This is a genomic window from Klebsiella sp. ZJOU C1 (assembly GCF_035620215.1).
In the GTDB taxonomy this organism is placed as follows: domain Bacteria; phylum Pseudomonadota; class Gammaproteobacteria; order Enterobacterales; family Enterobacteriaceae; genus Klebsiella; species Klebsiella variicola.
Genome location: NZ_CP141644.1, coordinates 5,134,668 through 5,192,338 on the forward strand (window position 1 = coordinate 5,134,668; position 57,671 = coordinate 5,192,338).

At 60.2% G+C, this 57,671-nt stretch carries 40 protein-coding genes and 2 pseudogenes (2 of these 42 cut by a window edge); 15 read left to right on the plus strand and 27 right to left on the minus strand.

The features are described 5' to 3' along the window. A protein-coding gene (gene pitA / locus SPE70_RS24725) for an inorganic phosphate transporter PitA (protein ID WP_008806938.1) crosses the window boundary here: on the plus strand, positions 1–1,335 show its 3' portion. It extends 162 nt beyond the left edge of the window; only the last 1,335 of its 1,497 coding nucleotides appear in the window; the start codon falls outside the window, past its left edge; the stop codon is at positions 1,333–1,335. Between the two features lie 59 nt (positions 1,336–1,394). Here pitA and uspB read toward each other — a convergent pair whose 3' ends face one another. Beyond that, entirely contained in the window at positions 1,395–1,730 is a 336-nt protein-coding gene (gene uspB / locus SPE70_RS24730; protein WP_002921203.1) for a universal stress protein UspB, read from the minus strand. Positions 1,731–2,112: 382 nt separating this feature from the next. Between uspB and uspA the strand changes: the two genes are divergently transcribed. Beyond that, positions 2,113–2,550, plus strand: coding sequence for a universal stress protein UspA (uspA, locus tag SPE70_RS24735; protein ID WP_004145166.1), 438 nt, complete (start codon positions 2,113–2,115; stop codon positions 2,548–2,550). A gap of 280 nt (positions 2,551–2,830) precedes the next feature. Next, entirely contained in the window at positions 2,831–4,279 is a 1,449-nt protein-coding gene (dtpB, locus tag SPE70_RS24740) for a dipeptide/tripeptide permease DtpB (RefSeq protein WP_194388802.1), read from the plus strand. 145 nt (positions 4,280–4,424) lie between these two features. On the opposite strand, the gene rsmJ is transcribed toward dtpB, so the two are convergent. The 3 genes from rsmJ to SPE70_RS24755 form a co-directional block, all read right to left on the minus strand. Then, positions 4,425–5,177, minus strand: a complete 753-nt coding sequence (gene rsmJ / locus SPE70_RS24745) for a 16S rRNA (guanine(1516)-N(2))-methyltransferase RsmJ (protein WP_022066426.1) — start codon at positions 5,175–5,177, stop codon at positions 4,425–4,427. Positions 5,178–5,184: 7 nt separating this feature from the next. Further along, a complete protein-coding gene (gene prlC, locus SPE70_RS24750) occupies positions 5,185–7,227 on the minus strand; it encodes an oligopeptidase A (RefSeq protein ID WP_008806935.1) in 2,043 nt (680 codons plus the stop codon). A 182-nt stretch (positions 7,228–7,409) separates the two neighbouring features. Continuing rightward, positions 7,410–8,681, minus strand: a complete 1,272-nt coding sequence (locus tag SPE70_RS24755; RefSeq protein ID WP_032755961.1) for an acid phosphatase — start codon at positions 8,679–8,681, stop codon at positions 7,410–7,412. Positions 8,682–8,874: 193 nt separating this feature from the next. Here SPE70_RS24755 and SPE70_RS24760 point away from each other — a divergent pair, with 193 nt between their 5' ends. Both SPE70_RS24760 and gorA read left to right on the plus strand, forming a co-directional pair. After that, the gene (locus tag SPE70_RS24760; RefSeq protein WP_008806933.1) at positions 8,875–9,717 is read left to right on the plus strand and encodes a 23S rRNA (adenine(2030)-N(6))-methyltransferase RlmJ; all 843 of its coding nucleotides are present in this window, start codon (positions 8,875–8,877) and stop codon (positions 9,715–9,717) included. 72 nt (positions 9,718–9,789) lie between these two features. After that, on the plus strand, positions 9,790–11,142 hold the full coding sequence (gene gorA / locus SPE70_RS24765) for a glutathione-disulfide reductase (protein WP_023323365.1): 1,353 nt from the start codon (positions 9,790–9,792) through the stop codon (positions 11,140–11,142). 52 nt (positions 11,143–11,194) lie between these two features. Here gorA and SPE70_RS24770 read toward each other — a convergent pair whose 3' ends face one another. Next, a complete protein-coding gene (locus tag SPE70_RS24770) occupies positions 11,195–11,818 on the minus strand; it encodes a glutathione S-transferase family protein (RefSeq protein WP_012540364.1) in 624 nt (207 codons plus the stop codon). A gap of 135 nt (positions 11,819–11,953) precedes the next feature. Between SPE70_RS24770 and SPE70_RS24775 the strand changes: the two genes are divergently transcribed. The 3 genes from SPE70_RS24775 to SPE70_RS24785 all read left to right on the plus strand — a co-directional run bounded on the left by SPE70_RS24775 (position 11,954) and on the right by SPE70_RS24785 (position 15,594). Next, positions 11,954–13,102, plus strand: coding sequence for an iron-containing alcohol dehydrogenase (locus tag SPE70_RS24775; protein ID WP_064170593.1), 1,149 nt, complete (start codon positions 11,954–11,956; stop codon positions 13,100–13,102). Between the two features lie 239 nt (positions 13,103–13,341). After that, a complete protein-coding gene (locus SPE70_RS24780; protein ID WP_008806929.1) occupies positions 13,342–14,994 on the plus strand; it encodes an alpha,alpha-trehalase in 1,653 nt (550 codons plus the stop codon). A gap of 66 nt (positions 14,995–15,060) precedes the next feature. Continuing rightward, positions 15,061–15,594, plus strand: coding sequence for a GNAT family N-acetyltransferase (locus SPE70_RS24785; protein ID WP_008806928.1), 534 nt, complete (start codon positions 15,061–15,063; stop codon positions 15,592–15,594). Between the two features lie 24 nt (positions 15,595–15,618). Here SPE70_RS24785 and SPE70_RS24790 read toward each other — a convergent pair whose 3' ends face one another. Further along, on the minus strand, positions 15,619–16,377 hold the full coding sequence (locus tag SPE70_RS24790) for an SDR family NAD(P)-dependent oxidoreductase (protein ID WP_012967099.1): 759 nt from the start codon (positions 16,375–16,377) through the stop codon (positions 15,619–15,621). Between the two features lie 119 nt (positions 16,378–16,496). Here SPE70_RS24790 and SPE70_RS24795 point away from each other — a divergent pair, with 119 nt between their 5' ends. The 3 genes from SPE70_RS24795 (at position 16,497) to SPE70_RS24805 (ending at position 20,128) form a co-directional block, all read left to right on the plus strand. Then, on the plus strand, positions 16,497–17,396 hold the full coding sequence (locus SPE70_RS24795; protein ID WP_022065187.1) for a LysR family transcriptional regulator: 900 nt from the start codon (positions 16,497–16,499) through the stop codon (positions 17,394–17,396). A gap of 106 nt (positions 17,397–17,502) precedes the next feature. Next, positions 17,503–18,534, plus strand: coding sequence for an inner membrane protein YhjD (yhjD, locus tag SPE70_RS24800; RefSeq protein ID WP_008806925.1), 1,032 nt, complete (start codon positions 17,503–17,505; stop codon positions 18,532–18,534). A 271-nt stretch (positions 18,535–18,805) separates the two neighbouring features. Further along, the gene (locus SPE70_RS24805) at positions 18,806–20,128 is read left to right on the plus strand and encodes an MFS transporter (RefSeq protein ID WP_012967096.1); all 1,323 of its coding nucleotides are present in this window, start codon (positions 18,806–18,808) and stop codon (positions 20,126–20,128) included. 37 nt (positions 20,129–20,165) lie between these two features. Here the strand turns inward: SPE70_RS24805 and SPE70_RS24810 are convergent, their stop codons facing one another. Further along, positions 20,166–22,217, minus strand: coding sequence for an AsmA family protein (locus tag SPE70_RS24810; RefSeq protein ID WP_032731418.1), 2,052 nt, complete (start codon positions 22,215–22,217; stop codon positions 20,166–20,168). A 194-nt stretch (positions 22,218–22,411) separates the two neighbouring features. Between SPE70_RS24810 and SPE70_RS24815 the strand changes: the two genes are divergently transcribed. Continuing rightward, a complete protein-coding gene (locus tag SPE70_RS24815) occupies positions 22,412–23,341 on the plus strand; it encodes a 2-dehydro-3-deoxygluconokinase (RefSeq protein ID WP_012967094.1) in 930 nt (309 codons plus the stop codon). Positions 23,342–23,394: 53 nt separating this feature from the next. Here the strand turns inward: SPE70_RS24815 and SPE70_RS24820 are convergent, their stop codons facing one another. The 9 genes from SPE70_RS24820 to bcsR all read right to left on the minus strand — a co-directional run bounded on the left by SPE70_RS24820 (position 23,395) and on the right by bcsR (position 39,287). Continuing rightward, the gene (locus tag SPE70_RS24820) at positions 23,395–24,897 is read right to left on the minus strand and encodes a M16 family metallopeptidase (RefSeq protein ID WP_008806921.1); all 1,503 of its coding nucleotides are present in this window, start codon (positions 24,895–24,897) and stop codon (positions 23,395–23,397) included. A 220-nt stretch (positions 24,898–25,117) separates the two neighbouring features. Next, positions 25,118–26,404, minus strand: a complete 1,287-nt coding sequence (locus SPE70_RS24825) for a dicarboxylate/amino acid:cation symporter (RefSeq protein ID WP_008806920.1) — start codon at positions 26,402–26,404, stop codon at positions 25,118–25,120. Positions 26,405–26,560: 156 nt separating this feature from the next. Next, positions 26,561–28,567, minus strand: a complete 2,007-nt coding sequence (gene hmsP, locus SPE70_RS24830) for a biofilm formation regulator HmsP (protein ID WP_032736514.1) — start codon at positions 28,565–28,567, stop codon at positions 26,561–26,563. A gap of 243 nt (positions 28,568–28,810) precedes the next feature. Further along, positions 28,811–32,290 carry a cellulose synthase complex outer membrane protein BcsC gene (bcsC, locus tag SPE70_RS24835; protein ID WP_324726418.1) on the minus strand — a complete coding sequence of 1,160 codons (3,480 nt, stop codon included), beginning with the start codon at positions 32,288–32,290 and terminating at the stop codon, positions 28,811–28,813. Continuing rightward, positions 32,272–33,381, minus strand: coding sequence for a cellulose synthase complex periplasmic endoglucanase BcsZ (gene bcsZ, locus SPE70_RS24840; RefSeq protein ID WP_044650133.1), 1,110 nt, complete (start codon positions 33,379–33,381; stop codon positions 32,272–32,274). The genes bcsC and bcsZ overlap by 19 nt, the downstream gene beginning before the upstream one ends. A gap of 3 nt (positions 33,382–33,384) precedes the next feature. Continuing rightward, a complete protein-coding gene (bcsB, locus tag SPE70_RS24845) occupies positions 33,385–35,730 on the minus strand; it encodes a cellulose biosynthesis cyclic di-GMP-binding regulatory protein BcsB (RefSeq protein WP_074188511.1) in 2,346 nt (781 codons plus the stop codon). Positions 35,731–35,740: 10 nt separating this feature from the next. Then, positions 35,741–38,359: a UDP-forming cellulose synthase catalytic subunit gene (gene bcsA, locus SPE70_RS24850; protein ID WP_012540356.1), complete on the minus strand. Its 2,619-nt coding sequence runs from the start codon at positions 38,357–38,359 to the stop codon at positions 35,741–35,743. After that, positions 38,356–39,087 carry a cellulose biosynthesis protein BcsQ gene (bcsQ, locus tag SPE70_RS24855; protein ID WP_022064695.1) on the minus strand — a complete coding sequence of 244 codons (732 nt, stop codon included), beginning with the start codon at positions 39,085–39,087 and terminating at the stop codon, positions 38,356–38,358. The genes bcsA (SPE70_RS24850) and bcsQ overlap by 4 nt, the downstream gene beginning before the upstream one ends. Positions 39,088–39,098: 11 nt before the next feature. Further along, positions 39,099–39,287, minus strand: a complete 189-nt coding sequence (gene bcsR / locus SPE70_RS24860) for a cellulose biosynthesis protein BcsR (protein WP_002921513.1) — start codon at positions 39,285–39,287, stop codon at positions 39,099–39,101. A 168-nt stretch (positions 39,288–39,455) separates the two neighbouring features. Here bcsR and bcsE point away from each other — a divergent pair, with 168 nt between their 5' ends. From bcsE to bcsG, 3 genes are read left to right on the plus strand one after another with little or no spacing between them, the layout of a single operon-like run. Beyond that, positions 39,456–41,009, plus strand: a complete 1,554-nt coding sequence (bcsE, locus tag SPE70_RS24865) for a cellulose biosynthesis protein BcsE (RefSeq protein WP_023298320.1) — start codon at positions 39,456–39,458, stop codon at positions 41,007–41,009. Continuing rightward, entirely contained in the window at positions 41,009–41,206 is a 198-nt protein-coding gene (gene bcsF, locus SPE70_RS24870; RefSeq protein ID WP_008806912.1) for a cellulose biosynthesis protein BcsF, read from the plus strand. The genes bcsE and bcsF overlap by 1 nt, the downstream gene beginning before the upstream one ends. Beyond that, positions 41,203–42,882 carry a cellulose biosynthesis protein BcsG gene (bcsG, locus tag SPE70_RS24875; RefSeq protein ID WP_023298321.1) on the plus strand — a complete coding sequence of 560 codons (1,680 nt, stop codon included), beginning with the start codon at positions 41,203–41,205 and terminating at the stop codon, positions 42,880–42,882. The genes bcsF and bcsG overlap by 4 nt, the downstream gene beginning before the upstream one ends. Positions 42,883–42,989: 107 nt before the next feature. Here bcsG and SPE70_RS24880 read toward each other — a convergent pair whose 3' ends face one another. The 11 genes and pseudogenes from SPE70_RS24880 to dppC form a co-directional block, all read right to left on the minus strand. Further along, entirely contained in the window at positions 42,990–43,991 is a 1,002-nt protein-coding gene (locus SPE70_RS24880) for a glycosyl hydrolase family 8 (protein WP_044650130.1), read from the minus strand. Positions 43,992–44,002: 11 nt separating this feature from the next. Beyond that, a complete protein-coding gene (gene bcsD, locus SPE70_RS24885) occupies positions 44,003–44,479 on the minus strand; it encodes a cellulose biosynthesis protein BcsD (RefSeq protein ID WP_008806909.1) in 477 nt (158 codons plus the stop codon). Next, positions 44,479–48,531 carry a cellulose biosynthesis protein BcsC gene (locus SPE70_RS24890; RefSeq protein WP_064170595.1) on the minus strand — a complete coding sequence of 1,351 codons (4,053 nt, stop codon included), beginning with the start codon at positions 48,529–48,531 and terminating at the stop codon, positions 44,479–44,481. The genes bcsD and SPE70_RS24890 overlap by 1 nt, the downstream gene beginning before the upstream one ends. Continuing rightward, positions 48,531–50,963 (minus strand): cellulose biosynthesis cyclic di-GMP-binding regulatory protein BcsB, encoded by a 2,433-nt coding sequence (bcsB, locus tag SPE70_RS24895; RefSeq protein ID WP_064170596.1) that lies wholly within the window; start codon positions 50,961–50,963, stop codon positions 48,531–48,533. Before bcsB (SPE70_RS24895) ends, SPE70_RS24890 begins: the two co-directional genes overlap by 1 nt. Further along, entirely contained in the window at positions 50,960–53,071 is a 2,112-nt protein-coding gene (gene bcsA / locus SPE70_RS24900) for a UDP-forming cellulose synthase catalytic subunit (protein WP_008806906.1), read from the minus strand. Before bcsA (SPE70_RS24900) ends, bcsB (SPE70_RS24895) begins: the two co-directional genes overlap by 4 nt. A gap of 19 nt (positions 53,072–53,090) precedes the next feature. Beyond that, positions 53,091–53,883 (minus strand): annotated as a pseudogene (locus SPE70_RS24905) (cellulose synthase operon protein YhjQ/BcsQ). 1 nt (position 53,884) lies between these two features. After that, positions 53,885–54,421 (minus strand): cellulose biosynthesis protein BcsO, encoded by a 537-nt coding sequence (bcsO, locus tag SPE70_RS24910; protein WP_016161937.1) that lies wholly within the window; start codon positions 54,419–54,421, stop codon positions 53,885–53,887. A 316-nt stretch (positions 54,422–54,737) separates the two neighbouring features. Continuing rightward, positions 54,738–54,911: pseudogene (locus SPE70_RS24915) on the minus strand (hypothetical protein); the annotation flags it as partial. 24 nt (positions 54,912–54,935) lie between these two features. After that, on the minus strand, positions 54,936–55,949 hold the full coding sequence (dppF, locus tag SPE70_RS24920; protein ID WP_008806903.1) for a dipeptide ABC transporter ATP-binding subunit DppF: 1,014 nt from the start codon (positions 55,947–55,949) through the stop codon (positions 54,936–54,938). Beyond that, a complete protein-coding gene (gene dppD / locus SPE70_RS24925) occupies positions 55,946–56,929 on the minus strand; it encodes a dipeptide ABC transporter ATP-binding protein (protein ID WP_012540347.1) in 984 nt (327 codons plus the stop codon). Before dppD ends, dppF begins: the two co-directional genes overlap by 4 nt. Positions 56,930–56,939: 10 nt before the next feature. Then, positions 56,940–57,671 carry the 3' portion of a dipeptide ABC transporter permease DppC gene (gene dppC, locus SPE70_RS24930; RefSeq protein WP_012967081.1) on the minus strand. 171 nt of this gene lie beyond the right edge of the window, so only the last 732 of its 903 coding nucleotides appear in the window; its start codon lies beyond the right edge, outside the window — the gene reads right to left on this strand; its stop codon occupies positions 56,940–56,942.

A 57,671-nucleotide genomic window follows, 5' to 3' on the forward strand; every position in this document is an offset into this window, starting at 1 on the left:
GCGATGGCGGCGCTCTTCAACTTCTTCGGCGTTCTGCTGGGCGGTCTCAGCGTAGCCTATGCCATTGTGCATATGCTGCCCACCGATCTGCTGCTTAACATGGGTTCCGCACATGGCCTCGCCATGGTGTTCTCTATGCTGCTGGCGGCGATCATCTGGAACCTCGGCACCTGGTATTTCGGCCTCCCGGCCTCCAGTTCTCACACCCTGATTGGCGCCATCATCGGTATTGGTTTAACCAATGCGCTAATGACCGGTACTTCAGTGGTTGATGCGCTGAATATCCCGAAAGTCATCGGCATTTTTGCTTCGCTTATCATCTCGCCGATCGTCGGTCTGGTGATTGCGGGCGGCCTGATTTTCATTCTCCGTCGCTACTGGAGCGGTACCAAAAAACGCGCGCGTATCCACCTGACCCCCGCAGAGCGTGAAAAGAAAGACGGTAAGAAAAAACCGCCGTTCTGGACCCGTATCGCCCTGATCCTGTCCGCTATCGGCGTGTCGTTCTCCCACGGCGCCAACGATGGACAGAAAGGCATTGGTCTGGTGATGCTGGTGCTGATTGGCGTCGCCCCGGCGGGCTTCGTGGTGAATATGAACGCCTCCGGTTACGAAATCACTCGTACCCGCGATGCGGTCAACAACGTGGAAACCTTCTTCCAGCAGCGCCCTGACCTGCTGAAGAAAGCCACCGGTGTTGACCAACTGGTTCCGTCTCCGGATACCAATACCGCGGCCAACGGTGAGTTTCATTGCCATCCAGCAAATACTATCAACGCGCTTGACCGCGTGAAGACTATGCTGACCGGCGTTGAAACCTACGATTCACTGTCACCGGATCAGCGCGGTCAGCTGCGTCGCATTATGCTCTGCATCTCCGACACCACTGATAAAGTGGCGAAGCTGCCGGACGTCAGCGCTGACGACCAGCGTCTGCTGAAGAAACTGAAAACCGATATGCTGAGCACCATCGAGTACGCGCCAATCTGGATTATTATGGCGGTCGCGCTGGCGTTAGGTATCGGCACCATGATCGGCTGGCGCCGCGTGGCGACCACCATCGGCGAGAAGATTGGTAAGAAGGGCATGACCTACGCTCAGGGGATGTCGGCACAGATGACCGCAGCGGTTTCTATCGGTCTGGCGAGCTACACCGGAATGCCGGTTTCCACCACCCACGTGCTCTCCTCCTCGGTGGCGGGGACAATGCTGGTGGATGGCGGTGGTCTGCAGAAAAAGACCGTGACCAGCATCCTGATGGCCTGGGTGTTGACCCTTCCGGCAGCGATTATCCTTTCAGGCGTCCTTTACTGGCTCTCCCTGAAACTGATTTAAACGTCATTCGATCAAAACGGGTCAGCTTGCTGGCCCGTTTTTTTATCCCGAAGATGTCGTTAGTGCCAGATCATCAGCGCAATCAGGCTCACCACCACCAGACCGCACAGCGCGCTGGTCAGGATAAACTGACGACGGACACGTTCGCAGCGACGAATAAATTCATCATCGTGATGGTCACGGTAACGCTGGGCGTAGATATACCACACCAGCCGCATCTGTTTGCTGGGCTGCCCATGCGAGGTAAAAAAGCCGCCGCCATCAACATACTGATAGAGCAAGGGATCGCAACCACGTAGCACCACCAATAATGCACGCAACGATGAGAAGTAGCGTGCCATATTCACCACACAAACGACACACAGGGCCCAAAACAGCGCAATAGTGCTGATCATACCTCCTCCCCGGCGACCCGCCCACGGAGAAATCCTCCGCGGCTACCGCTCCCCAAATAACCCACGACGATACCGTAAAGAGTGCGATTCCGATCACATTTATTTTTCCGACCGGCTCATTAAATAGTGTAGGAGATCCATTAATTTTTTTACCACAAGGTTATTCGTTATCAATACGTAAGACGGATAAATTTGTTTAACTTTTAGGTGAACCCAGTGCATTGACGGAGTGCGGGGGGCGCTATAAGGTAGGAAATATCTTCTACAATGAAGTCCTTAAAGGCTACCCTCCCGCGAATGTAGCACGCAGGACGCGGGCGAAACGGCAGCGCCAGCTGTCAGGTCCAATGGTCATCGACAAACTTATGGAAGGAGTAACACTATGGCTTACAAACATATTCTTATTGCAGTAGACCTGTCCCCGGAGAGTAAAGTACTGGTTGAAAAAGCCGTTTCTATGGCCCGCCCGTATAACGCAAAAGTGTCCCTGATCCACGTGGATGTGAATTACTCCGACCTCTACACCGGGCTGATTGACGTTAACCTCGGCGACATGCAAAAACGCATCTCCGAAGAGACCCATCACGCGCTGACCGAGCTCTCCACCAACGCGGGCTACCCGATCACCGAGACCCTGAGCGGCAGCGGCGACCTCGGCCAGGTGCTGGTCGATGCGATTAAAAAATATGATATGGATCTGGTGGTCTGCGGCCACCATCAGGACTTCTGGAGCAAGCTGATGTCTTCTGCCCGCCAGCTGATCAACACCGTCCATGTCGACATGCTGATCGTCCCGCTGCGCGACGAAGAAGACGAATAACCTTCCCGTTTTATCCGCGTAAGACGCCCGCCGATGCGGGCGTCTTTATTTTCGCTTTCCCCTCACCGCATGGCAGAGATTAAAGCCATAAAATCGCCATTCAATTAGTGTGATCAACCAGTTATTAGCCAAAACATCTATATAATAATCTATTCATTAAGCCAATAACCGCAGCATGGCGAGTTATCAGACATTTTCGGCGCGTTCTGGCATACGCGTTCATACTTTTTGGGAAAGTAAAACAAGGCGAAGGAATATGAATACAACTGCACCTACGGGCTTGCTGCAGCAACCTCGTCCGTTCTTCATGATCTTCTTTGTGGAGCTCTGGGAACGTTTTGGCTATTACGGCGTTCAGGGGATCCTGGCGGTCTTCTTTGTCAAACAGCTGGGCTTCTCTCAGGAACAGGCCTTTATCACCTTCGGCGCCTTCGCGGCGCTGGTTTACGGGCTGATCTCCATCGGCGGCTACGTGGGCGACCATCTGCTGGGGACCAAACGCACGCTGGTGCTCGGCGCCATTGTGCTGGCTATCGGCTACTTTATGACCGGGATGTCGCTGCTGAAACCGCAGCTGATCTTTATCGCTCTCGGCACCATCGCCGTCGGCAACGGTTTGTTTAAAGCCAACCCGGCGAGCCTGTTGTCAAAATGCTATCCGCCTAAAGACGCCCGTCTCGACGGGGCGTTTACCCTGTTTTATATGTCGATAAACATCGGTTCACTGCTGTCGCTCTCGCTGGCGCCGGTGATCGCCGAAAAGTTTGGCTATGCCGTGACCTATAACCTGTGCGGCGCGGGGCTGATTATCGCGCTGCTGGTCTACTTCGCCTGCCGCGGGATGGTGAAAGATATTGGCTCCGAGCCGGATCATCGCCCCCTCAGCCTGCGCAATCTGGCGCTGGTGCTGGCCGGGACGGTGGTAATGATTTTTCTCTGCGCCTGGCTGATGCATAACGTGATGGTCGCCAACCTGGTGCTGATTGTCCTGTCGATCGTGGTCATTGCGTTCTTTTTCCGCGAAGCGTTTCGCCTCGATAAAACCGGACGCAACAAAATGTTCGTCGCCTTTATCCTGATGATCGAGGCGGTGTTGTTCTACATTCTGTATGCCCAGATGCCGACCTCGCTGAACTTCTTCGCCATCAACAACGTCCATCATGAGATCCTGGGCTTTACCATCAATCCGGTCAGCTTCCAGGCGCTCAATCCCTTCTGGGTGGTGGTTGCCAGTCCGGTGCTGGCGGCGATCTACACCCATCTCGGTCACAAAGGGAAAGACCTGACCATGCCGGTGAAGTTTACCCTCGGGATGTTGCTCTGCGCGCTGGGCTTCCTGACCGCCGCAGCCGCCGGGATGTGGTTTGCCGACGCCCAGGGATTAACCTCGCCGTGGTTTATTGTGCTGGTCTATCTGTTCCAGAGCCTGGGCGAACTGCTGATCAGCGCCCTGGGGCTGGCGATGGTTGCCGCGCTGGTGCCGCAGCATCTGATGGGCTTTATTCTGGGGATGTGGTTTCTGACCCAGGCCGCCGCGTTCCTGCTGGGCGGCTATGTGGCGACCTTCACCGCAGTGCCGGAAAACATTACCGATCCGCTGCAGACCTTGCCGGTCTATACCAATGTGTTCAGTAAAATTGGCCTGGTGACGCTGGGCGTCACGGTGGTGATGGCGCTGATGGTGCCGTGGCTGAACCGGATGATTAATACCCCGGCCAGCGCCGAGTAACCGTTTAAGATGGCCGATCCGCGCTGGCGCCGTTTGTTCAGATATTGCGGTTCCCGGCTTGCGCTACGCTGAGCCGGGCGACAATTCGGTAGCCCGGATAAGGCGCGTTGCGCCGCTATCCGGGAGATACCACCACGGCGTAATATTACTCCGGCGTACCGGCGTAAATATCAAACCGATGCCCTTTGGTCACCACCGCGTTCGGCGTGGCGACCTCCGCCAGCGGCGGCGCGTAATCCGGGCGCTTCACCACCACCCGTTTGGTCGCCAGCTGGCGCGCCGGGGCCAGCAGGCCATCGGCGTCTAAATCGGGCCCCACCAGCGACTGAAAGACGCGCATCTCTTTCTTCACCAGCGCGCTTTTCTGCTTATGCGGGAACATCGGATCGAGGTACACCACCTGCGGACGCGGGGTGATATCGGTCAGCGCCGTCAGGCTGGAGGCGTGGATCAGCTGCAGCCGCTCCTCCAGCCAGCCGCCAATTTCCGCATCGGCATAGCCGCGCGCCAGGCCATCGTCGAGCAGCGCGGCGACCACCGGATTACGCTCCAGCATTCGCACGCGGCAACCGACCGACGCCAGCACGAAGGCATCGCGTCCCAGCCCGGCGGTGGCGTCGACGACATCCGGCAGGTAATCACCTTTAATACCCACCGCTTTGGCGACCGCTTCACCGCGGCCGCCGCCAAACTTGCGCCGGTGGGCCATCGCCCCGCCGACAAAGTCGACGAAGATGCCGCCAAGTTTGGGCTCATCGCGCTTACGCAGCTCCAGATGCTCCGTCGTCAGCACCAGCGCCATCAGGTTATCTTCATCCTGCTCCAGCCCCCAGCGGGCGGCTAAAACAGATAAGGCGCCGTCTCCGGCGCCTGTTTCATCAATTAAGCAGATCTTCACCGCAGACTTAACCCTTGATCCCGTAGTGCTCCAGCATCGCGTCCAGCTGCGGCTCACGGCCGCGGAAGCGTTTGAACAGCACCATCGGCTCTTCGGAACCACCGCGGCTCAGGATATTGTCGAGGAACGACTGACCGGTTTCGCGGTTGAAAATCCCCTCTTCTTCGAAGCGTGAGAAGGCGTCCGCCGCCAGCACGTCGGCCCACAGGTAGCTGTAGTAACCTGCCGCATAGCCGCCGGCGAAGATGTGGCTGAACGCATGCGGGAAACGGCCCCAGGTCGGGCCCGGCACCACAGCGACCTGCTTTTTAATCTCGGCCAGGGTCTCAAGAATTTTCGCCCCCTGCTCCGGCTTGTATTCCGCATGCAGGCGGAAATCGAACAGGCCGAACTCCAGCTGGCGCAGAATAAACATCGCCGCCTGGTAGTTTTTCGCCGCCAGCATTTTCTCCAGCAGCTCCTGCGGCAGCGGTTCACCGGTTTCATAATGACCGGAGATAAACGCCAGCGCTTCCGGCTCCCAGCACCAGTTTTCCATAAACTGGCTCGGCAGTTCGACTGCATCCCACGGCACCCCGCTGATGCCGGAAACGCCGGCGGTATCAATGCGGGTCAGCATGTGGTGCAGACCGTGGCCGAACTCGTGGAACAAGGTAATCACTTCGTCGTGGGTGAACAGCGCCGGTTTGCCGTTGACCGGGCGGTTGAAGTTACAGGTCAGGTAGGCGACCGGCTTCTGCAGGGAACCATCCAGTTTACGCATTTGGCCGACGCAGTCGTCCATCCACGCCCCGCCGCGTTTATGTTCGCGGGCATACAGGTCAAGATAGAAGCTGCCGCGCAGCTCGTTGTGTTCGTCATACAGCTCGAAGAAGCGCACTTCCGGATGCCACACATCGACATCGGTACGCTCTTTAGCGGTAATGCCGTAAATGCGCTTAACCACTTCGAACAGGCCGTTAACGGCTTTGTTTTCCGGGAAATAGGGGCGGAGCTGCTCATCGCTGATGCTGTAGAGGTGCTGCTTCTGTTTTTCGCTGTAGTAGGCAATGTCCCACGGCTGCAGTTCATCAACGCCAAACTCGGCTTTGGCGAAGGCACGCAGCTGGGCCAGCTCTTTTTCGCCCTGCGGACGGGCGCGTTTTGCCAGGTCGGTGAGGAAGTCGAGCACCTGCTGTGGATCCTCTGCCATTTTGGTGGCGAGGGATTTAAAGGCATAGCTGTCAAAGCCCAGCAGCTGCGCCAGCTCATGGCGCAGAGCGAGGATCTCCGCCATCACCGGGCTGTTATCCCATTTACCGGCGTTCGGCCCCTGATCGGAGGCACGCGTGGAGTAGGCGCGGTACATCTCTTCGCGCAGCGCCTGGTTGTCGCAGTAGGTCATCACCGGCAGGTAGCTCGGGATATCCAGGGTCAGCAGATACCCTTCCTGCTCTTTCGCCTGGGCCTGAGCCTGAGCGGCGGCCAGCGCGCTTTCCGGCATACCGGCCAGATCGGCGACGTCGGTCACCAGCTTGTTCCAGCCCATGGTGGCGTCGAGGACGTTGTTGCTGTACTGGTTGCCCAGCTCAGAGAGGCGCGCGGCGATTTCACCGTAGCGTTTCTGCGCCTCCGGCGGCAGGCCAATACCGGATAATTCAAAATCGCGCAGCGCATTATCAACCGCTTTTTTCTGCGCAGTATTCAGCGTGGCGTAGTTATCGCCATCGCGCAGGTCGCGGTAGGCTTTATACAGCCCTTCATGCTGGCCAACCCAGGTACTGTACTCGGAGAGCAGCGGCAGGGTCTGTTCGTAAGCTTCGCGCAGTTCCGGGCTGTTTTTTACCGAATTCAGATGGCTGACTGGCGAGAAGATGCGTCCCAGCACATCGTCCACTTCCGCCAGCGGCTGGCAAAGATTTTCCCAGCTATACGGCGCGCCGTGCGCCACCGCGCTTTCCACCGCGGCCCGGCAATCATCCAGCGCTTTGGTGACCGCAGGGACCACGTGTTCCGGTTTGATCGCAGAAAAAGGCGGCAGGGAAAAAGGCGTCAGTAATGGATTGGTCATATGCGCTGTCCTGTTGAAAAGGGTGAATGAAGCGCGCGTCCGGCGCTTATGCATGAGATCTAGAATGGGGGATAGTTGGGGGAATTTCAATGACGGGCGGTGCGTCATCCTGGGTATTGCTGCGATAAGTCCGCCCGTTGCGGGAAAAGGCCGACACGCGGTGCAGCGTGCCGGAAACCGCATTAATGCCTTTTTTGCGCCATCTCCCAGGCCGCCGACAGATTCAGCCGCTGCCAGAACTGCTGTTCGGGGGTGGCGCCGGAAAGGGGGTAACCCGCCGGCAGCGCGGTGTTGACCATCAACGCCCGACGCTGGGCCGCTGACAGTTGCGGCAGGGCAGCCTCCAGCAGTACTTCCGCCCCCTCAGGCACCTGCAGACGCGGCTGCGGCCCCTTCTGCTGCGGCAGATCGTAGGTCATGGTGAAACGAGAGAAATCACGCATCGCCGGATCGCGCCAGGGATCGTCTTTCACGCTGCTCTTCGCGCACTCAGCAAGCGATGTGCCGCAGGCTTTCGCCAGCGCGGCGCGCAGCTGATCGCGAGCTTCGTTAAATAATACCCGGTAGTGCGGATCGTTAAGATAATGGGCCACGTTGCGCTCGGCCACCATCCGCGAGCCGATCACGTCCAGCGGATAGTGGACGCCCAGCACGATGCGCGAGTAGCCATAGCGGGCGCCGCGGGTTACCAGCGCGTCGTAGCGCTCCGGGATCATCGCCGCCAGCAGCAGCGCATCGGTATAGCCGGTGTTGGTGTGGCCGCTGGGGAACGAGCCGCCGTCGGCGGTATAGGGCTGGTTATCCTTCACCACCACATCGTCAGGCACCAGGTGAATGGTGTTGCCCTGAACCAGAAACGGCCGCGGATTGTTGAAGTGCTTTTTCGCCTCGCCGGTGCTGACCTCCGAGGCTTTGATCAATGCTGCCGCTTTCCCCAGCGCGCCCTGGTCATAGGCGGTCAGAAACGCTTTGCCCAGCCGCGGCCCCAGCGCATCGCTGAGGAAGTAGAGGTAGCTAATCCCTTCCGCATCTACCAGCGCCTGACGGCGTGTCGTCTGCGCGGCATCGCGATTGATGCTAGTCACCGTCGCCAGATTCTGCTTCACGACGGTCTCCGGCAGGGTGCTGAACGCCGACAACAGCGCAATACCCGCCTGCTGGTTGGCCCGGGTCTGGAAGTCATAGCCGCTGGCCTTCAGCCAGGCGGTATCGGCCTGAGTTTTGTTTTGTTTCGTGTGCGCCAGCCGATCGCGGGTCAGCGTGGCGGCATCCCCCTGCAGAGCGTGACGTAGCTGCGTCAGCCCCTGTTGCTCAAGATCGTCATACGCCTGGCTGGAGGCAGCCGGCGTCACGCTATTGGCGAGGGCCGCCGCCCTGTCCAGCGGGATGTCTTTGGCCAGAACCGGTTGCGCCAGCAGCAGCGCGACGGCCAGCAGTGAGAGTTGCCTTTTCATTATTTTTCCTTTTATTCAGATAATTACCTTGCCTGCACCCGACGCTAGCGCGGCCGTTTGACGTTTTTATGACAGCGTTATGTTTTGCAACGCTTTTGGCAGAAATGAAACAGCGCGGCGGCGCAGCGGTAATCTCGGCCGATCTGCGGTAAACTATCGGTTAACTTGTTTACTTCCCGGAATCTCTGTATCCATGCTCAGTTATCGCCACAGCTTTCACGCAGGCAACCACGCCGACGTCCTCAAACACACCGTTCAGAGCCTGATCATCGAAGCGCTGAAAGAGAAAGAAAAACCGTTTCTCTACCTGGACACCCACGCTGGCGCGGGCCGCTATCAGCTGAGCGGCGAGCACGCCGAGCGTACGGGCGAGTATCTCGAAGGCATCGCCCGCATCTGGCAGCAGGACGACCTGCCGGCAGAGCTGGAGCCGTATATTTCCGTGGTCGAACACTTCAACCGTAATGGCCAGCTGCGCTACTACCCTGGCTCTCCGCTGATCGCCCGCCAGCTGCTGCGCGAGCAGGACAGCCTGCAGATGACCGAGCTGCACCCGAGCGACTTCCCGCTGCTGCGCGCCGAGTTCCAGAAAGACAGCCGCGCGCGCGTCGATAAAGCCGATGGCTACCAGCAGCTGAAAGCCAAACTGCCGCCGGTATCACGCCGCGGTTTGATTCTGATCGACCCGCCGTATGAAATCAAAACCGACTATCAGGCGGTGGTAACCGGGATCCACGAAGGCTACAAACGCTTCGCCACCGGCACCTACGCCCTGTGGTATCCGGTCGTGCTGCGCGCACAGATCAAACGCATGATCAAAGAGTTAGAAGCCACCGGCATTCGCAAAATTCTGCAAATCGAGCTGGCGGTGCGTCCGGACAGCGACCAGCGCGGCATGACCGCCTCCGGGATGATCGTCATCAACCCGCCGTGGAAGCTGGAGCAGCAGATGAACAATGTGCTGCCGTGGCTGCACAGCAAGCTGGTTCCGGCCGGCACCGGCCACGCCACCGTCAGTTGGATCGTACCGGAGTAATCGCAACCATCGGTGGAACCTTTTAAGCCTCGCGCTACAATCGCGGCAATCAACGATTAAGGACATATGGGCATGAGCAAACATTATGATTACCTCGCCATCGGCGGCGGTAGCGGCGGTATCGCCTCGATTAACCGCGCGGCCATGTACGGCCAGAAGTGCGCGCTGATTGAAGCCAAAGAACTGGGCGGCACCTGCGTCAACGTCGGCTGCGTGCCGAAAAAAGTAATGTGGCATGCGGCGCAGATCCGCGAAGCGATTCATCTTTACGGCCCGGACTACGGTTTCGATACCACCATCAACCATTTCGACTGGGAGAAGCTGGTCGCCAGCCGTAGCGCCTACATCGACCGCATCCATACCTCCTACGACAACGTACTGGGTAAGAACAACGTCGACGTGATCAAAGGCTTCGCGCGCTTTGTCGATGCCCATACCGTGGAAGTGAACGGCGAGACGATCACCGCTGACCATATCCTGATCGCCACCGGCGGCCGGCCGAGCCACCCGAATATTCCGGGTGTGGAATACGGTATTGATTCCGACGGTTTCTTTGAACTGCCGGCGCTGCCGAAGCGCGTGGCGGTGGTCGGCGCGGGCTATATCGCCGTTGAGCTGGCGGGGGTGATTAACGGCCTCGGCGCCGAAACGCACCTGTTCGTGCGTAAACACGCGCCGCTGCGCAGCTTCGATCCGCTGATCGTGGAGACCCTGGTGGAAGTGATGAACGCCGAAGGCCCGCAGCTCCACACCAACGCGATCCCGAAAGCGGTAGTCAAGAATGCCGACGGCAGCCTGACGCTGGAGCTGGAAGATGGCCGCAGCCAGACCGTAGATTGCCTGATTTGGGCGATTGGCCGCGAACCGGCGACCGATAACTTCGACCTGGCGGCTACTGGCGTCAAAACCAACGAAAAAGGCTACATCGTCGTTGATAAGTTCCAGAACACCAACGTGCCGGGCATCTACGCGGTGGGCGATAACACTGGCGCCGTCGAGCTGACCCCGGTGGCCGTGGCCGCAGGCCGTCGCCTCTCCGAACGCCTGTTTAACAACAAGCCGGAAGAGCATCTGGACTACAGCAACATCCCGACCGTGGTCTTCAGCCACCCGCCTATCGGCACCGTCGGCTTAACCGAGCCGCAGGCGCGCGAGCAGTACGGCGACGATGCCGTGAAGGTCTACAAATCCTCTTTCACCGCGATGTACACCGCCGTCACCTCGCACCGCCAGCCGTGCCGCATGAAGCTGGTGTGCGTCGGCCCGGAAGAGAAGATTGTCGGGATCCACGGCATTGGCTTCGGGATGGATGAGATGCTGCAAGGCTTTGCGGTGGCCCTGAAGATGGGCGCCACCAAAAAAGACTTCGACAACACGGTTGCCATTCACCCGACGGCGGCAGAAGAGTTCGTCACCATGCGCTAAGACGCGATCGCCGGATGATAAAAAGAAGCCCCAGGGGCTTCTTTTTTTATGTTCAGGCCACGCCGTTATTGCCGTGGCGCATAAACGCCGGGCGCTGGTTGAGCGCCATATACCAGCGTTCCACGGCCGGCATCTCCGGATGGGCAAAAGGGGTCATCTTCCAGCGATGCACCGACAGCCCCAGCACGATATCGGCGAGAGTGAAGCGCTCGCCGGCTATCCACGCCCCGGTACGCTGCAGTTGCGCTTCGACAATGCGCACGCAGTGGGTCCAGGTGGCAATACTCTCTTTAATCGCCGCCGGATCCTGAAAGCGCGGATCTTTACGCACCAGCCCCATAAAGGCATGGCGCCAGGCAGTGTTAAACTCGGTCGCCTGCCAGTCCATCCAGTGCTCCACCTCGGCGGCGGGCTGTGGCTCGGCGGGCAGCAGATCCCAGCGCTCCGCTTTCCGCGCCAGATAGCGGCAGATACTGTTCGACTCCCAGAGCACGAAGTCACCGTCCAGCAGCACCGGCACCAGGCTGTTAGGATTCAGGCGCTGAAACTCAGGCGTATCCAGAGGCTTAAATCCGCTGCCGTAATCCTCCTGCTGGTACGCCAGCCCGGCTTCCTCGCAGGTCCACAACACTTTCCGTACATTGATTGAAGAGCGTTTGCCCAGAATTGTTAGCATTGTCAGCGATTCCTCAGCCATAAAAGAGAGATCTTTCACTCTACTCTATTGTCAGCCTTGCCAGCCAGCAACAAGGCAGAGTAGTGGATAATGTGTATAGTTGATTCCAGCCTGTTTGCCGAAAAGGAACCCGACATGTTGACCCCTTTTACCGTTTTGATGCCCGCAAATATTCGTTTTGGCCGTGGTCAGGCCCTGAGCGCTGCCCCCTGGCTGGCGCAGCAGGGCGGCCCCATTCTGCTGGTGCATGGCGCCAGCCCGCAGCGGGCGGCGTTTCTGCGCCATCAGCTGGAGGCGCTGCAGCTGGAGGTCACGATGCTGGCGATAAGCCGCGAACCCTGGCTTATCGATATCGAGCAGGGCGTCCAGCTGGCGCGCGAGAAAGGCGTCCGGGCAGTGGTCAGCCTCGGCGGCGGCGCGGTGATTGACGCCGGTAAGGCGATTGCGGCGCTGGTGCCCGCCGCCGGCCCGCTGGTCGACTATCTGGAGGTGGTGGGAACGGGTCGTCAGCTGGAAGCCAGTCCGCTGCCGTTCGTGGCGATCCCGACCACCGCCGGGACGGGCGCGGAGGTCACCAAAAATGCGGTGATCAACGTCCCGGAACAACAGCGGAAAGTGAGCCTGCGCGACGACCGAATGCTGCCTGACCTGGCGATTGTCGACCCGGCGCTGACCGACAACGCGCCGCGGAGCATCACCCTGAGCTCCGGCCTCGATGCCCTGACCCAGGTGATCGAGCCCTGGCTCTGCAGCCGGGCCACTCCCTTCACCGATGCCCTCTGCCAGCAGGCGATCCCGCGGGGCATCCGCGCGCTGAAAATCCTGATGGAACAAGAGTGTCCGGCCAGCCGCGACGAGATGGCCTGGGTCAGCCTGTGCGGTGGACTGGCGCTGGCGAACGCCGGGCTGGGAGTGATCCACGGCCTTGCCGGCCCGCTGGGCGGCCTGAGCCGCGCCTCGCACGGTGCTTTATGCGGCAGCCTGCTGCCGTTTGGCCTGGCGCTCAATGAGTCGCAGATAAGCGACCCTGCCCTGCGCCAGCGCTTCAACGACGTTCGCCGCTGGCTGGCCGACGGGCTGGACGTCCCTGTGGATCGGGTCTGGGACAGTCTGCGGGAATGGAGCCATCGCGCTGGCCTTGGCACCCTGCGCGACCTCGGCGTAGCGCGCGATGCGCTGGAACCGGCGGCGCTGGCCGCCAGCAGCTCCTCATCAATGAAGGCCAATCCGGTCAGCCTGAGCGGCGAACAGCTGCTGGAGATGCTGGAGGCGGCGTGGGAGTGAGCGCGCCGGGATAAAATTTTGTTGCATAATGAATGCTCCGAATTTCATCTGTGCCAGGATGTACAATTTTTAATTACTTATCAATAGTATACTTTAAAATGACAGCTTTTCTTCTCGGCGGAAAAGCGTGATCTCACGCACAGTTTGCTTCACACTCACCGAAGCGACTGTCTACGCTTAATAGACAAGGCCGGGTATGCCCGGCCCCGAACTCACGCTATCCGGAGGTCCGTATCGCTATGTTCAGCCAGAAATTACGCCACGTTGAAGACGACGAGTTAAGGATCGACATCGATCCCTGCTACGAAGCCGATCCGTACGAATTAAAGCTGGATGAGATGATAGACGCTGAACCGGAGCCTGAGGTGATCGAGGGGCTTCCGGCGTCCGATGCCCTTACCCCGGCGGATCGCTATCTTGAGCTGTTTACCAACGTGCAGAAATCACGCATCTTTGCCGACAGCAAAACCTTCCCCGACTGCGCGCCGAAACACGATCCGCTGGACATCCTGCGCAACTACCGCAAGGTCAAACGTCAGCCCGACTTCGACCTGCGACAGTTCGTTGAAGACAACTTCTGGCTGCCGGAGAACCAGACCGACGTCTACACCTCGGACCCCAGCCTGACGCTGAAAGAGCACATCGATAAGCTGTGGCCGGTGCTGACCCGCGAGCCTCAGGATCATATCCCCTGGTCGTCGCTACTGGCGCTGCCGCAGGCCTATATTGTGCCTGGCGGTCGCTTTAGCGAAACCTATTACTGGGACTCTTATTTCACCATGCTGGGGCTGGCGGAGAGCGGCCGGGAAGATCTGCTGAAATGCATGGCCGATAACTTTGCCTGGCTGATTGAAACCTACGGTCACATTCCGAACGGCAACCGCACCTACTACCTCAGCCGATCGCAGCCGCCGGTGTTTGCCCTGATGGTCGAACTCTTTGAAGAGGATGGCGTGCGCGGCGCGAAGCGCTATCTGGACCATCTGAAGATGGAGCACGCCTTCTGGATGGACGGCGCCGAGTCGTTGATCCCGCACCAGGCGTATCGCCACGTGGTGCGTATGCCGGATGGCTCCCTGCTCAATCGCTACTGGGACGACCGGGACACGCCGCGGGATGAGTCCTGGCGCGAGGACGTGGAGACCGCCCGACACTCCGGGCGGCCCGCCAATGAAGTGTACCGCGACCTGCGGGCGGGCGCCGCGTCCGGCTGGGACTACTCCAGCCGCTGGCTGCGGGATATCACGCGGCTGGCCAGCATCCGCACGACGCAGTTTATCCCCATCGACCTGAACGCCTTCCTGTTCAAGCTGGAGACGACCATCGCCAATCTCTCCGGCCTGAAGGGCGATCGCGAGACAGAGGCGGCCTTCCGCCAGAAGGCTCAGGATCGGCGGGCGGCGGTCAACCGCTATCTGTGGGATGATGAGAACGGCTGTTTCCGCGATTATGACTGGCGCCGTGAACAGCTGGCGCTGTTTTCCGCGGCCAGCATCGTCACCCTTTACGTCGGCCTGGCGACTCACGAGCAGGCAGAACGCCTTGCCGATGCGGTGCGGGCCCGCCTGCTCACCCCCGGGGGGATCATGGCCACCGAATATGAAAGCGGTGAGCAGTGGGATAAACCTAACGGCTGGGCGCCGCTGCAGTGGATGGCGATCCAGGGATTTAAACGTTACGGCCAGGATCCGCTGGGGGATGAGATTGCCTGGAGCTGGCTGCAGACGGTCAATCACTTTTACAAGCAGCATCACAAGCTGATTGAGAAATACCATATTGCCACCGGCGTCCCGCATGAGGGTGGCGGCGGGGAGTATCCCCTGCAGGATGGCTTTGGCTGGACCAACGGCGTGGTGCGCCGACTGATTGGCCTGTACGGTGAGCCAACCTAGTCGGGCTGTTCCCGGCGGCTTTCTCCTGCTATGTTCAGAGGATTCGCCCTGCCTGGAATGACGCTTATGCCTGAACTCCTGACGCCGCGCCTGCGCTGCTCACCGCTGCAGCTGGACGACTGGTCGTTTTTTCTTTCCCTGCAGCAGGATCCGCAGGTCATGCTCTACGTCGCCGACCCCCGGCCGCAGGCGGCCATCCGCGAGGCGTTCGATTCGCGGCTGCCGCCGTGGGCGCCGGGGGATGAACACTGGCTGTGCCTGGTGGTGCGCGACAGGCTCACCCATACCCCGCTCGGCCTGACCGGTTACCAGCATCATCAGCGCGACATTGCCGAGGTCGGCTTTCTCTTCGCTCCGGCGGCGCAGGGCCGGGGCTACGGCTACGAATCGCTGCGCGCGCTGTGCGACTACGCCTTTACCACCGGCGGCGTCCGCCGCCTGACCGCCAGCGTCACCGCCGGCAACGAGGCGTCTAAGCAGTTGTTGCTCAAAGCCGGCTTCCGGCTGGAGGGGGAGTTGCGGGAGAACTACTGGCTGAACGGCCGCTGGCACAATGACTGGCTGTTCGGTCGGCTGCGTGGGGAGGGCGATGCGCCGTAGCGCACCGCCCGGCGTCAGTCTGGCTCAGAGGAACATCCCGCCCGAGACTTCCACGCGCTGCGCGTTCATCCACGCCAGCTCATCGCTGAGCAGGGCGGCGATGGCGTCGCCGATATCATCCGGCAGCCCGACGCGCCCCAGCGCGGTCTGGGCGGCGATATGCCGATTCACCTCGGCGTTATCGCGCACCACGCCGCCGCCAAAGTCGGTCTCGATGGCTCCCGGCGCAATGATATTCACCGAAATACCGCGCCCGCCCAGCTCTTTCGCCTGATAGCGGGTCAGGACCTCCATCGCCCCCTTCATCGCGGCGTAGGCCGCATAGCCCGGCAGGGCAAAGCGCGCCAGGCCGCTGGAAACGTTGAGGATCCGTCCCCCGTCCTGCAGGAGGGGCAGCAGCCGCTGGGTCAGGAAAAATGGCCCTTTGAACTGGATGTTCATCAGCTCGTCAAACTGCGCTTCGCTGGTCTCGGCGAAGGGGACGTTAAGGCCGATCCCGGCGTTGTTCAGTAAATAATCAAAGGTGGTTCGCCCCCACTTCTGCGCCAGCACCTGTGCCACCTCGCTGGCGAAAGCGTCAAAACTTGAGATATCCCCGACGTTCAGCGCCAATGCCGCCGCCTTGACCCCTTTTTGCTCAATCTCCGCCACCACATCGAGGGCCGCCTGGCGGTTGCTGTGGTAAGTCAGAAGAATATCGGTTCCCTTCGCCGCCAGCTTCAACGCGGCGTTTTTACCCAGACCGCGGCTGCCGCCGGTCACTAAAGCGATACGTTGTGTCATCAGAAGACCCCTTTCAGGTTGCGTTGTGATTGTGTTCTAGCTTATTAACTGCCAGTGAAACAATAAATACGCTACATTACGTTTTACTGTTTCATTCATAACAACAATAGGCGATCGGCATGGATAAAATTCATGCAATGCAGTTATTCATTCGCGTAGCGGATCTGGAGAGTTTTTCCCGCGCCGCCGAGACCCTGGCGCTGCCGAAAGGCAGCGTCTCGCGGCAGATTCAGGCCCTGGAAAGCCATCTTGGCGTGCGGCTCCTGCACCGTACCACCCGTCGGGTTCAGCTCACCCAGGATGGGATGGTCTACTACGAGCGGGCGAAGGATCTGCTGAGCAACCTCGACGAACTGGACGGCATGTTCCAGCACGATCCGGCGAGCATCAGCGGCCGGCTGCGGGTGGATATGCCGGTCGGTTTTGCTAAAAAACTGGTGATCCCTCATCTGCCGACTTTTTTACAGCAGTATCCGGGCATCGAACTGGAGCTGAGCAGCAGCGACCGGCTGGTGGACGTGATCCGCGAGGGGTTTGACTGCGTGGTACGCGTCGGCGCGCTCAAAGACTCAGGGCTTATCGCCCGCCCACTGGGCAAGCTGACGCAAATTAACTGCGCCAGCCCGGACTACCTTGCGCGATTTGGCTATCCGCAATCCCTTGAGGATCTGGCGGATCATGCCCTGATCCACTACGCCAGCACCCTCGGGGTCCGTCCCCCCGGCTTTGAGGTGGTGATCGATGGCGCGGTGCGCTGGGTAAAAACCGGCGGCATATTGACAGTCAACAGTACGGAAACCTATCAGGCAGCCTGTATCGCCGGGCTGGGGATCATTCAGGTGCCGCGTACCGGCGTGCGCGAGGCGTTACGCGCCGGCGACCTGACGGAGATCCTGCCCCAGTACCGCGCCGAGCCGCTGCCGGTCTCGCTTATCTACCCCCATCGGCGCAATCTCTCCCGTCGCGTACATCTGTTTATGGAGTGGCTGGGCGGGTTGATGAAAGATTATGTCGATTGATCCCCGCGGATGGTGAACGGGTGGCGGGTAGATGCGTTCCTGCAGGATACGCCATTTAAGGTATACTTTTTGCTGAATCTCGCGGTAAAAAAGGAAGAAATCACGTATGACGCCGGAAAACGACGATCGACGCCCACCACAGGAACCGGACACGCAGCCGGAGAAAAACAAAAGCCCCCTCGACGCTCTCAATGACACGGCCGTCGGGCAAAAAGCCAGCCAGGCGCTGAAGACCGTCACCGGAACGGCGGCCAAAGTACAGCGCAACCCGGTGATCGCCCACTTACTGCGCGCCGCAGAACGTTTCAATGACCGGCTGGGCAATCAGTTCGGCGCGGCCATCACCTACTTCTCGTTCCTGTCGATGATCCCAATCCTGATGGTCTCCTTTGCCGCCGCCGGTTTCGTGCTGGCCTGGCACCCGACCCTGCTGCAGGACATTTTCGACAAGATTCTGCAAAACGTCAGCGACCCGACGCTGGCGGCGACGTTGAAAAACACCATCAACACCGCGGTGCAGCAGCGCACCGCCGTCGGTCTGGTCGGCCTGCTGGTCGCCCTCTATTCCGGTATTAACTGGATGGGCAATTTGCGCGAAGCGATCCGCGCCCAGTCGCGCGACGTCTGGGAGCGCCGGCCGCAGGACGAAGAGAAAATCTGGATAAAATACTTCCGCGATCTTATCTCGCTGATCGGTCTGCTGGTGGCGCTGATTATTACGCTGTCCATCACTTCTGTCGCGGGTTCCGCCCAGCAGTTGATTATCTCCGCGCTGTATCTCGACAACATTGAATGGCTGAAGCCCGCCTGGCGGCTGATCGGCCTCGCCATCTCGATTTTTGCCAACTATCTGCTCTTTTTCTGGATCTTCTGGCGGCTGCCGCGCCATCGTCCGCGGCGCAAAGCCCTGTTTCGCGGCACGCTTATCGCGGCGATTGGCTTTGAAATCATCAAAATCGTCATGACCTGGACGCTGCCGGCGCTGGTGAAATCCCCCTCCGGGGCGGCGTTCGGTTCGGTGCTGGGGCTGATGGCTTTTTTCTATTTCTTTGCCCGCCTGACGCTATTCTGCGCCGCATGGATCGCCACCGCGGAGTATAAAGACGACCGGCGGATGCCTGGCAAAACCCACCGTTAACGCATTGCGAGGATGAATTGAAGAGGCAAAATTCATCCTCGCGCTTTATTTCAGTAGATAAATCCACCCATTAACTTTTATTTAACCAAAAACTGGTTTTATCCTCTATCTTTTTAATTGTGTGAAGCATTTCATAGAACCATTTTTACTGGTGTAAAAATTATCCGCTTTTTGCCTGTTTTTTGCCCACTTTCCACGTTTGTTACAGATTGAAATGTCCCTGTGGCTGTGGCTATATGGCTTTTCGTTCGCGCAAAAATAAGAAAGATCTATGCAAGCCACAGCCACCACACTCGAAAACTCGCAGGAAACCGCCCCGGTCAATTCACGCAACAAAGTCGTTGTCGCCTCGCTCATTGGCACCGCCATTGAGTTTTTCGACTTCTACATCTATGCCACTGCCGCGGTCATCGTCTTCCCGCATATCTTTTTCCCGCAGGGCGATGCCGCCGCGGCCACCCTGCAGTCGCTGGCCACCTTCGCCATCGCCTTCGTCGCCCGGCCGATCGGCTCCGCGCTGTTTGGTCACTTTGGCGATCGCGTCGGCCGCAAGGTCACTCTCGTGGCCTCGCTGTTAACCATGGGGATCTCCACCGTGGTGATCGGCCTGCTGCCCGGCTATGAAAGCATTGGCATTGTCGCGCCGATGCTGCTGGCGCTGGCGCGCTTCGGTCAGGGGCTTGGCCTCGGAGGGGAATGGGGCGGCGCAGCGCTGCTGGCAACGGAAAACGCCCCGGCGCGCAAGCGCGCCCTGTACGGCTCCTTCCCGCAGCTGGGCGCGCCGATCGGCTTCTTCTTCGCCAACGGCACCTTCCTGCTGCTCTCCTGGCTGTTAACCGATCAGCAGTTTATGGAGTGGGGCTGGCGCGTGCCGTTTATCTTCTCCGCGGTGCTGGTGATCATCGGTCTGTACGTGCGCGTCTCGCTGCACGAAACGCCGGTCTTCGCCAAAGTGGCAGCGGCGAAAAAACAGGTCAAAATCCCGCTGGGTACCCTGTTGACCAAACACGTCCGCGTGACGGTGCTGGGCACCTTCATCATGCTGGCAACCTATACCCTGTTCTACATCATGACCGTCTACTCGATGACCTTCAGCACCGGCGCCGCGCCGAATGGCCTGGGCCTGCCGCGTAACGAAGTGCTGTGGATGCTGATGATGGCGGTGATTGGCTTCGGCGTGATGGTGCCTGTCGCCGGCCTGCTGGCGGACGCCTTTGGCCGTCGCAAGAGCATGATTGTCATCACCACGATGATTATTTTGTTCGCCCTGTTCGCTTTTAAACCGCTGCTGGGTTCCGGTAACCCGCTGCTGGTCTTCGCCTTCCTGCTGCTGGGCTTAAGCCTGATGGGACTGACTTTTGGCCCGATGGGCGCGCTGCTCCCGGAGCTGTTCCCCACGGAAGTGCGCTACACCGGCGCGTCGTTCTCCTATAACGTGTCGTCGATTCTCGGCGCCTCGGTCGCGCCGTACATTGCCGCCTGGCTGCAGGGCAACTACGGCCTGGCGGCGGTCGGCACCTATCTGGCGGCGATGGCGGCGCTGACGCTGATCGCCCTGCTGCTGACCCACGAGACCCGCCACCAGTCGTTGTGATCCTTCGCCCTGACGCCGCTGGCGTCAGGGCTCTCCCCTACTTTTTCATCTGCGACAAAATGGTCCGGCACTGGTTGCTATCGCCCTCCGCCGGGGAGATCAGCGCCAGCAGCGCGGCAGCCGGCGTAACCAGGGTCGCCAGCGCCGCCGCTACCGCACCGCGGACAATCAGCGGCCCGGCCTTCACTCCCGCCTGCGGCGATTTAAAGGTGCCCCGTACATACAGCGGTGAACGCAGGGTGATCACCCGGAAGCCTTTGCTTTCCGGATCGATGGTCAGGTCCAGCTGCTCGGAGGCGAAGCTGGCGGTTCCGGTCACATTGATCAGCGCGTTTTCCGTATCGAAGGCAAAAATCTGCGGCCGGGCGACGCCGTTGGTCACGTCGATATTGGCCGCCGCACAGTTCACCCGAACTTCCTCATCACCAAAAATCTGGCCGATCAGGTAGTTGCCGACGTTAAGACCGAGAATTTCCATCAGGTTACGACTGATCAGGCCGTCGTTCATCAGCAGTTTCAGGTTGCCATTACTGTTGCCGAGCAGGGCCGCCACCGAGTTGCCGCTGCCGCGCAGCTGAACATCGCCATTCATCTCGCCAAGGGTTTTCTGCATCATCTCGACGTTCGGCATCAGCGCCTTCAGCTTCAGGCGTCGCGCCTGCAGATTGGCCTCACCCTGCAGCGGCTTTTTATCGCCCTGCAAGTGTACGCTGCCGGCAATCGACCCGTTGGCCAGGCCAAAGCGCACCGGCTGCAGGCGCAGGTCGCCATCTTCCAGGATCACATGGGTCGACAGATCGCTGATCGGCAGGGTGCCGCCGTGCTCAATTCTCCGGCCCTTAAAGCGTACATCGGCATCCATCACCTGCCATTTATCGGTTTCAAAACGGTCTGCCGGCAGCACTTTACCCGCCGGCTGCGGTCGGTCGCCCGCCTGGCGCGCAGCGCCTTTCTTCGTCCCTTTGCCGGAATCGACGCCGATTAACGGCCCGAGATCCGCCAGCCGCAGCTGCTTCGACTCCATATCGCCGCTGAGTTTCGGTCGCGGTTTGCCGGTGGTATAGGTGAGGGAACCATGAATGTCGCTATCGCCGATCCGACCATTAAAATCCTGGTAGTCAAAACGCATGCGGTTTTTCTGCTTAAAGTCGGCGCGCAGGCGGCCATCGGTAGAGAACGATGGCGTCTCCGGCAGCAGCACACCGGTCAGGTCGTAGAGATCGCGCAGCGAGTCGCCGGCGAATTTCAGCCGCAGGTCAATACCGCCGACGTTGAGCGGGTCGCTGACCGTGCCGCTGAATGCCACCCGGGTGTTGCCGGAGTGGAAGTCGCCCTGCAGCGGGAAAGGCGTGCTTGCGCTGCGCAGGGCCAGCATGCCGCCGATTTTACCGTTACCGGTGACCGGCTGGTCCTTGTAGCGGCCCTTCAGCGACAGGCCAAAGACGTAATCGCCCACTTTCGCCGCGCTATGCCGATCCTTCGTGCCGGTCACTTCGCTGAACGGCAGCGGTTTGCCGAGGGGATCGACAAGGATGGTGATATCGCTGCGGGTGATCTTGTCATCAATGGCGATAGTCCCGCGGTCAAAGAGAATATTATCGAGGCGAAAGGACCAGCTGGAGGGCGCGCTGTCGCCCGACGTACGCTGATCGCCAGCCAGCTGAAAGGTCCAGTTATTATTGTCTTCCGCCAGGCGGATCAGCCGCACGTCGGGCTGTTCCAGCTTGATCCACGGCAGGTACACCGTTTTGCTCAGCAGCGCCAGCGGGGCGAGGGTCGCCTCCACCCGCGGCAGGTGGATCATGGTCACCTGGGGGATGGCCGGCGGGTTGCCCAGCACGATATCTTCCGCGTGCACATGGGGCCACGGGATCCAGCTGCGCCAGCCGCGCTCGTCCGGCTGCCGCTCCCAGACCACGCCGAGATCGCCGCGGATGGCGAACGGGCGGTTAAGTTCGGCGGACACTTTCTGATTGATCGTCGGCTTCAGCCGGTTCCAGTCAAAGGTGGCCAGCACGATAAAGAAGAGAACGATCAGCAACAGTATCGTTCCTGTGATGATAACCAACGTTTTACGGGTTCTGCTCATCCCTACTCCGCTCCTTTTGCATCACGTCAGTCCTGAATATAGTCAAAACGCAGCGTTTATCCTGGAAATGCGCTTTTCGTCACATTACGCGCGTCAGGTCAAAAAAATAATGGAACGATGTTTTAATATGATTGACCAGCAAAACAGCGCAGCGCACACTAGCGTTTATATCGATTCCATTGCAGGTTCTGGCTATGTCTAAAAAAATTGCCGTTATTGGCGAATGCATGATTGAGCTGTCAGAGAAGAACGGGGCCGTTAACCGCGGCTTTGGCGGCGATACCTTAAACACCTCGGTCTATATCGCGCGGCAGACCGATGCCAGCGCACTGAGCGTCCACTATGTCACCGCGCTGGGAACCGATGCGTTCAGCCAGCAGATGCTCGACAGCTGGCAGCAGGAAAACGTCAACACCGATCTTATCCAGCGGATGGCCGACCGCCTGCCGGGGCTGTATTACATTGAAACCGATGACACCGGCGAGCGCACCTTCTACTACTGGCGCAACGAGGCGGCGGCAAAGTTCTGGCTGGAGAGCGATCGCGCGGCGGCGATTTGCGAAGAGCTGGCCACTTTCGACTATCTCTATCTGAGCGGCATCAGTCTCGCCATTCTCAGCCCGGCCAGCCGCGACAAGCTGTTCACGCTGCTGCGTGAGTGCCGCGCCAACGGCGGCAAGGTGATCTTCGACAACAACTATCGTCCACGCCTGTGGGCCAGCCAGGCGGAGACGCAGCAGGTCTATCAGGAGATGCTTGCCTGCACCGATATCGCGTTTCTGACGCTCGATGATGAAGACGCGCTGTGGGGGGAAAAACCGGTTGCTGAGGTGATCGCCCGCACGCATGCCGCCGGCGTGGAAGAGGTGGTGGTGAAGCGCGGGGCGGATGCCTGCCTGGTCTCGGTTAGCGGGCAACCGCTACAGGAAGTGCCGGCTGTCAGGCTGGCCAAAGAGAAGGTGGTGGATACCACCGCCGCCGGAGACTCCTTCAGCGCCGGCTACCTGGCCGTTCGCCTGACCGGCGGTGATGCTGAATCCGCCGCCAAACGCGGACACCTGACCGCCAGCACGGTGATCCAGTATCGCGGGGCGATCATCCCGCGGGAAGCGATGCCGCAGTAATTCTCCGCAGGAAGCGCTCTCCGGCCGCCGCTGGCGCGCCGGAGAGGCGTTAGTTACTGCCCTGGCGGGATGTCGCTGGCCTCGCTGTGGGCATCAACTGTATCAGCGCTGCCGCTGACCGCCGCGGCCGCCGGATTCGGCGCCATCAGTTTTTCCCACGTGGCCTGCAGCTCCTTCATGTTGTATTCCGGTTCGCCTTTCGGCTGCTGTAGCACCAGCGCCATATCCTGGGACAGCTGCTGACGCAGGTACTGATTCAGCATGTCTACCGTCAGGGAGTTGAGGAACTCCTGGCGCAGCTTCTGATACTGCTCCGGCGCGATATCCACCACCTGATTCTGCAGGGAGCGCATGCGCTGGCTCATCAGAATATCGGTGTCAGTGCGCGCATAGGTGGCAAACAGCCTCTGCAGCTCGAGGCTTTTCTGGGCGATAAGCGCGTCAAACTCCTCCTGCGGCAGGCCGTTGTCCCGCACTTTCGCCAGCTCGCGCGAGACCACGCTCAGGTTGTTGTTCAGACGCTCGCCCGGCGATTCGATGTTGATCGCGCACTGCGCGCGCTGATAGAGCACCCGGCAGTCAAAGCCAAGACCAATATCCTTCACGTTATTTTTGCTCAGGCTCTGCTGCACGTGCCAGAACAGCGCTTCGCGGGCGAGGTCGTCGCGCCAGTAGCGCTGCAGCGCCGCGGAGTCGCGGATTGGCTGCCAGGGCGCATCCCACATGATGGACAGTTTGTCCTGACGCACCGCGCTGGTCATGATGCTGACCGGCACGGTAGGCAGTGGCGATAAGGTCGGCACCGCCGCGGGCGTTTCCCGCTTGCCCTTCAGATCGCCGAAGGTTTTGCTGATTTGCTCAGCGACGCTGCGGCTGTCGACGTTACCGACCACAATCAGCGTCATGGCGTCGGGGGTGTACCATTTATGATAAAAGTCTTTCAGCTGCGCCACGTCTATCGGCTGCTTCAGCGGCGCGGCAGGATCATGGCCCAGCATGGTGGACCCTTTCAGGCGGTAGCGCCACCAGCCCTCTTTGGTATCCAGCGGCCACGTCGCCACCATGTCGCTGCCCTGCAGCGCATGATTGATCGATTCAGGCGTAATGGTCAGCTTACCGCTGGCGTCCGCCAGCCAGCTCAGCGCCTCTTTCAGCAGATCGTTGCGGTTATTGGGCAGACTGAGATTAAACATTGTGTAATCGTAGGAGACGATGGCCGGCGGCAGAGGACGCTTCGGGTCAATACTCTGCTGCCATAAAGAGCGCGCCTGCATCGTCGGCAGGCTGCCGCTTTGCGTCAACGCCAGGCGAGGAACAAAGCGGCTGAAACCACTCTGCTGAGTGCTTTCGCTCAGCGAGCCAATATTCACGGACAGACGGACTTCAATACGGTCGCTGGGACGCTGCGGCGTGGCCAGCACCTGCCACGTCAAACCATTCGCTAAGGTCCCTTGTTGCCAGGCCGGATCAGGCTGGAGCGCTTCTGCCTGCACATAACCGGCCGCCGCTACCATCAGCAAACCGCCCGTTAAGAGTTTAATTGTTGTGCCCTGCATGTGAACCCCTGATGAACATTCCTGGTTACAACAGCACCCCACTGACGGGCTGCCGAAAAAAAGTGAGAGTGAAATACGTCGGTTAGACCACACGGAGACGAAAATGTCGCATGACAACGCAAAATAATCATTTCGTGTCATTTCCGCCAAGCGGAAATGACCTCTAATTATGCGCAGGAGCCCGTACTCCAGCAAGGGAGTACGGGCCTAAGAGGAGGATTTAAGAGGATAATTCGTGCGATTTGTTCGCTGGAACACGGTTATTCAGAACATCATCCATCTGTTTGGCATCGAGTTCTTTGACCCATTTGGCCACCACCACCGTAGCGACGCCGTTACCCACCAGGTTGGTCAGCGCACGGGCTTCGGACATAAAGCGGTCGATACCGAGGATCAGCGCCAGGCCCGCCACCGGCAAATGCCCGACGGCGGAGATGGTCGCCGCCAGCACGATGAAGCCGCTGCCGGTCACCCCCGCCGCCCCTTTCGAGGAGAGCAGCAGCACCACCAGCAGGGTGATCTGATGGAAAATATCCATATGGCTGTTGGTCGCCTGGGCGATAAAGACCGCGGCCATCGTCAGGTAGATGGAGGTGCCATCGAGGTTGAACGAATAGCCGGTCGGGATCACGAGGCCCACCACCGATTTGCGGCAGCCCAGCTTCTCCATCTTGTCGAGCATTCTCGGCAGCGCTGATTCTGACGAGGAGGTTCCCAGCACAATCAGCAGCTCCTCACGGATATAGCGGATAAATTTGAAGATGCTGAAGCCGGTAGCCCGGGCGATACTCCCCAGCACCACCACCACGAACAGAATACAGGTGATGTAGAAGCAGATGATCAGCTGCCCCAACTGCACCAGGGTGCCGACGCCATATTTACCGATGGTAAAGGCCATGGCCCCGAAGGCGCCAATCGGCGCCAGGCGCATGATCATATTGATGATGCCGAAGATAACCTGGGAGAAGCTTTCAATGACGTTGAAAATCAGCTGGCCCTTGCTGCCCAGACGGTGCAGGGCAAAACCAAACAGGACGGCGAACAGCAGCACCTGCAGAATGTTGCCGCTGGCGAAGGCGCCAATGACGCTGCCCGGGATCACATCCAGTAAAAAGGCCACCACCCCCTGGTCTTTCGCCTGCTCAGCGTACACCGCCACCGCTTTCGCATCGAGCGTTGACGGGTCGACGTTCATCCCGGCGCCAGGCTGCACCACGTTGACGATAATCAGACCGATAATCAGCGCGATGGTGCTGACCACTTCGAAATAGAGCAGCGCCACCGCCCCGGTACGACCGACGGCTTTCATGCTTTCCATCCCGGCGATCCCCGTCACGACGGTACAGAAGATAACCGGAGCAATCACCATTTTAATCAGCTTAACGAAGGCGTCGCCGAAGGGTTTCATTTGCGCGCCCAGTTCCGGGTAAAAATGGCCCAGCAGAATACCGATCGCTATGGCCGTCAGAACCTGGACATAGAGGCTTTTAAAGATAGAGGTTTTCATAGGGTGTCCTTTGGGAATAACCACAGAGCAAGAAGGGATATTTGACGTCTGTGGCTTAAAAATAACACCCTGGAAACATTTCAGAAATAACTAACGCCGAAAGTGCAACGCAATTGTTAAAATCTTTGAGCTGACTCGCACAAGTCAACAAAACATTTACAAATTTTCATCCTCACGAACCGGGGAGAGATAGCGCGCGCTGAATGCCTCCAGCGGCAAAGCGCAACCGAACAGATGGCCCTGGAGCACCTCGACGCCCGCGGCTTGCAACCAGCGGTACTGGGCGTCGTTCTCCACCCCTTCCGCCACGATACGCAGCGACAGGCCGCGCGCGAGCTGGATCATCGCCGGCACCATGCTGACATCCTCCGGCAGCATATCGATGAATACTTTATCGATTTTCAGAATATCCACCGGCAGAGCTTTCATCTGCTGCAGCTGGTGCAACCCGGCATAACCCATGCCAAAATCATCCAGCGCAATCTGTACCCCGGCCTCGCGCAGCGGTCGCAACCGCGCCATCACATCCTGCGGATCGTCCATCCGGCAGCTCTCCGTCACCTCGAGGATGAGGGTGCCAGGGGCGATACGGTAGCGGGCGATCAGCTTTAGCATCTCCTCGCCACGGTCGTGTTCCAGCAGCTGGAGCAGGGAAACATTGACCGACAGCGGCAGCATAATCCCCTGGCTTTGCCAGGCCGCCAGCTGGCGGCAGGCCTCTTCCATCACCCAGTAGCCGACCGGGATAATCAGCCCGCAGGACTCAATGCGCTCAATCAGCGACGGCGGTAGCGACCAGCTGCCATCCGCCTGCCGCTGGCGCAGCAGCACTTCGGCGCCGCAGATCTCGCCGCTGGCGCAGGCCACCTGCGGCTGCAGCCAGATAGCGAACTGCTGGTTGTCGAGGGCGGTAATAATGTCGTGCTCTTCCATCAGACGGCGCTGAGCCTTTTCCATCTGCTCGGGATCGAAGAACTCAATCTGGTTTTTGCCTTTACGTCGTGCGGTGACGGCAGCCGACACCGCGCGCCGGTAAAACTGCTCGGCGCTGAGCCCGGCGTGGAACATGGCGATCCCGACGCTGGCGTAGGGCCGCAGCTGCAGCCCATGCAGCGGCAAACGCTCATTAATAATAGTGAGCACTTGCTTACTTAACGTCACCGCCTGCCACGGTTCGGCAAGGCCATCGGCGAGAATCGCGAAGTCATACCCGCTCACCTGAGCCAGCACCATTTGCGGCGGAATGGCGGCTCGCAGCTTCTCCACCAGCGTCAGGAGCAGCATTTCGCGCTGGCTCTCCTTGAGGACCCCGGCGGCATCCTGCAGGGTTTCGCAGGCGACGACGATTAGCGCGGCGCTCTGGGGGCGGGCCACCGTCTGCTCCAGCATCGCCAGCAAAAAGGCTTTATTCGGCAGCTCTGAGACCGGGAAGCGGGTCGACTGGATGGACAGTTCATCATGCTGGCGCACCAGGCTCTGCTGGTTGCGGTTATAGCTGCGCACCAGCATACCGATCTCGTCGTCATGGTGCAGGCGCGGGAGCGTTAGCTGATGGCCGAGACGATCCTGCTGGGAGAGATCGTTCAGCTCGCGGGCGATACGCCGCAGGGGGCGCACCATCAGCCGGTTGATGCACCAGGTAAGCGCCACCGTCAGCATCAGCACCAAAAGTAAGTAAGCCGTCACTAACGTAGCAAGGGCGCTCATGACGAATTTATACATGCGGTATGAATCCGCCTGCAGCACCAGATAGGCCAGCGGCTGGGGATTAGCCGGCCGTTCCAGTGAATAAATAGGCAGCGAAATCTGCACCGGCAGCTCAAACAGCCGGGTGATGGTCACCGGCACCGGCCGCTCGGGGATAAATCGCATCCGCAGCGCCTGGAACTGGTTCGGCAACACCACATCCGCCCGGCTGACGATGCCAGCAGGCTGGATACGGCTTAAAATGGCTTCCGCTTCCGGAATATCGGCTTTCAGAATAGCCGCAGACAGCGGTTCGCGAACGGATCGCGCGATACTTTCTAACTGCGTGGCCGTGGTAAAGCGACTCTGTTGCACAAAGTGAAACAGCAAAATAGTGCAAAAAACCAATACAAAGGCCATGGACACGCTCGCGACCATCGCCATCTGTTTGATTGTAAGTGAACGGCTGACGCGCAACGGTGTTCTCCACTGATACTGAATGCATACCCGGTATCAATCCTTCAATGCCGGTCGTTTCAGGCTGATTATATACTCAAATCCTTCGCCCACGCCCGCGAGGGATGAAGTGACGGGATATTTCCGCGCGGTGGCGCAGACGCCGGGGAAATCGCCCCGGCGGCCGACGGTGGGCAATGCCTCACGAGTATACGCGAAGCGCGTCGTGGAGTGGCGCTCTGTGACGTAATTCAGCCTATTCTGCTACCAGTCGGCGTAGGGCACCAGCGGCTGGGGCGGCATATCCAGATCCCCCTGCCAGCCGGCCGCCGAGTAGCGGACGTAAAGCAGCGCATGGCTCGGGGTGTAATCCTTCGCCTGCTGAATATCGACCGCGGCGCCGACGAACCAGTTGCTGGTCACCCGCCGCTCCACCAGCGCTCTGGCGGTGTAACCGAATCCCTGACTGCTGCTCCCCTCCTCCGTCAGCTCGCTGGCGCGCTGGCGGTAGTCGGACGGGATCAGGTTCAGCAGCGGATAACGGGCTTGCGTCTGGGTGCGCGAATGGGACCATGACACCGACCCGCCGAGCTCCCAGGACCAGTTCTCGGTACGCTGACGCCAGGTCACCGGCACGGCGAATGAGAGATACTCCTGCGGGCTGTAATAGCCGCCCTGGCCGAGGGTGTAACCGCTGAGATCTTTGTCGTAGTGCCAGATCATATTGTTGAGGCCGACGGTGACGCGACGATTATTCTCGTTGATGACCTTGTAGTAGTACCCGGTCATCCAGCGCACGCGCCAGTTATCCGCCACGTTTTTACCGGTCAGCGAATCGGCCCCCAGCGAGGACCAGATGCCGTGCGCTTCGCCCCGGTCATAACTGAGGCTCAGGCCGCCGCCGTCGGCGCGGACGCCGCCCCAGGTGGTGCCGGTATGGCTGCTGCTGTCTTTCTGCCCGCCAAAGGAGAGCAGCGAGCTGGAGATGGGGCGCCGGTGGACGTTGACCGTGTACCCCACCGGCCCGACGTCGCTGCTGTAGCTCAGCCCCCCCACCACATCGACGACATTGAAGCCCATCGGGATGGTGCCGATATCGCCGCTCCAGGTGTCATTCTTCCAGCCGACCGCCACGCTGGCCCCGCTGTCGGTCTGGTTTTTACTGCCGCTGGTACAGGCGATCTCCCCGCAGGTGCCCCAGCTGGGCGAGTAGCTCCCGTCGCTGTGGGTGGAAAAGCTGCCGGCATCCATATTGACCAGATCGGTGCGGAAGAACATCCGGCCATCCGCCAGCGGAGCATCCACCTGCAGCATGGTGGTATGCGCCTTCAGGTCGGAATAGCCGCCGGTGCCGCTGGAACCCCAGAAGTCGTGTTCCAGGGTGACGTTCAGATCCTGCTGGCGATAAAGATCGGCGGCATCGCTACGGATCCCGCGCTTCAGCCAGTCATCCCGGCTGTCGTTGCGCGTCAGCCGCGTAAAGGTATCGTTATCCTGCGGCTGCGCGGGGGTGATGCCGGAGGCCACCATCGCCTCCCGGTAGTGCGTCAGCGCCTGCTGCGGCGCCCCGGTCTGGGTGGCAAAGCGCGCGGCATCGCGCAGCACCAACGCGCTCTCCATCGAGGGCGGCTGCGCCTTCGCCTGCGGCACAATCTGGTTAAAAATCTGTTGGGCATCAGCGGTATCGCCAAGGCCGGCTCGCGCCAGCGCGACCCGACGCTGCATATTCATGGATTCGGTCTCTGCGCCTTTCAACTGCATGACCTGCGCCCGGGCGGCCTGTTTATCGCCCTCGGCCAGGTAGACTTCCGCAAGGCCGAGGCGCGCATCGCCATTGTCGGCCTCCTGGCGCAGCACCCGCTGATAGTCGGCAATCGCCGTCTGGCTGTCGCCGCGCTGCTGCGCCCAGTCGGCGAGCGTCAGGTCATAGCGCACCGAGTCGGGCTGCTGTTGGATAAGGGCGATCGCCTGCGCTTCGTTACCGCTGTCGCGCAGCTGGTTGGCCTGGCGCAGCACCCGGTCGCTTTGCAAACGCGCTTCGAGCTCACGAATATTATCCGTCCACGCGCTGCGCGGCAGAGCGGCGATTTGCGCCAGGGCCAGATCGTCCTGGTCGTTCCCCGACAGGTACAGCCCCGAGGCGTAGACCCGTTCAGCATCCTGCGGCTGGCGGTTGACCATCGCCCGCATCAGCGCGTCGGCCTCCTGGCGTTCACCGGCGCTAACCAGATCGCGCGCCAGACGGTAGGTTATCCACACGCTGTCCGGATCCAGCGCCAGGCGCCGACGCTGGACTTCCGCCGCCTGCGCCCAGTTGCCCTGACTTTCCAGGGCCTGCGCCTGTTTCTCCAGCCGGTCGTTGGTCAGACTGCGCTCAATATCATCGATGCTCCGCCGCTGAGCGGGAGGGAGGCCGGCGATCCAGGCGCTGGCTTTCTCCGGCGATTCGGCGCGATAGAGGTTGGCCAGACCGCGCACCGCCAGATTATTACCGCGATCCAGGCGCAACGCCTGCTGGTAATAGCGCTCCGCCGCTGCCGACTCTTTGCGCGCCGCCGCGACGTCCCCCAATCCCAGCACGGCATAACTGTCGGTGCGATCGACCCGCTGCGCCTGGGCATAATAGTGCTGCGCCTGCGAAAGCTGGCCGGCTTTCAGGGCGTTATCCCCCTGCTTGATCAGTAGCCAGTAACGGTTGGTTTGCAGCAGGCTGTCCCATTTGCCGCGGTTCGGGCTGTCGGGGTCCATGGCAATCGCTTTATTGAGCTGCGCCACTGCCCGCGCGCGATCGCCGCGCTGGGAATAGGCCTGGCCGAGGGCGCCCACCGCATCGCTGTCGCGGCTGTCGGCCTGAACGGCTTTCTGCAGATCCGCGACCGCCTGCGAGGCATTCCCGGACTTGACCGCCGCCAGCCCTTCCGAGCGGGCGCGGAAGGTCGGATCCTGCAGCTGCGCCTGCTGCTGGTCGAGCAGAACGCGGGCGTTCGCCGCCACCGAGCCGGTGGGAAACTGCAGGAGAAATTGCTGCAACGCCTGCACGCTGGCCTTGCTCACCGGCATGCTTTTCACTTCACTGAACCACATGTCGGCGGCGATGCCGCGTCCTGAGGCCGAGCGGGCCATCTCCGCCAGATAGGCAAACCCTTCCTGCGGTTTGTTATCGGCAAACATCTGCTTCGCCAGCGAAGTCAGCAGGCTGACGTTGCCCGGCGCGCTGGCGTTCAGCTTTTTCAACTGGCTGACGCCTTCGCTATGGCGAGCGGGCAGGCGCGCCACCAGCGTCCAGTATTCAATGGCGACGTCAACGTCATCCGGCACCCCGCCGTACAGTTTTTCATAGGCGGCGATGGCTTCATCGACCTTCCCGGCCACGCCCAGCAGTCGCGCCTGCTGCAGCGCCTGCCGGCCCTCGCCGGTGTTGCTTTTCATCTCATTGCGCGACGCCTTCAGCTCCGGGGAGTCCGGCGCCAGCTTCGTCAATCGTTCCAGCTCTTTTTGCGCCCCGGCGGCATCCCCCTGACGCAGCAGGTAGCGCATCCGCGCGGCAATCAGATCCGGGTTGTTGGGATCAATCAGTTCCAGGCGGTACAGCGACTGGCGCACCAGGTCTTCACGATTACTGGCCTCGCCAAGGCGGACCTGCTCCAGCAGATGCTCCTGGGCAGGCGTCGTCGCCGCCTGCGCTAACGGCAGCAGCGCCACGCCGAGGGACAGCGTGAGTAAACTTAGTGAGAGCTTGCGCATTCCTGGTTCCAGTCAGGTTGTAATTCGCCACCCGCAGTGAAACGAAAACGGTGTTGATCCCAACCCTGGCCGAACAGCGTCAGAACTGCGCTGTAGTAGGCATCCGCGCCGGGATAGTTATCGGCGACGCGCTGGCGTTGCACCGACCGGGCCTCGTCGTCCTGTAAAAACGGTAGCATCACCGCTGAGAAGCCCACGGGCCCCTGGCCGCTGGTTTTGCCGGTGGCGATATTCACTTTCTCCGGCGGCACCCCCTGCTCCGTGGTCTGCGCCGCCATCGGCGCGAAGCGTTGCAGCAGGCGCGCTTTCTGCTTATCGCCATCATGGAGCATGCCCACCCACAGGTAGACGCGAATCGCGTCATAGCTGCCGATCAGCGGCTTTTCGGTTGTCAGCTGCCAGCCTTTCCCTTTCTCATAGCGCACCCAGTCCGGGATAAAGCCTTTCGGCGCGGTTTCCAGCAGCAGGCGCAGGTTGCTGTCGCGCAGGGCAGGCCACGGCGCGCCAAAACGCACAAAGTAGGTGGCCAGCTGCGGCGGAAGATAGCTGGGGTTAAACCGCCAGCCGCTGTCATCGGCAAAACCGACTTTTCCCGGCAGCAGCATCGTGCCAAGACCGGGCACCGCCACCGTCTCTTCCTCGACAATCCGCGCCAGCAGTGCTTTGCCGGTCTCGGTGTACTGCGGCTGCTGCCACAGGCGGCCCGCCTCCAGCAGCGCCCAGGCTATCCACAGATCCGAGTCGGAGGCCGAGTTGCTGTCCAGCAACGTCCACTGCTCATCGTCCTTTTTGCCCCACAGCCAGCCCGGCAGATGTTGCCGCAGGTCGCCTTCCGCCAGGTTGTTCTGCGTCCAGGTCAGCAGTTTGTCGAACCCCGCGCGATCGTTGGCGGCCAAAGCGAAAAACAGGCCATAGCTCTGTCCTTCCGAGGTGGAGATTTTGCGCGCATCGCTGGGGTCAATCACCCGTCCCTCAGGGCTGACGTACGCTTTTTTAAACTGCTCCCAGGCGGGCCACTGGCAGGCGGCGCTCACCGGGCCCGCCGCCAGCAGCAGCGCGGAGAGCACCGCGCCACAAAGTACTTTCATCATGGTTTATTCATCATCCAGGCTAAGACGGCGGCGACTGATGATGCGCAGCATGCGCCACAGCACCCACGCCAGCAGCACAATACTGATAGCGGCGAAGATCGCCAGCAGTATCGGGTGGTTAGAGAGCGCGAACCAGATGCGCTCGAACCAGGGCAGATGACCCACGTAGTAGATATCCCCTACCCGCAGACTGTTGACGCCGGACTCGCGGATCACCGCTACCGAGCCAAACATTGCTGCCCGCTTACCGCTGTCGTTGAGGGCGTTGGTCAGCAGTTCATTACCGCGCGGGCTGTCGGCCAGCAGGGCCACCACGCTGCGCTGATCGTTATACGGCGACTGGAAGCCAATCACCGCCGCCATCGGCCCGGAAGAGGTAATGTCGGTGCGGGTATTGGGCGTGCGGGCATCGTCATCGGGATAAATGCTCGCCAGGTCATAGTGGCGCATCGGCATTTTCACCCAGCTTTTGGTCGCCTCGACCAGCAGGTTGATTTTGGTGTCGTCCTTGAGGGACGACGGGATCGCGCCGATCAGCAGCAGATCCGCGTCTTTGTTCTTGATCTGGTTGCCATCGTCGGTCATCTGCAGATTAATCGCCGCCAGACCGGTCTGCGAACCGATACCGCCCAGCGCCTGCAGCAGCGTCGCCACCTGGCCCTGGGTCGGCGCTTTCGGCACCACCACCAGCGTGTCGGAGAGGTCGGCCATACGGCTGTAAGGGAAGCCCGCATTGGCGAAGACGCGCAGGTCCGGCAGGGCGATAAAGTGATAATACTTCGAGAAGTCGATGGTCGAATCGTCGCCAATCACCACATGGTTCTGCACCGGCTGGAAGGTAATACAGTTGTCGATGGAGCCGCCCGGCATCGGGTTCATGTACTGGAAGTCAAAGCGCAGCTGGTTGACCGCCCCGAGACGCAGCGCGGGGATGGTGACCTCTGATTTGCCGTCCAGCAGCCCCTGCAGCACCGGCAGGCGCAGGATCAGTTTGTTCACGTCCTGAGCGCTGTTCAGGCTGAACGACTGCAGGAACTGGTCGTTGAGGCTGATATCCATCCGCGAACTGTCCTTCACCGGCGGCATGGTGTAGCGATATTTCAGATCCATATCGATGCCGTTGGCCCGCAGCAGATAGAGATCCGGCGGCAGATTAAGCGCCACGGTGATGGCATCCGGCACCAGCCCGCTGGACTGCAGCTGTTGCTCATAGGTTTTCAGCTCAGCGAAGGTGACCGAGCGGTCGGTGCGCACCCAGTTCGGTGCGTCGTAAGGCTGACGCGGCTGCAGGGTTTTGATGCCGTCCACGGTGACACTGCTGCCGCGGAACAGAATATTGCCCTGGGCAATCCCCTTCGCCGCCAGCAGCAGGTCGTTATCATCGCGGCCGAAAATTACCAGCAGCTTGACGTAAGGATCGTTCGGGTTGTCGATCATTTCGATGGTCGGCGCCTTGACCGGCGGATGAGCGCGCAGGAAGTCCGGGCGCTTGTCGTTGGTGGCGAAGACAATGGCGTTACGATCCGGCAGTTCGTTGAAATAGACCGGGAACTGCTGGCCGCGCCAGCCGGCCTTGCTGCCGAACCAGGAGGCGACAATCGCCGCCGCCTGCTGCTGGGCCACCGCTGGCGAGCCCGGGAAAATCATCGGTAGCGTCAGCGGGCGGTTATCGCGCGGATCGTAGAACGGCACCGGGAAGTGTGACAGATCGTTATGCACCTTCAGCGACTGGTAGGTGAGATCCAGATAGCTTTCGCGCCCGACGTCCAGCCACAGCGTGCTGCTGGCGGGGTTTTCGCAGACATCGCGGTAGTGACCGACAAACTCCAGCCGTACGCGGTTGAAGTCGGTGATGTACAGCGGGTCAATCGGCAATTGCGCGCGGATCTTTTTCCCCAGCTGCTCTTTGGTCACGGGCAGGACGCCCATCAGCTCATCGTTGAGATAGACTTTCAGCTGCGACTGCACGGGCAGCAGCGAAGGCGATGGGGTGTATTCCAGGTTGAGCAGCGCGTTGGCAACCAGCTCATCGCTGCGCATGCCGAATTCGACCGACGCGTCAGGCCGTGAGCCGCGCAGCACGATGCTGCCGGGCGGCGGCGCGATGGTGGCAAAAGTCAGTTTCACCTCCCGCTGCGGGACGTTCTCGGCCACCGCCGCCGGGGCGGTCGGTTCGGCAAGGGCCGCCGTTGGCTCGCCCACCACGATCGGCGCGCCCGGGGTCGCTACCTGCGGCTGAACGCCAGGGGCGGCGTTCGCCACGACGGCCGGCGCCGCATAAGAGGCCAGCGGATACCAGCTGCACATGCCCACCGCTACTGCACACATCCAGGAAAGTTTTCTTTTCATCGCATTATCATCATTGTTGAGCCATTGCCGGGTCTGCGGAGAGCGTCGGCGCGGCGCGTTCAGGGCGTCGGGGTACAAACGACACTATCCAGGCCACCAGCGAAGTGAGCGCGCGGAAAACCACCTTCACCGACGGCGGCGAAAACTCCGCCAGGTGACGATAGCCACGGAAGCCCAGCTTGAGGATATCCAGCAGGCTTTCCATCGGCTTGTCTTCCGGGAAGCTATCCTGCCAAAGCGCCCACGTATCAGCGCGGGCAAACGTACACTGCACAAAATCGATATGCTGTTGGTTGGTCAACGGCAGTAGCTGGAGCCCCACCTCGCTGCCGTTGACCCGCGCGACCCTTACCGGGAAGGCATATTCCTGCTGTCCTCGTTTGAGCAACAGCCTGGCGTTCTGGCCTTCCAGCACCTGCGCGTCGCCGTGAATTTTGATCCCCAGCCCGCCGTCGGAATAGTCGTGAACCGTGCAGGAGAACAGATGGCCATCTTCGCGGGCAATCGCCGCCGGCATGCTCATTTCGACACGATGCGAACGGCGAACCTGCTTGCTTTCGACCGAGACCGCCACCGCGCCGCCAAGAATAATCAGGTTGTAGAACACCCAGACAATACTCACCCAGACGGTGAGAATTTCGTTTTCCGGGCCATACATAAATCGCCAGATCCCCACCGCGACGCCGACCAGATTGAGCAGTACAAGGTAGATATAGGGCCGGGAGATCACCCAGTCGACATACTCTTCTTCCACCAGCCCGCCCTTCGCGGTGACGTTGAACTTACCTTTATGCGGGTTAATCAGCGCCACAAAGGTGGGCGGCGCGATATACCAGGCCAGCACCGTCTCGTAGATTTCACTCCAGAACGAATGGCGGTATTTGCCCTGAATCTTCGAGTTGGTCAGGCTGGCGTGGATCATGTGCGGCAGCACGAACAGCGCGATCATCAGCGCGGGCGCATAAATGATATAGGCATGGAGCAGCAAAAAGGCCAGCGGCGCCGTGAGGAAGATGAGGCGCGGAATACCGGAGAGGAAGTGGAGCATGGCGTTGGCGTAGCAGACGCGTTGCGCCAGCTTCAGGCCTTTGCCAAACAGCGGGTTATCGAGCCGGAAAATCTGCACCATCCCGCGCGCCCAGCGGATGCGCTGGCCGATATGCGCGGACAAACTCTCCGTCGCGAGCCCCGCCGCCTGCGGGATCCGCATATAGGCTGAGGTGTGTCCCCGCCGGTGCAGACGCAGAGAGGTATGGGCATCTTCGGTTACCGTTTCGACGGCTATCCCGCCAATCTCATCCAGCGGGCCGCGACGGATAACGGCGCAGGAGCCGCAGAAGAAGGTGGCGTCCCACATGTCGTTCCCGTCCTGCACCAGGCCGTAGAACAACGTCCCTTCGTTCGGCGTTTTGCGAAAGCGGCCAAGGTTGCGCTCAAAGGGATCGGGCGAGAAGAAGTGGTGCGGGGTCTGCATCATCGCCAGCTCTTTCTCTTTCAGGAACCAGCCCATGGTCATCTGCAGAAACGAGCGCGTTGGCACATGGTCGCAGTCAAAGATCGAGACGAACTCCCCTTTAGCGTATTTCAACGCATTGTTGATGTTGCCGGCCTTGGCGTGCTCGTGGCTGGTACGGGCGATATAGTGCACCCCGACATCTTTGGCAAACTGGCGAAACGCTTCCCGTCCGCCATCGTCGAGGATCCAGATGTTCAGCTTGTCCTTCGGCCAGTCGATGCCCTGCGAGGCGTAAATGGTGTTTTTCACCACGTTGAGATCTTCGTTGTAGGTAGGGACGAAGATGTCCACGGTTGGCCACAGATCCATATCCTCCGGCAACGGCACCGGCTGGCGGTTCAGCGGCCAAACCACCTGGAAGTAGCCCAGCACCAGCACCACCCAGGCGTAGGTCTCTGCGAACAGCAGAATGATCCCGCACACCAGGCTTACCGGGTCGTTCCAGTTCAGCGTCGAGGTGTAGCGCCACCAGATATAACGGCACGACACCGTCAGCGACAGTACAATAAGCATCAGCGCCGAGAAACGCCCCGGGATGCGACGCACCAGCAGCGCCACGCCCCACAGCAGCATCAGGAAGATAAACTGCGACAGCGGGTTAAAGGGCTGCGTAATACACATTAGCGCCAGCACCAGCGAGCAGAAGGTCACCCCCCCAAGGATCGCCCGGCGCAGCTTCGGATTAAGGTGCGCCAGCTCTTTCTGTTTATCCAGATGGCCGGTGCGGGCGTTCACCTGTTCAGGCAATTTTTCCAGCCATTGCGTATAGCGACCGTGCACCCCTTCCAGGGCCGCCAGCGAGCGCCAGTTGACCTTTTTTTCCGGCTCCGGCACGCGCGTCGCCAGCAACCACAGGGATTGCAGCAGGTAGCGCAGCGGATCCAGCGGACGCGGGCGATGCGGATTAATATGGGGAAAATAGGTTTCATGGTGGGCCAGAATCGCCTGCCAGCGCGGCGTCTCCAGCGGCATCAGCGCCCAGACCAGCGACGCCCACAAACAGCCAAGCGACGCCGAGAGCCAGGAGGCCCCGTGCTGCCGATAGTCGTCATAGCGCGCGCGCAGCCGTTCCCCCACCGGCGGAGCCAGCAGCAGCGTGCTGAGGCGGATCATGCCGGCCTCCCGCCGGAATAGTGGATCAGGCACCAGTTCGCCAGGGTCAGCACCTCTTCCGCCGCCAGGGAGTCCTGACGATACTCCCCAAGAGGCTGTTTCGCCGCCAGGCACTCGGCCATCGCCTCGTCGCGGTGAATCGTCACCGGCAGGATGCGCGGCTGGCTCTCCAGCCACAGCTGGTAGAGATCTTCCTGCAGCTGGCTGCCGACCCGCAGGTCGTTAATCAGAATGTCGCTGTTGGCCGGGAGGGGCTGCTGGTGTAGACGGATATGGCTATTGGCATCGGGATGAACCACCACCAGCGTGCGATCGCACAGCGTCAGCAGCTCGCGGGTTAATGGCGAATAACCGTTCGGCAGATCCAGCAGCAGCCAGCGGTACTGGCTCTGCAGCTGCTGCACAGCCTCCGCCATCGCCCCCAGCGCGGGCTGCAGCTGGTCAGCATTTTCTCTTTCGCCGGCGCTGAGCTGGCCAAACGGCAGCAGATCGATATGTTGCGTATAGCGCAGACCCGCGTCGCGCCAGTCCCGGCCGTCGAGCAGCGCCCGCGCCCAGCCGTCCTGATGATGGACATCGGTATTGAAAAAAAAGCGCAGCATATTATCCGGGCTGGCGTCGATCGCCAGCACCGTTTCACCGAGCAATTGCAGCGCCCAGGCGAGTGCAGCCGTAATGGACGTGACGCCAGTCCCCCCGCGCACGCCCTGTAATCCCAGAATAGCCATCTCCGGCTTCCTTATTTTTTCTCTGCAAACTCTGCCAGTAACGGCCAGCGCTTCAGCGCCGCATTCAGCTGCTCGCGCCGGGAAATATCATGATAATCAATATCCGGCAGGGAAAATGCCCGGCTTAGCGCCAGAAAATCATTTTGAAAGGTGTACCCCAGCGTGGCGTCCGTGGGTACTGCAGGATCTTTTGCTGGCATATCTCTGTCCGTTTGAAATTTATTATTAAACCAGAGGACGAATACAGCGCATCCTTAAAAGCAGGTGTACATGCTAAAACTGATGACCTTTAATTTCAATGTTAGGTTTACTCTGCCGGTTTCGCTAGTAAACTTATCCAGTGTCAATCAGGGCGCACGAGGGATGCCGTGGATAGTGTATTTACTTTGGGTATTTCATCATTATGGGATGAAGTGTGCCATATGCCGGTCGGTGGGGTATGGTGGCTCAACGTTGACCGTTATACCGATGCCGTCAGTCTGTTTAATCAGACGCTGGCCGCGCAGGCGAAAAACAGCAAGATCGCCGCGCTGGTAATGGGAGACAAACCTAATAATATCATTTCATTAGATAATGAAGGTGGCCCGGATAATATCGCGCTGTTCACCCTGCCGAATCGTCCGGAAGCCCTGGAAGAAATACATCGTGATTTAGTCTGCTCCCTCGAACCTGGCAATTACTTGTTTATTCTGCTATGCGCTGAAAATACCTGGCAAAATATAAATAAGGATAAGCTATGCGCCTGGGTGGAAAAGACCAGCCGCTGGGCGCAATATCACCGTTGCGCGTTCCTGGCGATCAATTCCGCCCAGGATATCGATCGACAGCTCACCCCATTATTACGCGAGTACCGTTCCCTTTCCGGCCTGGCAAGTATTCGTTACCAGGGTGACCGACATCTCTTTGATATTGCCTGGTGGGGAAGCGACAAAGGCATCAGCGCCCAGCAGCAGCTGATGGTGCAACGCGATGATGCCGGCTGGCGGCTGGCGCAGGAGACGGAAACCAGCGTTCAGCCACGTAGTGATGAGAAGGTGATCCTCAGCAATATGCGCGTACTGGAAGGCGCCCCGCCGCTGTCGGAATACTGGACCCTGTTCGATACCAACGACGAGGTCTTCAACGCCGGGCGCACCGCGCAAGCGGCCACGGTACTTTTCTCCATCACCCAGAATACGCAAATTGAACAGCTGGGACGCTATATTCATACCCTGCGTCGCCAGCGCGGTACGGCGCTGAAAATTATTGTCCGTGAACAAACGCCCAGCCTGCGCGCGACAGATGAGCGGCTACTGCTTAGCAGCGGCGCCAGTCTGGTGATCCCCAGCAGCGCGTCGCTCTCCCGCTGCCTGACGCTAATTGAAAGCGTGCAGAACCAAAAATTCTCCCGCCATATTCCGGAGGATTTCGCCACGCTGTTGACCTGGAGCCAGCCGTTAAAGCTGCGCGGCTACCAGAAGTGGGATGCTTTCTGCGAAGCGGTACAGAACGTGATGGCCAATACCCTCCTGCCCGCCGACAGCAAAGGCGTGATGGTGGCCCTGCGCCCGGCGCCAGGGCTGCGCGTTGAGCAGGCGCTGACGTTATGCAAACCCAACCGGATGGGCGATATCATGACTATCGGCAATAACCGGCTGGTGCTGTTTTTGTCGTTTTGCCGGATCAATGACCTCGATACCGCGCTAAACCACATTTTCCCGCTGCCGACCGGCGATATTTTTTCTAACCGCATGGTGTGGTTTGAAGACAAGCAGATCCTCTCGGAAATCGTGATCATGCGCGGCGTCGAGCCCGCGCACTGGAACACGCCGCTGCCCTTGTCGATAGATAAAAACGAAACCATCAACGCCACCCACGATGGACGCCACTGGCGACGCTACCCCGAGCCGCACCGGTTAACCACCCGCGAGGAACAAGCCTGATGATGTCTATCGCCGATATTCTGCAACTGGTGGTGCTCTGCGCCCTGCTGTTTTTCCCGCTGGGTTACCTGACGCGCCATTACCAGCGCCGTATTCGCACGACGTTAAGATTGATGTTCTTTAAACCCCGTTACGTGAAACCGGCAGGCGTATTACGCCGGGGAGCCACGGTTAAGCAAGGCAAAGCGAACAAATGACAAACACTAAACCGACCGCGACACCGCTTCCGCTCTGGCAGTACTGGCGCGGCCTTGGCGGCTGGAACTTCTACTTTCTGGTCAAATTTGCCCTGCTGTGGGCCGGGTATCTCAATTTCCATCCGATGCTGAACCTGGTGTTTCTCGCCTTTCTGCTGGTGCCGATCCCGCGCGAAAAGCTACACCGTATCCGCCACTGGATCGCTATTCCGCTCGGCTTCGCGCTGTTCTGGCACGATACCTGGCTGCCCGGTCCGGAGACGCTTCTTAGCCAGGGTTCGCAAATCGCCGGCTTCAGCGCCAGCTATATCTGGGATCTGATCGTCCGGTTTATTAACTGGAGCATGGTCGGCGCCTTCTTTGTTTTACTGGTCCTGTGGCTGTTTATCAGTCAGTGGCTGCGCGTCACCGTGTTTGTCTCCGCGATGGTCGTCTGGCTGGCGGTCAGCCCGCTGCTGCCAGCCTTTACCCTATGGCCCGCCGGTCAGCCCACCACGGCCGCCGCCACGACCGCGCCGGCCAATACCGGTGCCAACGCCGCCGCTGGCACCGCGACCAGCCCCGCCAGCAGCGATATTCCACCGCAGACCGAGCCGCCGACGTCAGCCAATCTCACCAACTGGCTGAACGGTTTCTATGCCGCCGAGCAGAAGCGCAAAACGCCGTTCCCGGACCAGCTGCCGGCGGATGCCCAGCCGTTTGACCTGCTGGTGATCAATATCTGCTCTCTCTCCTGGTCGGATATTGAAGCCGCCGGCCTGATGGACCATCCGCTGTGGAAGCATTTCGATATTGTCTTCAAAAACTTTAACTCCGCGACCTCCTACAGCGGCCCGGCGGCGGTGCGCCTGCTGCGCGCCAGCTGCGGCCAGCTGTCGCATACCAACCTGTATCAGCCGTCCGGCGCCGATTGCTACCTGTTTGAAAACCTGGCGAAACTCGGCTTCAACCAGCAGCTGATGCTCGGCCATAACGGTCTGTTCGGCGACTTCCTGAAAGAACTGCGTTCGCTGGGCGGCATGCAGAGCCCGCTGATGGACCAGACCGGGTTGCCGGTCAGCCTGCAGGCGTTTGACGGCTCCCCGGTGTATGAGGATCTGGCGGTCCTCAACCGCTGGCTGAAGACCGAAGAGGCCAGCAGCAATCCGCGGAGTGCCACCTTCTATAACACCTTGCCGCTGCATGACGGCAATCACTTCCCGGGGCAAAGCAAAACCGCAGACTACAAAGTGCGGGCGCAGAAGCTGTTTGATGACCTGGATAACTTCTTCACCGAGCTGGAGAAATCGGGGCGGAAAGTGATGGTGGTGGTGGTGCCGGAACACGGCGGCGCGCTGAAGGGCGATAAGATGCAGGTCTCTGGCCTGCGCGATATCCCGAGCCCGTCGATCACGAACGTCCCGACGGCGGTAAAATTCTTCGGCATGAAGGCGCCGCATGAAGGGGCGCCGATTATCATCGATCAGCCCAGCAGTTACCTGGCGGTGTCGGAGCTGGTGGTGCGTGCCCTCGACGGCAAAATGTTCAGCGAGGACAGCGTCAACTGGCAGCAGTATGTCGCAAACCTGCCGCAGAGCGCAGCGGTGTCCGAAAACGCCAACGCCATCGTCATCCAGTATCAGGGCAAGCCTTATGTCCAGCTGAATGGCGGTAGCTGGGTGCCTTATCCGCAATAAGCGACAAGGCCGCCCAAACTGGCGGCCTTACATCGTGAGACGTTCCCATTCTCCCTTCCCCACCCGCATGCCTACGGGCGGGGAAGGCGGCAAATCAATCACCGTCTCTAACGCTGATCCTGTTTCGCCAGCCAGACCAACTGCTTGAGGCTGGCAGAGTAATAATCATCCTTGTCGTCAATCTGCGGCGCCTCCTGCGGTTCACCCAGCGTCAGATCGCGCACCGCCAGCAGACCGCCGGCCATATACCAGGGGGCCACCTCGTTGGTGCTGACGTTGATCCACGCCGGGGTTTGCAGACGCGGGTAACTCTGCATCCAGGCCTTCCACGGCACGAGCAAAGCGCTTTGCGGATCGGCCCACGAGAGATACAGCGGGATACGAATCGCATCGAAACTCATCCGCGGCGGCCACTCTTTGGCTGGCAGCATCTTGCCATCCGCCCGCAGCGCCACCCAGTCGCTGGGCAGGTGTGATTTCCCCCACCCCATCTGCCCCAGCAGCGCCTGTCCGTCGGTCTGCAATGTCCGCCAGGCGGTCAGATGCGTCCGCTCCGCGAAGGCGCGCCAGGCCGGGAAGATGAAATAGGAGGGATTAAGGTTCAGATGGTCGTTGAGATTGAACCCTTTCACGCCCGGGAGCATCACCTGACGACCGGCGAAGGTCACCACCGTATATTTCAGCAGGGAGGCGGTGATGGCATCCGAGGCAATCGCGTAGCGCTTGTCCTGCCACTGCTTTTGCGCACGCAACAGCGCCCAGGCGATGAGAGTATCACCATCAGAGGCGTTGTTTTTATCGGCGATAGGGTCCGGCGCCACCGGGTTATAACGCCAGTAAAACAGCCCGTTAGACTTATCGCGCAGGGTGCTGTCCGTCCACTGCCACAGCTTGTCGAACGCCGGGCGATCGTTATTCGCCACCGCCAGGAGCATGGCAAAGCCCTGACCTTCCGTATGCGACACATTGCCATTGGCGGTATCAATGATACGGCCGTCCGGCATCATAAAACGGGCCTTATAGCGCTCCCAGGCCGTATCCGCCCACGCCCGGGGCACCAGCATCACTGCCGTTGTCACTATCACCGCCACTAAAGCACGCAGGGGCATACATTCACTCATTATGGATGGTAGTAAAGAAACTGAACGTCAGAGACAGAGAACACCCGCTCACGTTGTAAAACGACATGAGCACTGCCTCCCTGACTCTGCAGCCAGCGAGAATATAACCCCTCCAGTATGGCACAGAACGCGTTGCACCAGCGCACGCGTCCCGCGTCGTCCCGGCTGACCGGCAACGCCTGATGGCGCAGGCGCAGGCCATCCTCACCGACATCAATCGTCACCACGCCCCAGTGGAAATGGGTCAGCAGCCGGTTGATATTCGCCTCCAGCTCTCCCACCGTCTCCGACGCCGGCAGCGGATGGGTCTCCGCCAGCGAGGCGCCCATCTGACGCAGGAAGGGCTGGCTTTCCAGCTCGCCGGCATTATTTAACATACCTTCGACCATAATCACCAACAGATCGAACCATCCGGCAGGCGTCTGCTGCTGCTGGAACCAGGTCGTGACCACCGGGTTATTGTTCTCCGTCATCATCAATGATCTCCCAACATATAGCGGATATAGAGCCCGGCGGTACTTTCGTTATAATCCCCGAAGGTGTCATAGCCAATCTGGCCCCCCAGCGTCATCTGTTTGTTAACCTTGTAGTCCGCCCCGGCGCGCAGGGTATAGCCGATGCCGCTCTTCGAGGTCGCGGAATAGTAGGCTTCCTTGGCAAACCCATTGCTCACCGCCGTCTCCAGGGTCTGCTGCCACTCCGAATTGGTCGGGAAATAGGCGCTCTTATCCTGACTGTAAGACTGGTAGCCCACCGAGCCGCCAAGCTTCATGGTCCAGTTATCATATTTCTCCGTCAGACTGACCGGCAGCGACACGCTGACATAGTTTTGCGGGCTAAAGTAGCCCCCCTGACCATAGGTGAAGTAGCTGAGGTTCTTGGAATAATCCATATAGCTCATGCTCAACCCGGTCTGTAACTGGCGATATTCGTCATGATAGGGCCGCAGATAGACCCCGGCATTGGCGTTAATGCTGGTGTTGCTGGCGACGTTCTGCCCCAGGTAGCTGTATCCGCCACCGCCGACATAGAAGCCCGCGTCGCCGTCGTCATAGCTCAGCTGCAGGGTGCCGCCGTTTTTCGTCACCTGCCCCCAGGTTTTACCGGAATAGGCGTCTTTCAGACCAACGTAAGAAAGCAGGCTGTCGGTCAGTGAGCGGCGTTCGCCGGTCAGGATCAGCGACAGGTAGTTGCTCAGCTTAGGCGACCATTTCACCCCACCGACAACGGTATTGAGATCCTGGCCCAGCGGCGTGCTGCCAATATCGACGCGATAATCGTCACCGCTTAACGCCAGCGCCAGCTCGACGCCGTTAGCCTTCTGCGAATCGGTTGAGCCGCTGGTCTGGTCAACGTTCGGCTTAAGGCTGGAAGAGGCCAGATAGCTGGCGACCTGTCCCGAATCATAGCTCCCGAGCTTCGCCAGGTTTTCCATCCCGCTGCTGGTGGTCGGATTGAAATCTGCCGCATTCAGGGTGCCCAGGCCGCTTAAGGCTTCGGCCCCCGGATTGCTGGCAAAATAGGCCGTCCGCTCCGCCTCGGTCATCGAGGCGATCGCCGCCTGCTCGCTGGTGGCGGTACTCACCATATTGGAGACCGCGTTAGCCAGCGGGTTGGCGCCGTAGCGACGCCAGGCGTCGCCGCTGGCGGTTCCGGCGTTCAACGACACCGGGGTGACGGTAAAGTCAAAGCGCGAATCGCCAAATGGCGAAGAAGACCAGGTCAGCGGCGTCCGGAGCTCCGTCAGCTTGCTGGTACCCGATTCGCCGTCGCGCCCGCGCACGTCCATACCGCCCTGCAGCCAGCTGCCGGTTTTCTCCTGCAGAGACTCCATCATGGTGTCAACCTGGCGCAGCATCCGCGTCTCGGCGGTGTCCACTGGCAGATCGGGGCGCTGGATCCCCGGCAGCGTGGAACCGGGCGCGGCGGCCGACTGGGCGACCTGCCACGGCATATACTGTCCGTAGGTGGAAGCGGTCCGCGTCGGCGCCGACGTTTGCGACACGCCGATAAAGGGGTTGTCTGCCGCCAGCACCCCGCCGACGGTTGGCGTTTCGCTGCTGTTGGTGCTTTGCATACCCAGCAGTTTGCCCCGGGCGCTACGCAGGTAGGTCATCGCCTGCTGATGATGGCCCTGCGCCTCTGCGACTCTCGCCAGCAGCAGTAAGCGATCCGGGGAGTTATCCTGGCGCAAACCGCCGGCCAGCTGTTCGGCACGATCGTTGTTCCCCGCCGACAGCGCCACGTCGATGGCCCCGGCGCGCGCATCCTGGTTCGGCGTATCGCGCGTCATCAGGTAGTCATAAACCACCCCGGCCTCTTTATTCATTTTGCCGCTCTGGTACAACCGCGCCATCGCGAACATCAGATCGGTATTCTGCGGGTCGCTTTGCATGGCGCGGATCAGCTTGTCATACGCCGCGGCGTAGTTGCCCTGCTCACGCAGGCGATCGGCTTCGTTGATCACATAGCCATTGCGAATGCTCGCCAGCTGCGTCGGCGTACTGCTGGCCTGCAGCTGCGGATTGCTGAGCAGGTTCTGCGCCTCGCCGGTCAGCCCGGCCTGATTCAGCACCGCAATCTGATCGGCGTAATCACCGGCGTTGCCGGACACCCCGCTGCTGATATTGTTGCGCACCAGCGAGACCGCGGTAGTCAGATCGCCGCTCTCGGCCAGCAGCCGCGCCAGCTTGCCGGCGTCCGCCGGGGCTTTCGGCGGCGTGGAGGCCATCGCCCGCAGGGTATTGCTGGCGGCAGTGCGGTTGCCCTGCGCCAGATAGTTTTCGGCGGTCGCCAGCTGCAGGTTGTAGTTCACCCGCTGGCGTAAATCGCGCATGTCGCTGGTCTGGCTGCCGCCGGGAATGCGCGCCAGCAGCGTCTGCGCCTGCTGCCAGGCGCCGTTTTCGCTGGCAAACAGGGCGGCGGCATACAGCGCATTGTTGCTGGCGCCGGGGCGATAGGCCGCCGACATCAGCGAAGAGGCCTCGCTGCCGTTACCCGATTTTTGCAACAGCCGGGCCAGATCAAGGCGCAGCCAGGGATCGTCCGGATAGCGGGCGACGCCTTCGCGCAGAGTGGCAATCGCGCCGCCTGGGTTACCGCTGCTGACCTGCGCCTGGGCCTGACGGCGCACGGCATCGCCCGGCATACCGGCCACCACCCGCGGCTGCAGTTTTTGCTGCAGGCTCTGCGGGAGCGTCTGCAGCATCGCCTGCGCCTCGGCGGATTTATTCTGTTCGCGCAGCACGTAATAGAGGTTTTCCCGCCCCGCCGCGTTCTGCGGATCGTCGCTTAACAGCGAGCGCAGCGTTTGCTCCGCCTGGGGCAAATCTTTGTTATGCCGCAGTACATCAGCGCGGAACAGCTTCGCCGAGGCGCCCCGCGCCCCGCTCTGCTGCGCCAGCGGCGCGGAGAGCGCCAGCGCTTGGCTGATATTGCCCTGCTTATAGGCCTGCTGAGCCTGCGCCAGCTGGCCGTAGAACAGCGCATCGGCCGCCTGCTGACGACGGGTCGCCGAGGCGTCGCCGCCGAGATCCGCCGCCCGGCTCAGATACTGCGACGCGGCCTGGTAGTCGCCGCTGCGCTGCGCGATATAGCCCATGCCCGCCAGCGCATCGGCATCCTGCGGGTTGGTCTGCAGCACCTCTTCAAATTGCTGCTTCGCGGCGGCGGTATTGCCGCTGTTCAGATTGGCGTAGCCCTGGCCGCGCGCCTGACCGCTGCGCCGTTCGCGAAAGTAATTCTGAACTTCGCTATCCTGCGGATGCCGCTGCATCCAGGTATCGTAATACTGCTCATCCCCGGCCTGCGGGCCCAGCCAGAGCAGCGCCTGACGCAAGCCGCTGTCCGCCTCTTTATTGCCGCTGGCCATCGGCTCGAGCAGAGCGATCCCTTCCCGGCGGGTCTCTTCCCGCCAGGTTAAGGCTTTGCCCAGCGCCACCCGCGGGGCGTTCTCCTGCGGATGCTGGGCCACGTACTGGCGCAGTTCGCTGATGGCCTGCGGATAAAGCGATTTGTCGCTGGCCATGGTCAGGTAATATTCCGCCGCCAGCCCGGCAGGCGGCGTATTGCCATTAAACATGCTGCGCCAGGTCGCCAGCGCCCCGGGAATATTGCCGCCGCGCGCCTGCTGGCGGGCCAGACTGAGCTGCCCCTGCGGCACCTGCGACATCTTTTTAGCGTTGTCTAAATCCTGCAGCCCCGGGCTGTCCGGCGCCGCTTTCGCCAGCCGGGCGCGCCACTGCGCCGCCGCCTGCATATCGCCACCCTGCTGCGACCAGAGCGCCATCAGATACAGCGCCTGGGTGTTATTGGCATCGACCGAAAGCACCTTCTGCAGGGACTCCATCGCCAGTTCGTCATGGGATTTCTCATGCCAGTAGTTGGCCTGGGCGAACAGCGCCTGCAGCGCCGCGTCGTTACCTGCCGCCAGCGCGCCGCCAGAAGCACCGAGAGTCAACGCGCCGGTGAGGCAGAACGTCGTGAGCCGGCGGGAGGTTTTCATCGTTATTGTTATCTTTCTTTTCATTAGTTATCCCCCGAACCCAGACGCTTACGGGCATGACGTTTAAACATCGCGGTCAGCGCCAGTCCCATTATCGAGGTGGCAATCAGCCCCAGCACCGCCAGGAAACCGGAATGCTGGCTGGCATACCAGACAGCCATCATGTACCACGGCATCTGACCGCTGGGGAACGGCGTGCTGACCTGGAAGCTGCGCACCCCGTTATCACTGGTGATCACCGCGGTATCGCCACGGATCCCGGCGTTGATACGCGGCGAGTCCAGATCGGTCTTCAGTCGCGCCAGCTGGTCATCATTGCTGGCCATCGCCACCACCACCAGGCGAGTCGCGTTCCACGGCGAACGATAGCTGATGAACCCGCGCCAGGCGCTGCTGGACGAGAAGTAGCGATCGGCATCGAGGCTGGCCGAGGTCCAGTCGCCGGTGAGCCGACGCTGCACTTTTTGCCACAGGTCAGGCTCACGGACGCTCAGTGTGTTATCCACCGGACGATACGGTGAATCAGCCAGCAGGCTCTGGTTAAAGGCCTGCTGATCGAGAGCGGTGACTGCCAGCACGTCACGTTCGCGCAGCGACTGCAGATCCGCGCCACCGGTCGGCATCCCGAGCACGACGCGGTTATTCGCCAGCGCAGTGCCGGTCGCATTTCCGGAGCGCGCCGCCAGATTCAGCAGGGTGGCCACCTGGGTCTCAGACGGGTCCGCCGGCAGCATAAGCGTCGTTTGCGAATAGTCCGCCAGTCGCGAGAAAGGGAATGAGGCGCCAACGAAATAGGAGAGGTTTGGCAGCAGCGAGAAGTGTCGCGTTTTGCTCAAATCAATCCAGGAATCGTCAGTGATCCGGCTCTTGATATTGTTATTCAGCAGTACCGAGCACGGAACATCATCCTTCGGCACCACATTGAAGTACATCGACAGCTGGTTATCGCCGTAGATCAGGTAGGGCGCCAGCGGGATGGTAAAGCGCTCCTGGCGCGCATCCCCCCCGAGGTGGCGCCAGACTTTCTCCAGCGGCCCCTGCTTGTTCATCGCCAGGTTATTGAGGAAGGTACCGTTGAGCGTGACGCTCAACAGGGACTTGTCCTCATTAATCCAGCTTTCCGACGGGAAGCGGTAGCCAACCTGCAGCGGGATCGTCTCGCCATCCCAGAGATAGAGGTCGGGCGCGGCGCGAAAGGCGATACGTAAAGGCTCATGCCAGACGCCGCTGACGGTCGGGCTTTGATCCTTACGCAATAGTTCGCTGAGCCTGACCGGACGATCGGTGGGGATCCAGCGCGGCGCATCGTACGCTTTACCAACCGGGATGATCTGCGGTTCGACATCCAGCGTGGCGGTTTGCGGGGCGAAGTTGCCGCGGGTCAAACGCCAGGCGGCCATGCGCAGCGCGGTATCGTTTTTACCGACAATCAGCAGTAGCTTATAGGCCGGATTGGCAGGGTTAGCGATGACGCGCAGCAGCGGTTTATCGGTTTCCGGCAGCGTCATGCCGCCCACCTGCTCGCCCGGATGGCCAATCACAATACCATGGCGTTCCGGCAGGCGATCGCGCAGGGCGCTGAAGGCGATGCCGCGATAGTCCGCCTGGATACCCAGCCATGAAGAGACCAGCGCCGCGGCGCTGAAGACGTCAGCTGAGGGCTTCGCCCCATAGGCGACCGCGATGTCCGCCGGGGTCATCTGCATGCTGTCAAAGAAGGGACGCGGGAAGTGGCTCAGGTCGTCGCTGATGTTCAGTTGCTGGCTTTCCCAGCTGAAATGCGACGTGGGCAGCACCGTCACCCGCGACGAATCATGGATGTCACGCTGGCACTGCAGGGTATCGCCATCGTTGATCTTCACGCTCAGGTTATTGCTGGAGACCATCAGCGCGGGCGGAATATCCAGCTGATAATGGGAGACATCCTCGCCATCAGCACCCAGCGGCAGGGTGCCGAGGGGCTGACCGTTGAGCATCAGCTGCAGGGTGGCGTTGCGGCTCGCCATTTCCGGCGATACGCGGACGGCAAGGCTGAGCTGGGAATGGATCACCACCTGGTCGGAAGGCAGCGTAAAGCTAACGCCCCCCTGCCGCTGGCCGCCGCTGAGGATAATGCCATCCGGCATCCCCATTTGCGCCAGATTCAGATCGCCTCCCCAAACCGGGGCGACGGGGATGACAGCGGGCGCAACCGTGTCGCTCACCGGCGGGGTTACTGCGGGCATCTCAGGCACAGGCGTTGTCAACGCCGCATCGCCTGCGGGGGCGGGCGCTACCGCTGGCGTGGCCTCTTCCGGAGCGGCCGCCGGAGGTTCGTCACCGGGCTCATTGTCCGCCGCGCCGTTGAGCTGCGGAAAACTCAGCGGGGCTGAAGCGCCAGTAGCCGGCTCTTCACTGTGCAGCGCAGGCGCAGAGAACATCCCTGCCAGCAGCGCCAGCGTCGTTAATCGCTTCATAACGTCCCATCCTCCTGCGCCGTTTTCGCCACAGCCGTCCGGCTGCGCTGGCTGCGACGGGTTTTCCACGTCAACCAGAACAGTTCGAACACGCAGCGCAAAATGGTGAAGAAGGAGCGGAACGGGTTATCCTGCGGGCGCGGCGGATTAATCCAGGCATCCGCGCGGGCCAGCACCACCCGCACCAGTTCACGGCGGCGTGAGAGAGGAATATCTTCATCAAACTTGAGGCGCAGGAAGCGCTCATCCGAGGTGACCAGCTGAGCCGGGATGGAGATAGCCCCGGACTGCAGGATCAGCTCAATCTCTTCGATATCATCCTCCAGATGGCGCATATCCGGCGCGGCCACGCGGCAGCCGCCCATCGACAGGTCCGCGGTATGGCTGCGGGAAACGATACCGCTGGCGTAATGGATCACCACCGGAATGTCGACATCGATACGAATGGTTTTTCGCACCTGCCGCGTTTCGCGCGCTACGGCAATCGCCGCCAGCAGGAAGATCAGACTGTAGATCCCCCACCCGACGTTGAGGGCGATAACGTTGGGATCCGAGCCAAAGTAGTCATGGCCAATCGCCCGGACGATGCCGACCACCACCCCCAGGGCTAGCAGGCAGGCCACCACCAGGTGCGGGCGCACCACGGTGAAATCGAAGTAACCGACGTCAAGCAGCCCACCCTTATCGGTAACGTTGAATTTGCCGCGTTTGGGGAAAATCATCGTCACCAGAGTCGGCAGCACCAGGTGGAAGGCCAGCACAATATCGTAGATCTCCCCCCAAAAGCTGTAGCGATAGCGGCCGTTCATTCGCGAACCAACGTAAATAGCGAGGAACAGATGCGGCAGGGCATAGGAGACAATCAGGCTCGCTGAAGAGTAAATAATATTGAGGTTAAACAGCAGATAAGCCAGCGGGGCGGTGACAAACACCACCCTCGGGAGCGCGAACTGGTAGTAGAGCATGGCGCTCAGGTAGCACAAGCGCTGCTGGAAGGTCAGGCCGCGACCAAACAGGGGATTATCGACGCGAAAGATCTGCGTCATCCCGCGCGCCCAGCGGGTTCGCTGGATGACGTGCACCACCAGACGTTCGGTGGCGAGACCAGCCGCCAGCGGAATATCGAGAAAGGCCGACTTCCATCCCAGACGCTGAAACTTCAGCGCCGTATGGGCATCTTCGGTCACCGTTTCGACAGCGAAACCGCCGATCTGCGCCAGCGCCTCGCGGCGGATCACCGCGCAGGAGCCGCAGAAAAAGGTGGCGTTCCAGTTGTCGTTCCCCTGCTGAATCGGGCCATAGAACAACATCCCTTCGTTCGGGATGTTGCGCCCCACGGAGAGGTTACGTTCAAACGGGTCAGGGGAATAGAAATAGTGCGGCGTCTGCACCAGAGCCAGCATCGGATCTTTCAGGAAACCGCCGACGGTGGCCTGCAGGAAGACGCGCGTGGCGACGTGGTCGCAGTCGAAAACGCAGATAAGCTCCCCGTGGGTCAGGGTCAGCGCATGGTTAAGGTTCCCCGCTTTGGCGTGCTTATTGTCGTTACGGGTGATATAGCCCACGCCGACGTCGGCGGCGAACACGGCAAACTCACTGCGTTTGCCATCATCCAGAAGATAGATCTTCATTTTATCTTTTGGATAATCAATGCATTGTGCCGCCAGGACGGTATCGCGCACCACCTCTAACGGTTCGTTATAGCTCGGGATATAGATATCGACCGTCGGCCACTTACTCATATCATCCGGCAGTGGAACAATGCCGCGCTTCAGCGGCCAGACCGTCTGCAGGTAGTTAAGCAGCAGCATCACCCAGATATAAACTTCCGCCAGAAAGAGTCCCATCCCGAGAATGGCTTCAATGGATGAGTTGAAGTGCAGGGTCTGCGTGAGGCGAAAATACATGTAACGCGTGGACATCAGCAGCGACGTGACGACCATAATGACCGATACGCTGCGGCGCTTGCTGAAGCCCATCAGAAAGAGAATACCGATACTAAGCAGACCAAAAATATACTGCTTTTGGCTGTCCATCGGCGTGATCACCACCAGCACGGCGACGGGAGACAGCACCAGCGCCAGCAACCAAAAAAGAGATTTTTTCATTCAGCAGCCCTGCAATAAGTTAAAGCCCTGACATGCGTGGCTGGCTGTGCACCGTGCCATCGCCAATATGGATACCCAACAGCGAAGATATTTTTTTAGCCATGATTTCAATATCAAAGGCCGCTGCGGAGGAGGCGTTGAAGTCCAGGATCGACTTCTGCGAGGCATTAGCCTCTACCACGCTTTCATCACGATGGATCACGCCAAGCAGTCGCTCGCCCAGTTTCTCTTCCATCAGGCTGGTGACGTCCCGGCTGACCTGGCGACGGCTATCGCTTTGGTTTATGACGAAATAGTGCCCGTGCTTATGATTCAGCGCCCCGCCGGTCAGGCGCTGTTTTTCCACGTGCGCCAGGGTCGACATCGAGGCGGTATCCGCCAGCAGCGGGATCAGATGCAGGTCCGCCAGCCCCGTCAGGGCCTTCAGCGCCGGTGAAGGCCCTGGCGGCATATCGGCGATGGTGATAAGCCCGGGATAGTTGAGCAGCGCCGACAGACCGCGCTGGAGAAAATGGTCATTGTGGGTCAGTTGCTCATCAAACGCCTGACGCTGCGCCTCGCTCACTTCGCCGTAAGGCAGGACGAAAATATTGCTGCCGGCGCTCAGCACACACTGGCTCCAGTCATGCAGTTCCAGCGCCTTCGCCACGTAGCCCCGCTCATCGCTCAGCGGCACGCCAAAATGCAAACGCAGCGCGTTCTGGACGTCAAAATCCAGCGCCAGGACTTTGCTGCCAGTCCGCGCCAGCGAATAAGCTAAATTGGCCGCAAGGGTCGTTTTCCCCACGCCACCTTTCGGTGAACAGACGCAAATCAACGGCATGTAGCGATCCTTTCCAGAAGAGATTTCAAAGGCTGGTCTTTATTTTTCGCCACCGGCTCCGCGGTTTTTGCCGCGAACAGGTGGGCATAGTTGTCGGCGCCCGGCGCAGGCCGCGGGGCCATCCTCGGCGGCGGGGACATCACCGGTTCAGGTACTGGCGTCGCTGCCAAGGGCTCTGACGTCATCGCCGGCGCCGGAGCGACAGGTTCCGGCATTGCAGGTTCTGCGACCGGCAGTGGGATCGCGGCAATAACTGGGGGGACTGGCGCAACCGGAGGTGATGCTGGCGCGGCGACCACAGGGTCGACACGCTGGAAGAGATCCGCAGGCACGGGCTGCGGCAGCGGCGCGGAGACCGACCCTCCCAGCGCCAGAGAAGCGGGTTTCCCGGCGTCGGGATTCAGCTGATTGAGGATCGCCCAATCCCCATGTTCCCGCGTGGCGGCTTGCGAAGAAAGATCCTGAAATTTGAGGTTTTGCGTCCGCGTTTTTTCTTGAAAGCGCTGCAGATCATCATAATGGTTCATTGATAACCTCATGATTTTAAAAATTTCATATTAAGTTTGTTGTTATTTTCTGGGTATATTAAAAATATCGTGACGCTTCTGGTATGGCAGATAAAGCGCCGGTGGTGACGTACCAATACACACGATTGACAGGGTTATAATAGTTTAGAATTTGATTTTTGGGATGATTCCACGGCAGAAGTATCGCTACACTAACACTTCCCTTTCAGAAGGATAGCCCCATTTTTTAGGTATGCGTACATCCTTAACCCCCGCAACCATCGCGCTTCCCAGTCGTTTTTATATAAAAGTATTACGCCATGATGAAATCATAGCGTCAGTTGAGCGAAAGAATAAACCTGAACCATTTTAATTTCTCTTTAATTCTATAAAAATGGACTGAAAGGCTTATTTTTTCGGATAATCGACGAAGAATGCTCCGAGAGTATGGCAGAAACTGCGGTAATGAACGGTGTTGCCAGGTTTCCTCTCCGGCGGAAGAGAAACTCCCGGTCCTGGGACCGGGAGTGTGCCATCAGGCGTGGGGTTTTTGCGGATTCTCATCCTGATCGACGGCAAAGCAGGCTACCAGCTGACCGCCGTAATCCTTAAGCTGCGGCTGAAGCTGGGTGCAGGGACCAAAGCGTCGACGGCAGCGCGCGTTAAAGGCGCAGCCCGGCGGTGGGTTCAGCGGGCTCGGCAGTTCGCCGGTCAGCTTGATCCGCTCGCGCCGATCGTCCGGATTCAGACGCGGCGTCGCCGACAACAGCGCCTGGGTGTACGGATGACGCGGATTGTTGAAGATCTGGTCCTTGGTGCCCTTCTCCACGCAGCGGCCGAGATACATCACCATCACTTCATCAGCGATGTGCTCGACGACCGACAGGTCGTGGGAGATAAACACGTAGGACAGCCCTAAATCCTGCTGCAGATCCATCATCAGGTTCAGCACCTGGGCACGTACCGAAACGTCCAGCGCGGAAACCGGCTCATCGGCAATCACCACGTCCGGATCCAGCATCAACCCGCGGGCAATGGCGATACGCTGGCGCTGACCGCCGGAGAACATATGCGGGTAGCGATCGTAATGCTCGGTTTTCAGGCCGACCTTCGCCATCATCGCCAGCGCTTTTTCACGGCGCTGCTCTTTACTCAGGCTGCTGTTAATCAACAGCGGCTCTTCCAGAATCTGCCCCACTTTTTTTCGCGGGTTTAGCGAACCATACGGGTTCTGGAACACAATCTGGATTTTCTGCCGCCGGAGCTTCTGCGCCTGCGGGTCGTGCTTAAGCAGATCCTGCCCCTGATAATACAGCTCACCGCCGGTGGGGATCTCAATCATTGTCAGCAGACGACCGAGGGTCGATTTGCCGCAGCCCGACTCTCCCACCACCGCCAGCGTTTTACCACGCTCAAGGGTAAAGGAGACGCCGTCCAGCGCTTTCACCAGTCGTTCCGGGGCGAATATTCCCTTCTTCACCGGGTAGTGTTTTTTCAGATCAATGGCCTGCAACAGCGGTTGTTGCGTGGCGGCCTTTTGCGTACTCATAATCCAGGCCTCCCGGCATCATCGAGTGGGTAGTGACATTTAGACTGACGGCCGCCGGTAAGATCCGCGAGCGCGGGCTCTTCGCTCCGGCATTTATCCGTGGCATAGGGGCAGCGCGGATTCAGCAGACAGCCGACAGGACGGTCATATTTCCCCGGCACCACGCCCGGCAGCGACGCCAGACGCGCCTTATCCTGGGCGAACTCCGGCAGCGCGCGCAGCAGCGCCTGGGTGTACGGATGACGCGGCGCGCGGAAGATATCCTTCGCATCACCGGTCTCCACCACCTGACCCGCATACATGACGATAATTTTATGCGCCGCCTCGGCCACCAGCGCCAGGTCGTGGGTGATCAGCACCAGCGCCATATTCTCTTGCTGCTGCAACTCCAGCAGCAGCTCGATGATCTGCGCCTGAATAGTCACGTCCAGTGCGGTGGTCGGTTCATCGGCAATCAGCAGTTTTGGCCGACAGGCAATCGCCATCGCGATCATCACGCGCTGACTCATCCCGCCGGAAAGCTGGTGCGGGTAAACGTCGAGCCGCGACGCCGGATCGGGAATGCCCACCAGGTTCAGCAGGTCGATGGCCCGCTGACGGCGAGTTTGCTTATTGCCGCCCTGATGAACTTTGATCGCTTCCATAATCTGGTAGCCGACGGTATAGCACGGATTGAGGCTGGTCATCGGATCCTGGAAGATCATCGCCACTTCCGCCCCCACCAGCTGACGCCGCTCTTTTTCAGAGATGCGCTGCAGGTCGCGGCCATTGAACTCCAGTTTGTCCGCCATCACCCGGCCGGGATAGTCAATCAGGCCCATAATCGCCAGCGAACTGACGGATTTACCGGAACCGGACTCCCCCACAATACCGACCACTTCACCCTGATTCACGCTATAGCTGATGCGGTCTACGGCGCGGAACGGCGCGTTCTCATCGCCGAAATGCACCGATAATTTATCTACATTTAATAACGCCATCTCGAACCTCTTACTGCTTCAGTTTGGGATCGAGCGCGTCACGCAGACCGTCACCCATCAGGTTAAATGCCAGCACCGTCAGCAGGATCGCCACGCCCGGGAAGGTCACCACCCACCAGGCGCTTTGCGCGAACTGCAATACGTCGGAGAGCATGGTGCCCCACTCAGGCGTCGGCGGCTGCGCGCCCATGCCGAGGAACCCCAGCGCTGCCATGTCGAGAATGGCGTTAGAAAAGCCCAGCGACGCCTGAACGATCAGCGGCGCGAGACAGTTGGGAAGAATATTGACGAACATCTGGCGCATCGCGCCGGCGCCCGCTACGCGGGAAGCGGTCACGTAGTCGCGGTTGACCTCCACCAGCACCGCGGCGCGCGTCAGACGCACATAGTGCGGGAGCGCCACGAAGGTTAGCGCCAGCGACGCGTTGACGATAGATGGCCCGAAGATAGCCACCAGCACCAGCGCCAGCAGCAGGCTCGGCAGCGCCAGCATAATATCGACGACGCGCATGATGATGGAATCCACCGCCCCGCCGAAATAGCCCGCCACCAGACCGAGCACCACGCCAAGGATCAGCGACAGGACCACCACCAGGCAGCCCACCAGCAGCGACAGGCGGGCGCCGTACATCAGACGCGACAGAATATCGCGGCCCACGTCGTCGGTGCCGAGCAGATGCGCCAGGCTGCCGCCATCCTGCCAGAACGGCGGCGCCAGCAGCGAATCACGGAACTGATCCGC

Excerpts from the sequence above, each read along its gene's own strand:
- SPE70_RS24775 (WP_064170593.1), top strand. The coding sequence starts at position 11,954 with ATGTTGACCCCTTTTACCGTTTTGATGCCCGCAAATATTCGTTTTGGC.
- SPE70_RS24890 (WP_064170595.1), bottom strand. The coding sequence starts at position 48,531 with ATGAAAAGAAAGATAACAATAACGATGAAAACCTCCCGCCGGCTCACG.
- SPE70_RS24880 (WP_044650130.1), bottom strand. The coding sequence starts at position 43,991 with ATGCCCCTGCGTGCTTTAGTGGCGGTGATAGTGACAACGGCAGTGATG.
- SPE70_RS24810 (WP_032731418.1), bottom strand. The coding sequence starts at position 22,217 with ATGAGCAGAACCCGTAAAACGTTGGTTATCATCACAGGAACGATACTG.
- bcsB (WP_064170596.1), bottom strand. The coding sequence starts at position 50,963 with ATGAAGCGATTAACGACGCTGGCGCTGCTGGCAGGGATGTTCTCTGCG.
- yhjD (WP_008806925.1), top strand. The coding sequence starts at position 17,503 with ATGACGCCGGAAAACGACGATCGACGCCCACCACAGGAACCGGACACG.
- SPE70_RS24770 (WP_012540364.1), bottom strand. The coding sequence starts at position 11,818 with ATGCTAACAATTCTGGGCAAACGCTCTTCAATCAATGTACGGAAAGTG.
- bcsD (WP_008806909.1), bottom strand. The coding sequence starts at position 44,479 with ATGATGACGGAGAACAATAACCCGGTGGTCACGACCTGGTTCCAGCAG.
- bcsF (WP_008806912.1), top strand. The coding sequence starts at position 41,009 with ATGATGTCTATCGCCGATATTCTGCAACTGGTGGTGCTCTGCGCCCTG.
- dppF (WP_008806903.1), bottom strand. The coding sequence starts at position 55,949 with ATGAGTACGCAAAAGGCCGCCACGCAACAACCGCTGTTGCAGGCCATT.
- SPE70_RS24785 (WP_008806928.1), top strand. The coding sequence starts at position 15,061 with ATGCCTGAACTCCTGACGCCGCGCCTGCGCTGCTCACCGCTGCAGCTG.
- gorA (WP_023323365.1), top strand. The coding sequence starts at position 9,790 with ATGAGCAAACATTATGATTACCTCGCCATCGGCGGCGGTAGCGGCGGT.
- uspA (WP_004145166.1), top strand. The coding sequence starts at position 2,113 with ATGGCTTACAAACATATTCTTATTGCAGTAGACCTGTCCCCGGAGAGT.
- uspB (WP_002921203.1), bottom strand. The coding sequence starts at position 1,730 with ATGATCAGCACTATTGCGCTGTTTTGGGCCCTGTGTGTCGTTTGTGTG.
- bcsO (WP_016161937.1), bottom strand. The coding sequence starts at position 54,421 with ATGAACCATTATGATGATCTGCAGCGCTTTCAAGAAAAAACGCGGACG.
- prlC (WP_008806935.1), bottom strand. The coding sequence starts at position 7,227 with ATGACCAATCCATTACTGACGCCTTTTTCCCTGCCGCCTTTTTCTGCG.
- SPE70_RS24760 (WP_008806933.1), top strand. The coding sequence starts at position 8,875 with ATGCTCAGTTATCGCCACAGCTTTCACGCAGGCAACCACGCCGACGTC.
- SPE70_RS24815 (WP_012967094.1), top strand. The coding sequence starts at position 22,412 with ATGTCTAAAAAAATTGCCGTTATTGGCGAATGCATGATTGAGCTGTCA.
- bcsQ (WP_022064695.1), bottom strand. The coding sequence starts at position 39,087 with ATGGCTATTCTGGGATTACAGGGCGTGCGCGGGGGGACTGGCGTCACG.
- SPE70_RS24780 (WP_008806929.1), top strand. The coding sequence starts at position 13,342 with ATGTTCAGCCAGAAATTACGCCACGTTGAAGACGACGAGTTAAGGATC.
- SPE70_RS24795 (WP_022065187.1), top strand. The coding sequence starts at position 16,497 with ATGGATAAAATTCATGCAATGCAGTTATTCATTCGCGTAGCGGATCTG.
- SPE70_RS24790 (WP_012967099.1), bottom strand. The coding sequence starts at position 16,377 with ATGACACAACGTATCGCTTTAGTGACCGGCGGCAGCCGCGGTCTGGGT.
- SPE70_RS24825 (WP_008806920.1), bottom strand. The coding sequence starts at position 26,404 with ATGAAAACCTCTATCTTTAAAAGCCTCTATGTCCAGGTTCTGACGGCC.
- SPE70_RS24805 (WP_012967096.1), top strand. The coding sequence starts at position 18,806 with ATGCAAGCCACAGCCACCACACTCGAAAACTCGCAGGAAACCGCCCCG.
- dppD (WP_012540347.1), bottom strand. The coding sequence starts at position 56,929 with ATGGCGTTATTAAATGTAGATAAATTATCGGTGCATTTCGGCGATGAG.
- bcsZ (WP_044650133.1), bottom strand. The coding sequence starts at position 33,381 with ATGATGAAAGTACTTTGTGGCGCGGTGCTCTCCGCGCTGCTGCTGGCG.
- SPE70_RS24755 (WP_032755961.1), bottom strand. The coding sequence starts at position 8,681 with ATGAAAAGGCAACTCTCACTGCTGGCCGTCGCGCTGCTGCTGGCGCAA.
- bcsA (WP_008806906.1), bottom strand. The coding sequence starts at position 53,071 with ATGAAAAAATCTCTTTTTTGGTTGCTGGCGCTGGTGCTGTCTCCCGTC.
- bcsG (WP_023298321.1), top strand. The coding sequence starts at position 41,203 with ATGACAAACACTAAACCGACCGCGACACCGCTTCCGCTCTGGCAGTAC.
- bcsC (WP_324726418.1), bottom strand. The coding sequence starts at position 32,290 with ATGCGCAAGCTCTCACTAAGTTTACTCACGCTGTCCCTCGGCGTGGCG.
- bcsA (WP_012540356.1), bottom strand. The coding sequence starts at position 38,359 with ATGATCCGCCTCAGCACGCTGCTGCTGGCTCCGCCGGTGGGGGAACGG.
- bcsB (WP_074188511.1), bottom strand. The coding sequence starts at position 35,730 with ATGAAAAGAAAACTTTCCTGGATGTGTGCAGTAGCGGTGGGCATGTGC.
- bcsR (WP_002921513.1), bottom strand. The coding sequence starts at position 39,287 with ATGCCAGCAAAAGATCCTGCAGTACCCACGGACGCCACGCTGGGGTAC.
- SPE70_RS24820 (WP_008806921.1), bottom strand. The coding sequence starts at position 24,897 with ATGCAGGGCACAACAATTAAACTCTTAACGGGCGGTTTGCTGATGGTA.